Below are 54871 nucleotides of genomic sequence, written 5' to 3'. Positions count from 1 at the left end.
TCGTCATCGATGGATTTGAGCTCCGCGCCCAGCGGGTTCTGCGCCAGCGCATTTTCCGGCAGCGGCTCACGCGTCTCGGACTCATTGTTTGAGGCAAGCTCCCCCACCTCAAACCGTACCGTGCGCCGCTTGCGATCGCGTATGAGGTCGACCGCAACACGCTTGCCGATCTCGGTCTCGGCGACGATCCGGGTGAGGCCCCGGACATTTTCGATCATCTTGCCGTCAAAGGTCAGCAAAAGGTCGCCAACTTCGAAGTCGGCCTCGGCGGCCGGGCCGCCCTCTTCGATATTGGTGACGATAACGCCCTTCTCATCCTGCAGCCCATAGGCGTCGGCAAGACCCGCATCGATCCCCTGAACATTGACCCCGAACCAGCCGCGGCGCGGCTTGCCATATTCAAGGATCTGGCTGGACACCTGTTTGACGAGATTGGCCGGAATGGAAAAGCCAAGCCCCACAGACCCGCCCGTGGGCGAAATGATGGCTGTGTTCACGCCGATCACCTCACCGTTCAGATTAAACAGCGGCCCGCCGGAATTGCCGCGGTTGATCGCCGCGTCCGTCTGGATGAAGTCGTCATAGCGTCCCGACTGGATATCGCGGTTACGCGCCGAGATGATCCCGGCCGACACAGACCCGCCAAACCCGAACGGGTTGCCAATCGCCATGACCCAGTCGCCAACCTCGGCTTCGTCACTGTCGGCAAATTCGACAAAGGGAAGCGGGCTGTCGCTGACGACTTTCAGCACGGCCACATCGGTTTCCACATCGGTGCCGACAAGCTCGGCCTGAAGCGTGCGCCCCGACGCGAAGACCACATTGATCTCGTCGGCATTCTCGATGACGTGATTATTGGTGATGATCACCCCGTCGGCGGAGATGACAAAACCAGAGCCAAGTGAGCCTTCACGGCGAAAGCCTTCCGGGTCGCGGCCGAAGAATTCGTTGAACCGTTCCAGGGGGGAGCCATTGGGAAACTCCGGCATCCCGTCCGGCGCGACTGTCTGGCTGGTCGTGATGTTCACCACCGATGGCATCAGGCGCCGCGCGAGCGAAGAGAATGAGTCAGGCGCGCGCTGCTGGTCGATCCTGCTGACCGTATCGGAAAGAGAGCCCGCCTCGGCAGGCTGCGAGCGTTGCGCGGCCGCGGGGCTGGCCAACAGAATGGCGCCAGCAACCCCTGTAAGGGCCGACATCGCAACGCGTTTCATACTCCACACTCCATCACTGGATTTTCGTCTCTAAAGCGCAAGTATGGCGGTTCGCAGGCATAACGCAACGCGTCAACCAAAGCGCACAGCGCAATAGAACAGGATCAGCCCCAGAATCGCCGACCAGATCCCCCCGCTTCGCACCGCCTCAAGCGGCATACGCGAGAGCCACTCCCCCATGCGCCGCATAGTCTCCGGCGCAATGGCATAGAGCAGCCCCTCAAGCGCAAACCACAGACCAACCGCCGCGAGAAGAACCTGCCAGCTCATGACGGGTAACCTCCAACCGGGCCGGGCCCGCTCCGGCCTCTACCTTCCCGAACCGCTCTCGCGGGCCTGGTCGATGAAGTCGTTGCAGATGCCAAGCTGGTTGGGGCCCAGCACGACGCGTGTGTCTTCCGTGATGGCTTCCTCGCACGCGATGAGCGCGCGGTAGAAACGGAAGAACTCCGGGTCACGCTCATAAGCGTCGGCATAGATCTCGTTCCGGCGCGCATCGCCTTCACCGCGGATTTCTTCCGACTCCTGGCGCGCTTCGGCGAGAAGAACGGTCCGCTCGCGTTCGGCTGTTGCGCGCACAAGACGTGCCCGCTCGTCGCCCTCGGCGCGGATTTCCTCTGCTTCCTGCTCACGCGTGGCTTCCATACGCTGGAAGACACGTTCGGACACATCGTCCGGCAGGTCGGCGCGGCGGATACGGACATCGATAATCTCGATGCCGCGGCCGGCAATATTCGTCGCGAGGTTCTGGCGGATTTCATCCATCAGTTCCGAACGCTGACCGGAGATGATGTCTTCGGGCAGACGGGTCGCCAGCGCGTTCCGGATCGCCGCATCGGTGAAGTCGCGCAATTGCTGGCGGGCATTGGCCTCGGTGCTGAGGCGCTGATAGAAGGCCAGCGGATCGGAAATCTGCCAGCGCACAAACGCATCTACGATGAGCTGCTCCTGGTTAGAGGCATAGGCCTCGATCCCCGGTACGTTCAGCCCAAGATTACGCCGGTCATACATGACGACGTTCTGGACCAGCGGCAGTTTGAACTTGAGGCCAGCTTCATCCGAGCCCGGTTCATTATAGGCTTCAACGGCCGCACCGACCTGAAGCACCAGGGCCTGACGGCGCTGGTCGACGATGAAGAAGGAATTGAAAAGAACGATCGCAGCGAGAACGGCTGCAACGATTCCGAGAATACCGATCGGTTTCATGGCCTAGTTCTCCTGGTTTCTGCTGCGATTGACGCTGTCGAGCGGCAGGTAAGGCACCGCACCGGCTTCATTGTCGAGAATGAGCTTGTCGCTGCGATTGAGCACCCGCTCCATGGACTCAAGGTACATGCGCTCGCGCGTGACCTGCGGGGCCTGCTGGTACTCGGTCAGGATCTGCGTGAAGCGGTTGGCCTGACCGGTCGCATCGGCAATCACCTGCTCGCGATAGGCTTCGGCATCCTGCAGGATCTGCTGGGCCTCACCACGGGCGCGCGGAATGATGTCGTTTGCATAGCGGTTGGCGACCTGGACAGCCCGTTCGGCGTCCTGGCCGGCATTGACCACATCGATAAACGCGTCGCGCACTTCAGCCGGGGCCTGGGCTTCCTGGATCTCCACGTTGAGAACCTGGACACCCGCGCGATAATCATTGAGCAGCGCCTGCAGCTGTTCGCGCACCTGCGCCTGCAGCTCGTTACGGCCCGTCGTGATGACATCGTCAAGGTTTGATTTGCCGACCACTTCGCGCATCACCGATTCGGCTGCAGCTTTCACAAGGTCATAGCCATCATCGACGTTGAGGATGAAATTCTCCGGGTCGTCCTGATCATAGTACCAGAAGACGCGGTACTGCACCTCGACGATATTCTCGTCGCCGGTCAGCATCAGGCTTTCATCCTCGTTCGAGCCGACTTCAGTCACCTGCTGCTGCTGCGACGGCATGATTTCATGGCTCTCGATCGGGGTCGGCAGGTGGACATGCAGACCCGGGCCGAAATTCTTCTGCCACTGGCCAAACCGGAAGACCGCAGCCGTCTCGCCTTCGTCAACGACCACGACGCCGGTAAAGAGCCAGGCAAGCAGGGCGACAAACCCGATAACGATGAAGCCGAACGGGCCGAAATTCTGCCCGCCGCCGCCACGGCGGCCACCGCCGCCATTTCCGCGTCCGCGCCGGAACCGTTCCTGCATGCGGCGCATTTGCTCTTCCAGGTCGGGACGGTTGCCACCGCCGCCGCTGCCGGATCCATTACCGCCACCGGAACCGCCGGGACGGGACCATGGCGAGTCAGCCTTCTTTCCCTGAGATCCCCAGGGGCTGCTGCCTTTGGACGATCCCTCGCCGTCCTTGTTTTCATTCCAGGGCATCGCCCCTCCTTCACGACTGTTCGTCTATGGCCATATAGGCGTTGCGGGAATATGTGCATCCCAGACACCGCGCATCAAGGAGGTGGCCGCATGTTTCGGCGTAAACAGCGACAATCTGGCAATCTGGAAACGCGTATTCGGGACGCGCTGGCTAATCCCGACTGGCTTCAGGGCGTCCGCATACGCGAGGGCGGCGCGGTCACTTTGATCCTCGACGGCGACCCGGAGGACCTTGAAGCCTCGGAGACGCGCCGCATTGAGGCGGAAGCCCGTGTGATGAATGTTGACGGCGTTACGGATGTGCGCGCCATGCTCACCGCCGAACGCCCCGCAGGCAGCAGCCCGCCGCAATCGCCTGCCCCGCCCCCGCCGCCGAAACCCGGCCACCGCCGGGTCTCCAAAGGCGCGCGTCTTTCTGACGAAGCGATCAGCCAGGGCCAGCCCGGCCAGGCGCCCACAGACAGGATACCGGGTATTTCGCGCATCCTTGTGGTCGCCAGCGCCAAGGGCGGGGTCGGCAAGTCCACCGTGGCAGTCAATCTCGCCGCCGCCTTCGCCAAACAGGGCCTCAAGACCGGACTTCTTGACGCCGACATTTACGGGCCGAGCGCGCCCACCATGCTGGGCACCGGCGACGCATCCCCCGAAACGGACGCCAATGGCAAGCTGATACCCGTTGAAGCGCATGGCATCCGGTCCCTCTCCATCGGCTATCTCTCGGATCCCGACGCCCCGATGATCTGGCGCGGACCGATCGTCATGTCGGCGATCACCCAGATGCTGAACGATGCCGTCTGGGGCACGCCGGACGATCCGCTGGACCTTCTCATCATCGATACGCCGCCCGGCACCGGCGACGCCCAGCTTGCAATCGCCCAGCGCGTACCCGTCACGGCAGCGCTTCTGGTGACGACACCGCAGGAAGTCGCCCTGTCAGACGTGCGGCGCGGCGCCGCCATGTTCGCCAAGACGGCTGTTCCGGTGCTTGGCATTGTTGAGACGATGAGCTGGTTCGAGGACCCGGCCGGCAACCGTCACCACCTCATGGGCGAAGGCGGGGGCCGGCGCACTGCCGATGCCCTCGGCCTGCCGCTGCTGGGCCAGCTTCCCATCCTTCAGGAAATCCGCGAGGGCGGGGATGCAGGGACACCCGCAGCCTCTGGCACCGGCAAACCGGCAGAGCTGTTCCATGATATTGCCCGCAGCGTTGCGCTGAACCTGGACAGCCTGCAGACCAAGGCCCCGCCGAAAATCATCTTTGAGGAGTAGGCCTCACGCCCGCTCACCCTGCACTTGGCTGGCAAGCTGATCGAGCTCGGTGGTCTCTTCATCAGAAAGCACCAGGGAAGCCGCAGCCACATTTTCGCGTAAGCGGCGGCGCTTACGTGTGCCTGGAATAGGCAGCACTGTGAGGTTAAAGACCTCGGCTCTGCCGTACAGCCAGGCGAGCGCAACCTGCGCCGGGCTAACGCCGCGCCGGTCGGCAATGGACCTGACGACGCCGACAAGGTGCAAATTCGTATCCACGTTCGCATCGGAAAAACGCGGAAAGTTCCGCCGTGCATCATCTTGCGCCAAGGTGAGCCTCCCGGTGAGAAGACCCCGGCCTAGCGGCGCGTAGGGCACGACGGTTACCCCAAGCCTTGCCGCCGCCGGAGCCACATCGGCCTCAATATCGCGTGAAAAGACGGACCATTCGGACTGTAGCGCTGCTATAGGGTGAATAGCATGCGCCTCCGTCAGTTCTTCAGCGCTTACCTCACAAAGGCCGAGCGACCTTACCTTTCCTTCATGTACAAGATCGGACATGGCGCCGACTGATTCGGCCAACGGGATAGATGGGTCGCGGCGGTGCATATAATAGAGGTCGATCGTACCGACCCCCAATCGCGCAAGCGATCCCTCTATGGCCCGTCTGATGTGCGAAGGATCATTGGTCACGCTCCAGTCATCCGGGGTTTCGGGCGTACGTAAGAAGCCGAACTTCGTCGCGATAAATACCCGGTCGCGGTTCGCGGATAAAAACGGAGAGAGAAAGCTCTCATTCTCGCCAACGCCGTACATGTCTGCCGTGTCGAAAAGCGTGACGCCAAGCTCCAGAGCGAGGTCAAGCGTCGCCCGTGATTCCAACGGATCGGCGTCACCGTAAAATTCGCTCATGCCCATACAGCCGAGCCCTTGGGCGCCGACAATTGGACCGCCGGAGCCAAGCGGAATGCCGGGAAGCTGGGTGGTAGTGTTCGTCATTTCTGTCTCCATCTTTTTGACGAACACAGCCTATAAGTGTGGAGTGCAGTACACAGTCAAAGGGAAAGCGCATGCTGATTTCAGAGTTTTCAAAAAGGACCGGCCTGCCGCGCGAAACGGTTCGGTTCTATGTGAAGCGCGGCCTGCTCAATCCCGAGAGCGGTCGTAAAGGGGGTTCACGCCCCTACCAGATCTTTAGCGAATATGACGTTGACCTGACCCGCATCATTGGCATTCACCAGGCCCTCGGCAGCTCACTCGCGGAGATTGGCGACATGATCGACGCCTATGGCAAGGAGCCGGACAATCCCGCGCGCACCGAGGAGCTCCTGACCGGCCATATTGCAAAGCTGGAGCGTCGCAAGCAGGAGATTGATGGAATGCTTGCGTTTCTGCGGGCCAAGCTCGCCTGGCTCGATAACGGAGTGGGCGCGCCGCCGCGCTTTTCCGACTTTGTATGAAGCGGCATCAAAGTCGCCCGGGCATCAGGCGTTGAAGTTCAGCTTCAACCCGGCTTCAGGCCAGCGGCATTTGATAAGCTGGCCTGTGCCCGACAGCGTGATGTAAGCGTCCTTCATGTCCTCGCCGCCAAAGGCGATATTGGTCACGAACGGGTCCGGGAAGGCGGTGTGCGAATGCTGACCATCGGGCTGCACCGTGGTGATACCGCCCCGCAGTATGGTCGCCACACAGACATTGCCAGCCGCTGAGATGGCAAGGCTGTCAAAATAGCGAAGATCGGGCATGCCCGCGACGACGCGGCCGGTGGAAAAGGGCGTCGCCTGTTTCGCAACGCCCGGCTTTTCCAGATCGAATGCCCAGACGCGCGCCGACATCGTGTCAGCGAAATAGACCGTGGCCTCATCGGGAGAGAGCCCGATCCCGTTGGGCGAGATATGGTTATAGTCGAGCTCCTGCACCTTGTCGGAGCCGGCCGCCATGAAATAGACGCCGCCTGTATCGCGATGGGTCGGATAGGATTTGCCAAGGTCGGTAAAATAGAGATTGCCAGCCTTGTCGAAGACAAGGTCGTTTGGACCCTTGAGCGGCCTTCCCTCAAATTCTGTGGCGACGACCTCGACCTCTCCGGTCTCAAGATCGATACGCTCGATCCGCCCGCCCGAATAGTCCGGCGGACAATGGCCGGGGATCAGCAGGCCGTCACGCTCATGATAGATGAAGCCGCCATTATTGGTGCACCAGAGTTTCCCGTCCGGACCTATGGCGAGACCGTTCGGGCCGCCGCCGGGCTCTGCCACGGTTTCGCGCTTGCCGCCGGGCCAGCAGCGGGTGATCTTCTTGCTTTCGATCTCAACGACAATGACCGAGCCGTCGGACATGACGACCGGGCCTTCCGGAAACCGCAACCCGTCTGCGATGACTTCATATTCCATGACGCTTCTCCCGCATTTTCTTGTCTTGATGCGGGGCGAGAGTGTCGCGTCTGATCGGCCGGTTCAAGCCGCACCGTAGCGGAAAGGCCCTTGCCGATCGGGCCTGTCAGACCCGCTTCGGCACACCGTCCATGACCCGTTCGAGCACGCGATAGGTGAAGCCGTACTCATTGCGCTCATCTGCCGGATAGGACGTCGAGCGGACTTCTTCGAACTTGTGCAGCTCGTCCTCGGGGAAGAAGACATCGCCGTCGATCTTGGTATCGACCTCAGTGATGTAGAGCCGGTCGGCCAGAAGCATGGCGCGCTCAAAAAGGCTCTGGCCGCCAATGACAAAAAGTTCGTCGACGTTTTCCTTGCTCGCAATGGCCCGTCCGGCGGCAATGGCAGCATTGATGTTGGAATAGACCCGCGCCCCCGGCGCGGCATAGTCCCACCGGCGCGTCAGGACGATATTCTGGCGATCGGGCAGCGGCTTGCGCGGCAGGCTTTCCCAGGTCTTGCGGCCCATGATGACCGGCTTGCCCAGCGTGGTCTGTTTGAATAGCTTCAGATCGTCCGAGAGTTTCCAGGGAAGGCCGCCATCCTTGCCAATTGCGCCATTGCGTGACCGCGCAACAATCATGGCCAACGTGACCTCGTCCAACATCGCGATATTCCTCTTGCATTCTCGGCGCGCTTTGCGACGGTTCGAGCTGGCTAACCGCTCGTCTTTATCCCCAGACGTCTCTGGATCAATGCGGAGTCTGTGAAAGGAACTGTAGTTTCAACTGATGATGGCCCTCTGGAACGCTCTCGTATCTGCACTGACCAATGCGCAACCCGGCCTTCTCCTGCCCGTGCTCGCCGGACTGGCTGTCACCAGCACGATCATCTGGGTCGCCAGCGGACGGTTCTGGGCTTTCGTCTATTTCGCAACGATCCCCTTCCTCAACTGGTCCTTTGGCATTGTCCCGAACATCGAACTTGCCACGCCCGGCCAGACCTTTGCCCACGGACTGGAGCTGAATCCCCTCACCGTGGTGACAGGGCTCGTCTTTGTCTTCCGCGATTTCGTCCAGCGCCGCATGGGCCACAAGGTGCTCATCGTCATGGCGCTCGCGATTGCCTGGTCCTTCTTTTACGCTTGGCCGGTCATCGCGCTGGCCTCCGGCATCGCCTTCGCCATTTCGGAACTCACCGACTGGCTGATCTTCACCTTTACGAAGTACCGCCTGTCGACCCGGATCCTCCTGTCCAGCGCCATCGCTGCCCCGGTGGACACCACGATCTTCCTCTATGGCGCCGACCTTGCGCGCCAGATGCGGCTGGGCGAGGAGCCCGGCAACATGCTGCATCTCGCCAACTGGCTCGTCTTCATCATCGGCAAGATGACAGGCGCGGTGATCATTTCCTGGTGGATCCGCCAGCGCGAAAAGCAAGGGAAGGTGGATCCCTATGACGATGACCGCATGAACGCCGCCCTCGCCCAGAGCTGACCCGGCGGCACGCTTTCCTGTCTTCGAGGCGGCGCCTAGAAACAGAAACTCGGACAAAAAAGAGAGGGAGGAGTTCACATGAAACTCGGAGCAGACACACCCGCCGTCGTGACAGGCGGCGCATCCGGCCTTGGCCGCGCCACCGCTGAGGCACTGGCCGCGCAAGGCGTCAAGGTCGCCATCTTCGACATTCAGGAAGAAAAAGGCGAAGAGGTCGCCAAACAGATCGGCGGTATCTTCTGCAATGTGAACATCCTCGATGAGGCGTCCTGCGAAGCCGGCTTCGCCAAGGCCCGCGAGGCGCATGGCCAGGAGCGCATTACCGTCCACTGCGCCATGACATCTGGCCGCGGCAAGACCCTTTCCTTCGACAAGGAGACGATGAAATACAAGCGCACGCCGACCGAACAATATGATCGCGGCGCGCAGGGCATTCTGGTCTCTTCCTACCGGATCGCCTCCATGTCGGCGCTCGGCATGGCCAATTCCGAACCGCTCCATGAGGATGGCGAGCGCGGCTCCATCACGCTGACGGCATCGGTGGCCGCACAGGACGCCCAGATCGGACAGGTCATCTATGGGTCCTGCAAGGCCGGCGTGAATGGCCTCGTCCTGCCCATGGCGCGCGACATGATGGATATCGGCATCCGTGTGAACTCGATAATGCCGGGCATTTTCGCGACGCCGCTCATGCTGGGCGCGCCAGACAAGGTGCTCGACAGCCTTGCCGCCTCCGTCCCCTTCCCCAAACGCCTCGGCAAGCCAGAAGAGTTCGGGTCGCTGGCCTGCGAGATTGCCCGCAACACCTATCTCAACGGGCATAATTTCCGCCTCGACGGCGCAATCCGGATGGCCCCGCGCTAGGGCGGACACCGCCCGCATCCGTAGTCATCCTTATGGCCGCCCGCCCTCTCTTGCCCGATCTCTGCAGGACCTGCAGCAGAAAGGAGACCACGACATGGCGGGCGGACCAAAGGATTACAGCGCAATCACAGCAGCCGTGAATGACGGCATTGGCGGGCTTCGCCAACATTCCGGCGAAGTACTGAAAGCCTTTGGCGGCATCTCGAAAGCGGCCATGACCGAGGGCGCCCTCGACAAGAAAACCAAGGAACTGATAGCGCTCGCCATCGGCGTGGCGAAACAGTGCGATGCCTGTATCGGCTTTCACACGCAAGCCCTGCGCAAGCTGGGCGCCACGGATGAGGAAGTTTCCGAAATGCTGGGGGTCAGCGTCTATATGGGCGGCGGGCCGTCCCTCATGTACGCCGCAGACGCCTGGACTGCCTGGCAGCAGACCGCCGGCTAGCCGCGATCAGACGGCGACAGGCGCCTTGATATGCTTGTGCGCCTGATAGCCGACCAGTTCGAAATCCTCATACTCCCAGCCGAAAAGATCCGTCTTTTCCGGATTGAGGACCATTTTTGGCGGGGCAAACGGCTCACGCGTGAGCTGCAGTTTCGCCTGCTCGATATGGTTCGAATAAAGGTGCGCATCGCCAAAGGTGTGCACGAAGTCGCCGGGCTTTAGCCCCGTGGCGCGCGCCATCATGAGGGTCAGCAGCGCATATGAGGCGATGTTGAACGGCACCCCCAGGAAGATGTCGGCCGAGCGCTGATAGAGCTGACAGTTCAGCTTGCCGTCCATGACATTGAACTGGAACAGGCAGTGACAGGGCGGCAGCGCCATTTCATTCACGTCCGCCGGATTCCAGGCCGAGACGACCAGACGGCGTGAGTTCGGATTGGTCCTGATCTCGTTCAGCACCCATTCGATCTGGTCGATCACCCGGCCGTCCGGCGCCGCCCAGGAGCGCCACTGCTTGCCATAGACGGGTCCGAGATCGCCATTCTCATCGGCCCACTCATCCCAGATCGACACCCCGTTTTCCTTCAGATAGGCGATGTTCGTATCGCCTTTCAGGAACCAGAGAAGCTCGATGATGATCGAGCGCAGATGCAGCTTTTTCGTGGTGAGCAGCGGGAAACTGTTTTCAAGGTCGAAGCGAAGCTGGCGGCCGAACACGCCCAGCGTGCCGGTGCCCGTCCGGTCACCGCGCTCGACACCATTCTCGAGCACATCGGAAAGCAGGTTAAGATACTGGCGCATGCAAAACAGCAATGACGACTCGCCGCCGCGAGTCCAGAGCCACCTTCATTTGCCCCACACAATTGCGCGTGATGAGGGACCATGGCGTGGGAACGGTCCTGCAAAACTTAACGAGATATCAACGCCCGCTTTGAAATCTCTCCAGCCATTAAAGCATCACCTCAACGCTGGCCCGGTAAGCAGGCAGCTTGATCAGACCTATCGCACCTCAGGGGACCTCAATGCGATCCAGCCGAGCCAGCCAGTTTCTCCGCCATCGCAAGGGCAATGTCGCTGTCATCTGGGCCTTTGCCCTGTTGCCGATCTTTGCCGTTATCGGTCTCACCATCGATACGCAGCTGGCCTTCGGCAAGAAAGAACGCGTCCAGTACGCCGCCGACTCCGCGGTGCTTGCCGGCGCACGAATGCTGCAGTCCTCAAACTCCAAAACCCAGGCGATCGCGCATGCGCGGGACTATTTCAACGCGCTGATCGCGGACAGGTCAGGCCTTCACTGCGAGACGCTGGAGGTCACCTATCCCGGCGATGATGAAATCGCCGCGAGCAGCTCATGCTATCAGGATACAACGCTCAGCCAGATTTTCGGCCGCGCGCGGCTCGACTTCAACATCGTCTCCACGGCGACCTATGGCGTCGGCAAACTGGACGTGTCCTTCGTGTTCGACATCTCCGGCTCCATGGGGGATTACGGCCGGCTTCATGACCTCAAGGCCGCCGCCAAGGATGCCGTGACCACCCTGCTTCCCGCACCCGGCTCTTCAAGCGATGGCGATGTGCGCATCGCGATGGTGGCCTATAACGACGTGATCGATGCCGGAAAATACTTCGAGAGCGTCACAGGCTTGAAGAAGAGACGGTACTATTCGACAGACCGCACGGTGACAACAACAAAAAAGGTAGAGGAAGAAGTGTGCGCCCCGGAACCGACCTGTGATTTTTGGTTCTTCGGCAGATGCTGGAAATGGGTTAGAGATTGCAAGTGGGTGGAGAAGGACGTCACCACAACCACAACCGTTACCTACACCTCTCTGCCTATCGACTCGACCTGCGTCTATGAGCGTGAGGGCACTTACAAGTTTGAGGACGAACAGCCGACGCAACTCATTACGCCGGACTTGGTCAACACGCTTCAGGAGGGCCAGCGCCGCGCCAGCACCGATGCCAACAATTCGGACGGCTACATGACGGCGAAGGCCCATGCGACCTTCGACGAAGGCAGCAAGCTGTGGACCCCCAAAGATACGAACTGCAATGCTAAAGAGCCATTTGAGCTCAGTCACAACCACACCCAGATAGACCATTACATTGACAGCCTCCGGGATGGTGGCGGCACGGCCGGCCATCAGGGTATTGCCTGGGGCTGGTATCTCATCTCACCGAAATGGGGCGATATTTTCGACCATAACGCAAAACCTTTGCCCTATGATGAGCCGGACACGACCAAGGCCATGATCATCATGACCGATGGCGAGTTTAACCGCCAGTACCACTCCGGTCAGGGTAGCTCGGCCGCGCAGGCCAAAGCGCTATGCGACAAGATAAAGGAAGAAGACGTCGTCATCTTCACGGTCGCCTTCCAGGCCCCGGAAGACGGTGCCGAGGTGCTGGCCTATTGCGCGACGAGTGAGGAACACGCCTTCAAGGCCTCGAACGGCGCCGAGCTTCAGGCGAGCTATCAGTCCATCGCCACCTCGATTTCCGACCTGCGCATAAAGAGCTAGGCCGCACCCTTCTGGTTAATGACAGGCTTCCGGCAAATCTCCAATTTTGCCGGAAGCCTCAAGCCTGCCGAAACGCGTTTTGCCCATGATTGAGCCGGGTAATTCTCGATTTTTCCGGCGACGCGTATGAAGTTCACACAGACAGGCCGCCTTCAGGCCAGCGAAGAGGGCCAGGTCGCGATCCTGTTTGCACTCGCGATCTTCCCGATTCTCCTCATCGCCGGTTTCGCAATCGACTTTCAGGTGCTGACCACCAACAAGTCGCGGGCCCAGAGCAGCATCGATTCGGCCGTGATCGCCGGCACTCGCGCCTATCAGGAGGGCGCGACCCAGGCCGAGGTCGAACAGATCGTGCGCACCTATTTCGACGCGCTTATCTCCAACGGCCCGTTTCCCCTCACCTGCACAGCCCCGATCATCGCCATCAATGAGACCGACATCAAGGCGCGGACAGATTGCGAGATGCAGACCTATCTCGCCCGGATCGCGGACATCAACAAATTCGCCTTCGGCATGGAATCGGCCACCACCTATGGCATCGGCAAGGTCGATGTCGCTTTCGTCTTCGATGTATCCGGCTCAATGGACGGCTCACGTATTTCCGACCTCAAGACCGCGGCGCGCGATGCCGTCGATGCCCTGCTCGTGGAAGATCCAAAACCGGGACGGGAAAATGACGTCCGCCTGTCCATGGTGGCCTATAATAGCGCTTTCAATGCGGGCAACTATTTCGAGGCCGCGACGGGCCATTCCAGCGAACAGAGCGTCGATTATTACCGCGATGGCAGCTGGCACACCTTCTATTATGACAGCACCTGCGTGTTTGAGCGCGAAGGGGCCGAAGCGTTCACAGATGCTGCCCCCGGCCCTGGCCAGTATGTCGAAGCGGCCGATGCACGCCGAAGAAATGACTGCAGCGGCCATGAGCCGCTTGCACTGACCAGTTCGCGCCAGCCGCTTTATGACTACATCACAGCGCTGAGGGCGGGTGGCAACACGGCAGGCCATCTTGGCGTGGCCTGGGGCTGGTACACGGTCTCCCCTAACTGGGCCTCTGTCTTTCCGGCCGCCTCCGCACCCCTTGCCTATGATGAGCCCGACAGCGCAAAGGCGCTCATCCTGATGACCGACGGCGAATTCAACGCGGTTGGCGACAGCTCGAATGGCAGCTCCCCCTGGCAGGCCCAACAGCTTTGCGACGGCGCCAAGGCGGCCGGTATCCGCATTTATTCGGTTGCCTTTCAGGCCCCCGAATCAGGCCGTGATGTGCTTCAGTACTGCTCAAGCGGCAGCGACTATTTCTTCCGCGCCGAAAGCGGCCAGGAGCTGCAGGATGCCTACCAGTCCATCGCAAGCTCCATCTCCGATCTGCGACTGACCCTTTAACCCCCCTTTTAACAGGGCGCGCGGTGGCCTATATCTAACTCGTCCCTTCGGGGACTATGGCGATAAACGCGCGTGCAATAAGCGGTTCGGACCCGGGGGCGGTACCCGGCGCCTCCACCAATTTCCCTTCCTTCAGCGGGATGGCTTTGGGGGCGAAACAGGATCGACGGACGTGTAAAGACGATGCCTTCGCCCGGATGAGCTCCGTTAGAAGCTCACTCAACAATAGTTGCAAACGACAACTTTGCTGAAGGCGAACTGCTCGCAGCCTAGTCTGCGCTCGGTTTTCCGAACTTAACTCCTAGGGCTTCAGCGCCTTAGGCGGGGCCCGGAGGCGCCTGGCAACAGAAGCCTCCACCTTATCTCTCTGAAAAGCCACGCGATTCTTGAATGACTGCGCCCTGTACTGGGAACGCTCTGCTTTGTTCTGGCGTTACAGGCTAAAACGGAGAGACACATGTCATCATTCGCAATCTATACGATCGGTTTCATGATCCTGCTGGGCGGGGTCATCTGGGCCGCAGTCGCGCTCGGTGTGCCCGGCCAGTGGGTCGCCATCGGCGCCGTCATCCTTGCCGGTATCGGCCTCATCACCGCCGTGACCAATACCCGCCGCAAGGACGAGACGGTCGCCTCCGACGGGGAACAGACCGGCTAGCCAGACCGGCCCCTTCAGCTTTTTTTGGCGTTTTCAGCGGACTTCGCGGCCAGAGACTGCGCGCGAAGTCCGCTTATGTGCTTCCCCTGATGGACGAAGCTTGTTGAACGCTTATTTTTTATCGGTAAACCAGACCCCGGCAAAGGATTTTGGGATGACCGACTATATCGGCTATGAAGCTCTGACACAGGCAGCCATGCGCGGCGTGGTCCGCGAGGCGCTGCGCCAGACCGCTTCCAATGGCGCTGCTCCTGGTGAGCATCACTTCTATATCAGCTTCCGCACAAAGGCGCCCGGCGTGAAAATGGCCGAGCATCTTGTCGAGCGGTTTCCAGACGAAATGACCATCGTGATCCAGCACCAGTTCTGGGACCTGGAAGTTCACGAAGGCCATTTTGAGCTGATCCTGAAATTCAGCGGCGTGCCCCAGCACCTTTCAATCCCCTATGCGGCGATGACGCGCTTTGTGGACCCGGCGGTGAATTTCGGCCTCTCCTTCGAGAAGGACATTACCGCCAGCGGGCAGGACGTGGTCGGTCCAGCCGGGTCTGAAGATGCGACCGAGGCAGAGCCAGAGGCCGAAACGCCCAAGGCCGCCGGCGACGAGCAGGGCTCGACCGTCGTCAGTATCGATGCGTTCCGCCGGAAATAGATTTGGCTGATCCCGGCGAAAAACCCCGCATGAGCGATGCCGACATGCTGGCGCGCTTCAAGACCTCGAAGAAGCGCCCGGCCTGTTCCGATACGCTCGGCATGGATCTGGCTGAAGTCCATCAGGACGAGATGCGGATCGTGGTGAACTTCACCGCAGACAAGAGCTTTGCCAACCCGACCGGCGCGGTACAGGGCGGCTTTATCGCGGCCATGCTGGATGAGGCGATCTCGACCAATATCATCATTGCATCCAATGTGACGATGACCGCCCCGACGCTGGAGATGAAGACCTCCTATCTCGCCCCGCTTTTCGTCGGGCCTGCGAAGGTGGAAGCGAAGATCCTCAAATTCGGCAAATCGGTCTGCTTCTCAGAGGCCAGATGCTTCGACCCGGACGGCAAACTCGTCGCAACCGCCACAGCCACTGCCGCGCCCCGCCCCTTCAAACGCTTCTAAAGCGGGAGGCGAAAACCTGCGCGTGGCTCTCGCCATAATTTAACTTGAATATTCCCGCATCGGTGGCATCAAGCTTGATTGCGCGACGCCAGCGCGGGCAAAACCCTGATCCTTTCCGGGCGGCGACCCGGCCTTTCAGGAGCTTGCCAGTCATGATGCTGGTCCCCTGTTATCTCGCGGCCTCCGACATTGAAGGTCTCGGCGTCTTTTCACGCGAGCCCGTCCGCCGCGGCCAGCTCATCTGGCGCTTCGATCCGCGGGTCGACCGGATGATCTCCCTCGACAGCTTTTCCGATGCCGATGAGCGCCTCTCGGATTTCCTCAAACGCTATACCTACATTCCGCCCTATGACCGGTCGGTCTGCATCCTGGACGGCGATGAAGGGCGTTACATGAACCATAGCGAGACCCCGAACACCGACTTTTCCTCCATCGATGCAGGCTACGCCCTCACCGATATTCCAGCCGGGGTGGAGCTGACCTGCGACTATCGCGAATTCGACACCACAGCCGACATCATGATGGCCTCGATCAGCCCGCTCGGGCGCCAGCTTCCGGCTGACTTCCTGATGGCGATGGAGATGGCCAAGCCGGCGAACTAGTCCATCGCCTCGACGCGCATATAGATGCCTTCGCGATCGCCCACCCGGCGTTCGACCAAGAGGCGTGCCACCTGATGATCGTCTGCAAAGGCGTTGCCCGAGACACTGTCGAGCAGCGCCTTTGCCAGATTGTCGAGGTCCATCCAGGGCGGATCGCCAGTATACTCCATCACGATATGGACGGCGTAGTCGCCATAGCCCGGCCGCAGCCGGGTAAAATCCTTGCGGAAAAACTCCTTCAGAAGCGGCTTGTAATATTTCGCCTGCGTCGTCAGGCCAAAGCAGCGCACTTCAAGCGCGCCTTCCTGCGTGATGCGCGCACGCACCTTTCCCGCTTTCACCCAGTCATCCATGCTCGAAAGCTAGCCCGGCGCGCGGCGGCAGACCAGTCGCAAGCGGCGGAGAAAAATAGCTTATTCTCCGAGATATATAAAATTTACCATGTCGCGCAGAGAGAGTGTCAGCCAAAGTCTGAGATGAGCGCGGCATGAACAGACTGATCCTTCCAATAGCTGATTATGTCAGACGCAAGCCACGGCGCATTCCGGTCATCGTCAGCTCGGCGGCGATCGTCTCATCCGCGCTTCTCACCTCCCTGCTGGTCGCGATGGACCTTCACCAGAACGGGGCCATTCTCATCTCTGTGGTGACGGCCCTCTCGGCCTGTCTCGCGGTTCCGGCCGGTATCGTGCATTATATGCGCGAGGACCACATAGCCCGTCAGCAGGCAGAACTTCTCGCCCTCGCCTCCACAGACGCGCTGACCGGCATCATGAACCGTCGAACCTTCGAACTGTCCGTAGAGCGTGAGCGCGCCCGCATGCGCCGCACTGGCGGTCAGGCCGCGCTCATCCTTCTGGACATAGACTGGTTCAAATCGATCAATGATTCCTTCGGGCACGCAGCCGGCGACACGGTTCTGAAAACGGTCGCAGAGCTTGCTGCCGCAGCGCTGCGCCAGCCGCTCGACGTGATCGCGCGCTGGGGTGGAGAGGAATTTGCGATTCTTCTCACCGGCGTCACGCAGGAACAGGCGCTTGAGGTCAGCGAACGTCTGCGCCGCTCCATTGAAAAGGCCGCCTTCGACACGGTCGCGCCCGGCCTTTCCGTCTCTGCCAGTTTCGGGCTCTGCCCCATGACGGCGGGCTGCTCGCTGCGGACCGCCCTGAACGAAGCCGACGCAGCCCTCTACCGGGCAAAAAAGAACGGCCGGAACCAGACCGTGTGCGCGGCCGGTGCGGCGAAACCCATCTGCGTGATAGCAAAGGCTGGCTGACCGGATTTCCGTGGCGGCAAGGTCACACTTACCCCTGTTTCAGGGCCGCAACCGGCTCACCGTCGCACCAGTGTTGCAATGCACAAATAGAGGCTCTCCGCAAACAACATCCATAGCGGAGACCTCCCATGAAATCCTTCCTGCTCACCACCACAACGCTGGCCCTCGCTGCCGCCCTCGCGCCCGCAGCGCTCGCCCAGGACAATGGCGAAGAAGAGCTGCGCCAGACGACGGTCACTGTCACCGTCCAGAAGCGCGCCGAGAATCTTCGCGACGTTCCGGTCGCCGTGTCAGCTGTGGATGACGAGCTGCTCGACGATCTCGGCCTTGATGAGTTCAGCGATGTGGCCCGCTATGTGCCGGGCTTCGAGGTGCAGGAGCAGAGCCCGAACAATCCGGGCTTTGTGATTCGCGGCATCACCTCAGACAGCGGCGAAGCCAATATCGAGCCGCGCATCGCCATCTTCCAGGACGGCGTCTCCATTTCCCGTTCGCGCGGCTCCGTGGTTGAACTTTTCGACCTGGAGCGCGTCGAGGTCGCCAAAGGTCCGCAGCCGACGCTGTTCGGGCGCGGCGCCCTCATCGGCGGTGTGAACGTCATCCAGGCCAAGCCGGAATTTGAATTCTCGGGCGAGGCCACCGCCGGTGTCGGCAATTATGACGAGGTCTATCTCGACGGACATGTCACCGGCACGATCATTGAAGACAAGCTCGCCTTCCGTCTCGCCGGCCGCATGCGCGAGCGCGATGGCTATGTTGAAAGCGTCAATCCGGCCGAAGAGGACTTCAACAGCCAGGACATGTCGGCCGTGCGCGCCTCACTCGCCTTCACGCCCAGCGCGGACCTTCGCTTTGACCTCATCGCCAACTATCAGGAAGACACCCCATCAGGCACGAGCTTCAAGTCCAAGGCCTTCCTGCCGACACCCACCGGCTCCGCCGCGCCCTGGGATCCGGCTAACCTCAATACATTTGGTGACTTCCTCGGCGGCAAACATCTCGGCCTCGACCGTGAAGTGACCAGTGTCACCTTGCTCGGTGACTGGCAGATCAATGACAATGTCTCCCTCTCCTCCATCACCGGCTACCGTGAATTCGACAGCCTCGAAGTCTTCGACCCGGACGGCTTCGGCCTTGAGCTTCTGATCTTCGGTGAAGACGCTTCGGGCGAACAGTTCAGCCAGGAGTTCCGCGCCAATTATGACGCCGGCGGACGCGTGCGCGGCTTTGTCGGCGCCAGCTATTTCGATGAGAGCGGCGAGCAGGACGTGCCGCTGACCTTTGACGAACGCGCCGCACAGGCCCTTCTCGGCGGTTTCCTCACCCCGCCGAACGCACCGCCCGTCAGCGCCCTGCCGGCCTTTAACCTCACCGTCTTCCAGCAGTCCGGCGGCACTGTCATTGTCCCGCTGAAGCCGATCCACAATGAGCGCTACGTCAATGATGGCGAGACGCAGGCCTTCGAAGTCTTTGCCGATGCCAACTTTGACGTGACCGACCGCCTGCAGCTGACCGGGGGTCTGCGCTACACCACAGAGGACAAGGAAAGCGGCCTTCTGGTCGAACTTCTGAACGGGCCAAGCGCTCTGACAGGCGCCGGTCTCTTCGTACAGCCATCGGGCGGTCGCATCTCACGCAGCGAGACCTTTGACGATGTGACCTGGCGCGCGGCAGCCAAATATGAGGTCAATGACGCGGTCAACCTCTTCGCCAACTATGCCCGCGGCCGCCGCCCGGAAGTTATCACAGCCTCGGCCTCTGCCCCGGCCGCCGGCTTCGCCATTCTCGATGCAGAGATTGTCGACGCCTATGAAGCTGGCGTGAAAAGCGCGCTTCTCAATGGCGATCTCAGCCTGGAAGCGTCCGCCTTCTATTATGAATACAGCAACTTCCAGTCGACCGAGATCACCGATGAAGGCCTGATCGAGCCGATCAATGCGGGCGACGCCACCGCTGAAGGCTTCGAGGCCCAGGCCAACTGGTACCTTTCCGACGCCCTCAACCTCATCGCCAGCTATGGCTACAACCATGCCCGTTTCGACGACGAGGACGGCGCACCTTTCGCGGGCAACAAGCTGCGTCTTTCGCCCGACCACAAGGCCAGCCTCGCAGCCCGCATCCTGCTGGCCGATACCGGCTTCGGTACGCTCAGCCTCGTGCCGAGCTATACGTGGCAGTCGAAAGTCTATTTCGACAATACAGAGCGGGACCTGATCAGCCAGGCGAGCTATGGCCTCGTCAATCTCAACGTCCAGCTCGACCTTGAGAACGGCTTCGGCGTTGAGGCCTATGCCACCAACCTCACCGGCAAGGACTATATCATCGACGCGGGCAATACCGGCGATGGCTTCGGCATCCCGACCTTCATCGCAGGCACGCCCACCTTCTACGGGGCGCGCATCCGCAAGTCTTTCTAGGCCAGGACAAACATTTTTACGGGGCGGGGCGCATCGAAAGGTGCGCCCTTTCCTTTTCTGGGCCGGTCCACCTAGACCCAGCCTGCCAGTTCCCGCGCGGCCAGCGTCTCCAGCAGGTCAATCGCCCGGTCTGAATCATTGAGGCACGGCGCCACCGAGAAATGCGTGCCGCCCGCTTCCATGAAGCTGTCACGGCCCTCCATGGCGATCTCTTCCAGCGTTTCCAGGCAGTCGGAGATAAAGGCCGGTGACACCGCGACGACCTTCTTCACGCCCTGCTCAGGCAGCGCTTCCAGCGTCTTGTCCGTATAGGGCTGGAGCCATTCGGTCGGGCCGAACCGGCTCTGGAACGTCGTCATCGCGAACCCGTCCGCCCAGCCGAGCTTTTCGGCCACCAGGCGCGTCGTCTTGTGGCAATGGCAATGATAGGGATCACCCTTCTCGAAATAGGCTTTCGGAATGCCGTGATAGCTCATCAGCACCCGTTCTGGCTGATAGTCGAGCCCGGCAATATGCTCGCTGATAGAAGCGGCCAGCGCGTCGATATAGGCGGGGTGATCATGGAAGGGTGCCGCCGTGCGCACCGCCGGTTGCCAGCGCATCTCCTTCAGAGCGTTGAAACTGCGGTCATAGACGCTCGCAGAAGTCGTCGCCGAATATTGCGGATAAAGCGCCATGATCGCGATCCGGTCACACCCCTGGGCCTTCAGGTCTTCGATCTTCATCGCAATCGACGGGTTGCCATAATTCATGGCGAAATCGACAAGCAGCCGGTCGCTTCCGATACGGGCGTTCAGCTTCTCGGCCTGCCGCTTTGTGTAGACAAGCAGCGGCGAGCCCTCATCGGTCCAGATTTTCTTGTAGGCCGCGCCGGATTTCTTCGGCCGGAATGTCAGGATCGGCCCCTGCAGGATCAGCTGCCAGACCAGCGGATTGACCTCGATGACACGCCTGTCCGACAGGAATTCCGACAGATAGCGGCGCATCGACTTGTAATCGGTGCCATCCGGCGTGCCGAGATTGACCAGAAGCAGGCCGGTCTTGCCCTGCGTGACACTCGGATGATCCTCTGGCGCGTGTGGGGGCCGGCCGGCAAGCGGTGTACGCGTTTCAACCATTTGAGAAAGTTCCCCTTTGCCGCCTCTCTTCCCCCATAGATAGGGCAGGCTGCGGCCCGGCAAGACCGGCAACTGCGACATGGCGCGCCGAAAGCGGCTTTTGCGCTTGCCCGGCAGCATGCTAAAGCGCCACCCAACGACTTAATCACCGCTGAATTACGAACAGGAGCCGACCCGATGGGCATTTTTGGCGACAAGGGCGCAAAGCCACGCACTGAATCCGACACAATGGGGGAAATCGAGGTCCCGGGCGACAAGTACTGGGGCGCACAGGCCCAGCGCAGCCTCGGCAATTTCAAGATCGGCTGGGAAAAACAGCCCGCCCCCGTCGTGCGCGCGCTCGGCATCGTCAAGAAAGCGGCCGCCGAAACCAATATGGCCCTCGGCAAGCTCGACGAGAAACTCGGCAAGGCCATCATCCAGGCCGCCGACGAAGTGATCGACGGCAAGCTCGATGAGCACTTCCCCCTTGTCGTCTGGCAGACCGGGTCCGGCACCCAGTCCAACATGAATGCGAATGAGGTCATCGCCAACCGCGCCATCGAGATACTCGGCGGCGAGATGGGCACCAAGAAGCCTGTGCACCCGAATGATCACTGCAACATGTCGCAGTCGTCCAATGACACCTTCCCGACCGCCATGCACATCGCCTGCGCCGAGGAAGTCACCCACCGCCTCATCCCGGCGCTCGAGAAACTCCACAACGCGCTCGACACCAAGGCCAAGGCCTGGGCCGACATCATCAAGATCGGCCGCACGCACACTCAGGACGCCACACCGGTCACGCTCGGCCAGGAATTCTCCGGCTACGCCCAGCAGCTCGCCAACGGCATTGAGCGCCTTGAGAGCACGCTGCCCAGGCTTATGGAGCTGGCACAGGGCGGCACGGCGGTCGGCACCGGCCTCGCCTCGCCCAAGGGCTTCGACACGATGGTCGCCGACAAGATCGCCCAGATCACCGGCCTCAATTTCCGCACCGCACCGAACAAGTTCGAGGCGCTGGCCGCGCATGACGCAATGGTCTTCACCCATGGTGCGATCAACACGGTCGCCATGTCCTGCTTCAAGATCGCGAACGACATCCGCTTCCTTGGTTCGGGCCCGCGCTCCGGCCTCGGCGAACTTGCCCTGCCAGAGAATGAGCCGGGCAGCTCCATCATGCCTGGCAAGGTGAACCCCACCCAGTGCGAGGCGATCACGCAGGTCTGCGCGCACATTCACGGCAACAATGCCGCCATCGGCTTTGCCGGCAGCCAGGGCCATTTTGAGCTTAACGTCTTCAACCCAATGATGGCCTACAACTTCCTCCAGTCGGTCCGCCTTCTGGCCGATGCAGCCATCTCCTTCACCGATAATTGCGTCGTCGGCATCGAGCCGCGCCTCGACAATATCGAACGCGGCCTCAAGAACTCGCTGATGCTGGTGACGCCGCTGAAGGAAAAATACGGCTATGACCGCGCCGCGACCATCGCCAAGACCGCCCACAAGAACGGCACCACCCTCAAGGAAGAAGCCATCAAGGACGGCATCCCCGAAGAGGATTTCGACGCCATCGTCGACCCGTCCAAGATGATCTCGCCGGGCTAATTGAGTTCGCAATAGTGAGATGATACATTCGCTGCATGCGAACACTGAGAACTTGGCGCAATGAGACAAAGACAACTCTAGCAGAACTTGCTGCGCGAGTGGGGGTCGGTAAGGGCTTCGTCTCAGAGGTCGAGCGCGGACTAAAAAGACCGTCGGCAGAAGTTGCTCGCAAAATTGAATCAGCGACCAACGGTGCTGTGACTGCGGCGGAGCTTCTCGGCGTATCAGTTCGAGCAGGGTTTTCAGAAGCAACAAAACGTTTCGCGCGATCGGATGACCCTGCACTCTTACAGGAAGCCGCCTCCTACGGTCTCGACGCCGAAGAGATCGCCCGCTCGGCTGTCGAGCGAGCTGTGAAGACCGAACGCATGAAGCGCTTCTCGGAGGAGAACCGGGAGGCTATCGAGAGCTGGAACGCGCTGGTCGAACGTGAGGGGCTTTGGTCTGATGGTTACCGGGCGTTCTGATAGATGAGGCATCTTGCCGTTTTCCGCGCAGGAGAGAACAAACCACCCATCGTTGTCTTGCAATATCCCGGCATCGATACCGGCAATTACGTCCTTGCCGCCCCGCTCTATCCGGCAGGCGCCGCCAAACCGATAGATATCGTCACCCCCATGGTCACACTGGACGGCGAGGCCTATCTGCTAGGCACCCACCTGCTCGCCAGCGTTCGGGCATCAGCCTTGGGCGATGAGATCGGCTCGCTTCTGGCCCACGAATACGAAATACAGCGCGCCCTCGCCCGGCTTTTCTTCGGCAACTAGCGATAGCTCGCTGCATCCACTTGCCAGAATACGTCGCCTCCCTCAGAAAGCTTCACCAGTGAACAAAATCGGAGGAACGCCCCATGAGCAATGATTTCAGCAATCTCTTCTCGGTGAAGGGCAAGACGGTCGTCATCACGGGCGGTTCGCGCGGGATTGGGGAGATGCTGGCCGCAGGCTACCTCGCCAGTGGCGCCAGGGTCATCATTTCATCGCGCAAGGCCGATGCCTGTGAGGAAACGGTCGAGCGCCTCAAGAGCGAGTATGGCGGCGAGATCTATGCCATCCCGTCTGATGTCGGCCAGATGGTCGGCATCCAGCACCTCGCCGATGAAATCGCCAAGCGCGAGGAGAAGGTCGACGTCCTGATCAACAATGCAGGCGTCGCCTGGGGCGCAACGCTGGAGGAGTTCCCCGAAAGCGGCTGGGACAAGGTGATGGACGTCAATGTGAAGGGCATCTTCTTCCTGTTCCAGAAGCTCATCCCGCTGCTGCGCAAGTCAGCCAGCCCCGAAGACCCGGCCCGCGTCATCAACATCGCCTCCATCGACGGCATGCACACCTCGCCCTTCAGCGGCTATGCCTATGGCACGTCCAAGGCCGCCGTCATTCACCTGACGCGCTTCATGGCGTCCCAGCATGTTGGCGAGCACATCCTCGTCAACGGCATTGCGCCGGGCCCTTTCCCGACCTGGATGCTGTCGACCGGCGTCGGCTTTGGCGGCAAGACCGAAGGCGTCGACTGGGACTCCGTCGCTGCTGGCAACCCGTCGGGCCGCGTTGGCACGCCGCAGGACATCGCCGGCCTCGCCATGTTCCTGTCGTCGCGCGCGGGGGCCTATATTTCCGGCCACACCATCCCCTGCGATGGCGGCATCGTCGCCTCCAGCTAGGCGGCAGGACAGGGAAACTTCAGTATTTTCGGCGGTCTTTGTGTTGCACCGCAGCATAAAGACCGCCATACGGACGCCTGACGTATAACGCCAGACAGACTGAGCCAGCCCCGTGACAAGCAAATCCACCTTCGCTGCATTCGCAGATCGCCTCGGCGCGCAGAATTTTTCGCAGGCGAACCTCGCCAAATTCACGCCGAACCGGATCAAGATTGAGCTTCTGGCCGGCCTGACCGTCGCGCTGGCGCTGGTACCCGAAGCTGTGGCCTTTGCCTTCGTCGCCCAGGTCGATCCGCTGGTCGGGCTCTATGCCGCCTTTATCGTCGGTCTCATCACCGCACTGATCGGCGGGCGGCCCGGCATGATCTCGGGCGCGACGGGCGCTCTCGCCGTGGTCATGGTCTCTCTCGTCGCCCAGCACGGGGTTGAATACCTCTTCGCGGCCGTTGTCCTGATGGGCATCCTCCAGCTTGCCGCAGGTATCTTCAAACTCGGCAAGTTCATCCGGCTCGTGCCGCACCCCGTCATGCTGGGCTTCGTCAACGGCCTCGCCATTGTGATCTTCCTTGCCCAGCTCACCCAGTTTCAGGTGCCCGGAACGGCCGAAGCCTCCGGCCATGGCATGTCCGGCGGTGAATGGCTGAGCGGCTGGCCGCTCGCCTGGATGCTGATCCTCGTCGCGCTCACCATGGCGATCATCTGGTTCATGCCAAAACTCACCAAAGTTATCCCCGCCCCGCTCGCCGGGATTGCCATTGTCGCGGCCATCGTGATCGTCTTCGGCCTCGATGTCCCGCGCGTGGGCGACCTCGCCTCGGTCGAGGGCGGCCTGCCGGCCTTCCATATCCCGATGGTCCCGCTCAATCTGGAAACCTTCGAGATCATCCTGCCCTATGCGGTCATCCTCGCCGCCATCGGCCTGATCGAAAGCCTGCTGACACTCAACCTCGTTGGCGAAATGACCAATCAGCGCGGCGGCGCCAGCCAGGAATGCGTGGCCCAGGGCGCAGCAAACCTCGTCACCGGTTTCTTCGGCGGCATGGGCGGGTGCGCCATGATCGGCCAGTCCATGATCAACGTAAAATCCGGCGGGCGCACGCGTCTCTCGGGCCTCTCGGCCGCCCTCTTCCTGCTCGCCTTCATCCTCATCGGCTCAGCCCTGATCGAGCAGATCCCGCTGGCGGCTCTTGTCGGCGTCATGTTCATGGTCGTCATCGGCACCTTCGCCTGGAACAGCCTGCGCATCATGACGCGTATCCCGCTCACCGATGCCCTGGTCATCGTTCTCGTGACAGGCGTCACCGTGGCCTATGACCTTGCCACCGCCGTTGTCGTCGGCGTGATCGTCTCCGCCCTCGCCTATGCCTGGAACAATGCACGCCGCATCCATATCGTCGAACGCGACAGCGTCTCGGTGCCCGGCGCCCATGTCTATGAGATCGAAGGCCCGCTCTTCTTCGGCTCCACCGATGGCTTTGCCGAGCTCTTCCACCCGGAGAGCGACCCGGACGTGGTCATTGTCGACTTCATGCGCTCGCGCGTGGTGGACCAGTCCGCCCTGCAGGCCATTGAGGACCTTGCGGCAAAGTATGAAGCCCTCGGCAAGACGCTGCGCCTGCGCCATCTTTCGCGGGACTGCCACAAGCTTCTCAAACGCGCTGGCCAGCTCATGGTCGATAGCGACGACGATCCGGACTACGCCCTCGCCGTCGACTATAGCGTGCGCACCGGCGTGTTCGGCGGCGGGCACTAGTCTCAGGGCAACCGGGCGAGGTCTTCTAGACGGGTCTCCTCGCAAGCATCCGTGACAGGCGAATGCCGTCGCGCATGTTCAGCCCCATCAGAGTAATGTTGGTTGCGCCAGCAGCGAGCTCTATGGCCTGAACCACAACAAAGGAAAGATCAAACTCGCCCTGTCCCGCCTTCCACCAGAGGAAGACAGCACTCGGGACGAGGATCAGCAGACCGTTCAACGCAATGAACGGCATGCGCTTTTTCTTGGCGTTCACAAGCCGCCCGGCCCGCTTGCCAGCCAGGGCAATGCCGCTGCCGGCGGTGATCATGAGGGACGGGATAAGCAAAGCCATCGCGTAAAGAATGCTCCGCTTTGCCAGAAAGATCGCCTCTTCGCGGCCGCTGAGTTCGGTCAGAATTGTCGCCAGCCAGAAACTGCTGATCAGCAAGAGTGCCAGCGTGCCCGCCAGTCGATGAACGATCTTTTTCATTGGGCGCCGCCTTTCGCTTTTTGAGGCAAGGCAGGGCGTCTCGTCGCGCCGCAGAGCGCCGAAAGCGCCTTCAACGTATCGAGCGCGGCTCGCGCCTGCTCCCCATCGATCTTGCCAGCAAGCTCGCTTGCCCAGTCGTCCTGCCGCTTGATGGCGTCACCATAGGCGGCCTCTCCTTCAGGCGTCAGCGTGATCAGGGGCGCGCGCTTGTGGTCCGGGTTCCCACTCGGCTCGACGAGGCCCTGCGCTGTCAGATCATGGACGACACGCTGAACCGCCTGCCTCGACAGGCCCATGCGGCGGGCAATCTGCGCCACAGTCTGAGGCGAGCCCTCCAGCATGATAGCCCCGAGGACCTGCCAGCGGGCGCTCGTCAGACCGAGATCTTTGACAAGCTGGTCACCCGCCTCGAGCAAGGCGCCGTTCAGCCGGAAAGTCTCCAGCATGAGATCGGTGATCACGGCGCCGTTCGTTTGTTCAATCTTGGTCATGACAGTCTCCGTTTGACTGCTTATTGTCATTTTGACAACATGCTGTCAACTTAGCTTTTGATCCGGGCTGCCATACGCCTCAATCAGCAGGGGGGCAGCTCTGGCGTGAACACGTATGAGGGTTACACTGGCCGGATCAGAATCACCGAAGAGAAGTCTATCGCCATGTCCAAGCCCCCCGTCGGCTCCAAAGCCAATCCGTCAGAATTCGACGTCATCTCCAAGCTGGCCGAGGATGAGCCCTATTTCGTGATCCGCGCGCACGACCCGCTTTCTTCAGCGCTGGTCGAACTCCATGCCTATATCGGCGCAGGCCAGGCAGGCGCGGCCCACAACAAGCTGGCCGAGATCATGGCGCTGACGTCGGCCCGCGCCCCGCGTCCGGCCTCCAGCCCGAAATACCGTGAGACCTTCGCCATCTCGCTCGCCATGGAGCAGTGGCGCGACACCCATAAGGACTAGGCGTTGGAGCTGCGCCCGGCCCCGCTTGAGGACCGCTTTGTCCGCCTTGTCCCGTTCGACATGGACGCCCACGCGCCCATGCTGCGCGACATGGCGGAAAAGTCGGGCGAGCGGCTGGCGACCTGGCCATTCTACAATCCCCCCGGCGACTGGATCACGCCCTGGACGAAGACGATCCGCCAGCGCACCGAGGCCGGCACGCTGATCCCCTTCGCCGTCCTCGCCCCGGACGGCCGGTTTGCCGGCATGACAGCCTATCTCAATCCCAACCGGGACTGGCGCAATGTCGAGATCGGCATGACCATCTATGCGCCGGAATTTCAGGGCGGCACGACCAATCCGGCCTGCAAGCGCCTGCTGCTCGCCAGCGCGTTCGACGCCGGGGCGATCCGCGTCTATTTCCATGTCGATGAGCGCAATGCCCGCTCGCGCCGCGCCGTGCTGAAACTTGGTGCCACACAGGAAGGCATCCTGCGCCACAACCGCATCCTGCCGGACGGATTTTTGCGCTCGACCGTGGTCTTCTCCATCCTTGCCGAAGAATGGCCGGCCGTGAGAGACAGGCTGGACCAGAGGCTTTCCTGAGACAGGCACACGCCCATGACCACACCGATCAATCTCAACAAGGCACGCAAGCAGAAAAAGCGCGCCGACGCCGAGAAGAAAGCCACTGAAAACCGGGTGAAATTCGGGCGCACAAAGAGCCAGAAAGACCTAGAAAAGAGCGAGGCGGCGCGCGCCAGGCGAAACCTCGAAGCGTCGAAACGGGAACACTAGGACACTTCAGGCCGTTCACTTTTTAGAAAAGCATTCTGCTTTTTCCAGAAAGGAAACGCATCATGTCCCGCGCCCTGCTTACCACGTCGGTCTTCTCGGTCAGTTTTCTGCTCGCGACCATCATCGGTTTCGCCATGGCGGTCTCGTAGGCCGGCCGGACATTTCAGCCCGCGTCTAACCTCTAATAGCCCGGCTCGCTCGCACCCAGACGGCCCAGAACCTCCAGACCGTTGCGATAGTCCGACACGCGCGCCAGCGAGTCCGTATATTGCCGGTCCACCGGCATCCCGCTCCCGTACACCTGCTCCGCCGCTTCGGCGTAGAGCGCATGCGCCTCCAGCAGATTACCGCCCGACTCGTAACACGCCGCCAGATTATGCGTGACCGCGGGGGCGGCCGGATATTGCGCATGTAGATCCTGCCACACAGCGCATGAGGTCCCCGGTGAGCTCGACGCTGCCTCTACCGCCTCCTTGAAGCGCGGATCGGCCGCGACCACAGCATCCATCGGATCCTCGACGAACACCGCGCGCATCACCGCATTTCGCGGCGCGATATCGGCGCGGATATCACCCAGCGTGTTGGCCAGCGCATTATGGATGAGGTCGACCGGGGGCTGAACGCCAGCCGCCAGACCATAGTCCCAGCCGCCATGCCCGCGCCGTCCGCGACGGCCCCTGATATAGATCTCCTCACAGCTTTCCGCTTCCGCATCCCCGAAATAGGTATCCTGGAAGATCATGCGTCCGCTGCCATACTCGATCAGACGCGGCGTCACCGAGACCTGCACGCGTTCACGCAGGCAGATATGTTCCACCTCGTCGCGATGCTCACAGTCGAACGGCCCGTCCCATTCGACGCATTCGGTCTGCGTCGTGGAATATTCCTCGGCCTCATAGCTGACGATATCCGTATTGCCTTCATAGATGCCGGCACGCTGGCCCTCCGGCACATAGCCATCGCTATAGCGCGCGATGCGGAACCAGGGCTGTCCGTCCAGGGTCGCGCTCGCCAGCATCGCCTCGAACTCGCTGGCATACCAGTTGCCGCCCGGCCCGTTGAACCGCCCGACATCGACAAGGCGCGTTTCCACGGCGGCGGTGTTGGCGGGCACAAGCCGCGCCTCATAGTCGATCCCCGGCGTCGCACAGGCTGACAGGCCGGCAATCGCCGCCAGAATGGCCAGTCTTCTCATGAAAAATCCCCCCTTTTTGTGCAGAGTGTCACCCCTTTTCTGCGCCAGCAAGTGAACCCTGCCTGAATACTTTGCAGCGCAGAAAAACGTTGAACCGGATACCGCCTTGCCCCAGATGCAGGGGCAATCGAAATCCGAGGGAGTTTCACATCATGTCATCAGCCGCCGCCCTGTTCGAGCCGTTCAAGCTCAAATCGCTGAACCTTGAAAACCGTATCGTCATGGCGCCCATGACGCGCGGCTTCAGCCCCGATGGCGTGCCGACCGATGATGTCGCCGCCTATTATGCGCGCCGCGCCGCCGCCGATGTCGGCCTGATCCTGTCTGAAGGCACGCTGGTGCGCCGCAAGGGCGCCTCCGACAATCCGAACTATCCGCTCTTCCATACCGATGCCGCGCTCGCCGGCTGGCAGAAGGTCATCGATGCAGTCCATGCCGAAGGCGGCAAGATGGGCCCGCAGATCTGGCATCAGGGCCTCCTGCGCAAGACCGGCACCGGCCACTTCCCGGACGCCCCCTCCGACAGCCCGTCGGGTATCACCCATAAGGGCAAGCAGCTCTTCGACGAACCCTCTGACGAGGAAGTCGCCGACATGGTCGCCGCCTATGCCGATGCCGCCAAGGCTGCGAAGGACCTCGGCTTCGACACGCTCGAAATCCACGGCGCCCACGGCTATCTCATCGACCAGTTCTTCTGGGACGTGATGAACAAGCGCGAGGACAAATATGGCGGCGGCCTGCCCGAGCGCGCCCGCTTTGCCGGCGAGATCATCTCCGAGATCCGCAAGGCGGTCGGCGAGGACATGCCGATCATCCTGCGCTTCTCCCAGTGGAAACAGCAGGACTATACCGCAAAGCTGGCAGAGACCCCGCAGGAATTCGAAGCCTTCCTCAAGGTCTTCGTCGACGCCGGCGTCGACATCCTGCACGCCAGCCAGCGCCGCTTCTGGGAAGCTGAATTCCCGGATGTCGATGGCGAGAACGGCCTCAACACGGCAGGCTGGGCCAAGAAGCTGACCGGCCTTCCGACGATCACGGTCGGCTCTGTCGGGCTTTCGTCGGAGTTTACCGGCGCCATGCGCGGCGAAGGCTCCAAGACCCGCCCCATCACCGATGTCGTCGAGCGCCTTGAAAAGGGTGAGTTCGACCTCGTCGCCGTCGGCCGCGCCCTCCTGCAGGACCCGGAATGGGCCACCAAGGTCAAGGAAGGCCGCACCGAAGAGCTCGCCGACTATGACGCCAAGGCCATGGCAAAGCTCTACTAGCCACTGGTGAGAGGACACTTCTACCGGAGGGGTCCTCTCACCGGACCGCGGTCGGCGTATATCCAAAAACTGCGCGGAAGCGGCGGATCATATGCGCCTGGGATGAGAAGCCGCACAGGACCGCCACATCGCTGGCCTTCTGGCCCTCGGCCAGAAGATCGCGAACACGCTCCACACGTTGGCGCAAGACCCACTCATAGGGCGGCACCCCATAGCTAACGGTGAATGCACGTGAAAACTGCCGGGGGCTCAGGCCGCTGACCTCAGCGAGATTGCGCACAGTGATGCGCTCGGCAAGAGATGTTTCGACGGTGTCTTCGACGGCGCGCCTTTGCGCGCCCGTCAGACCGCCATTGGGCGCCCTGAAATCACTGGTAACGTTCGCGATAGAGAGAGAGCGTGCCAACAATGTCATCAGAGTGTGATCCAGAACATTAGCATGGCCCGGATCATCCCAATCCAGAATCAGAAGAAACTGCTGGCAGAGTTCACGCAGCGCTGGATCGCACCCGAACACCACCCGTTCCACCCCGTGTGTCTTGCTACCAGCTGCGCGGCTTAGATGACGGTCTTCGAAATAGACATGCAGCCATCTGAGGTAGCCACCATTTTTCCACGCGGAGGGCTCCCCGGCAGGCAGACTGCAGATCGCACCGCAAGAGCCTGTGGAGTTTGGGCGGATAGCGTCGCTGGACACCTCGCGGACTTGGCTTCCGCCCCGTAGATACAGGCTGAACGTGTGATGGCGGGCCCGGTGATAATGGACATCGCCCTTGCTTTGCTCCCAGACGGCCAGGCCGATTCCCGTTGCCGTGACGCAGGACCGCAAGAGGCTCGCCTGAGGCCGCAGCGCTCTTGCGACATCGAAACCGACTATTCCCGGCGCCATGTCATTCCCTTCGAACATTGTGGCATGATTGTATCAGATAGGGCTGGATCGTGCGAGATATGGCCTCCCGCGTTTGGCAGAAGCCCCTCGGAAACATCTACTCCCAGGGTCCGCAAACATGCCGCTCGATTCCGCCTCTTCCTTCGAAAAGAGAAGGCCTTCAATGTGCACTCGCACCGCTCCAGGAGTGCAGCGGCGATGGGTTTGAAAGCCCGTTGCGCCTGTTCCGCACGGCAGATCGGCATTCTCTGCCTGCTCTGGGCAACCGGGCTCTTCTTGCGGATTCCGGTCCTCGCGGTTTCCCCGCTCGCTGGACAGATCGCGGACGACCTGAACCTCTCGACCACCAGCACCGGCGCCTTGACCATCCTTCCGGTCGTGGTGCTCGCATTGGCGGCGCCGCTCGCCATTTGGGTGATCGCGCGGATCGGACCGGCCCGCACCATTGCCGCCGGTCTCGCGCTCAGCGCCATTCTTTCAGCCTCCCGCGGCTGGAGCTCCTCGGCGGCGGTGCTGTTCGCCGCCTCCATCGGCATGGGGACCGGGATCGCCCTGTTTCAGACAGCCCTTCCGAGCGCCGTCCGGGGATGGCTCCCCAGACACGCGGGCCTAGGTAGCGCGGTCTATCTGAACGGAATGATGGTTGGCGAACTTGTCGGAGCCGGGGCAACCTTGCCCATCGTCATGCCTCTTGCAGGGCATGATTGGCGCATGGCGCTGACTATATGGGCGGTGCCTGCCCTGGGGATCGCAGCCCTCATCCTCCTTCTCGGCGAAAGGGCGAAGCCCGGCGGGGCGGCCCCCATCTCACCGAACTGGTCAGACAGCCGAACGTGGGAGCTAGGGCTCTGGCTCGCCGGATCGATTGCCGTGTTCTTCAGCATCAACGCCTATATGGACACAACGCTTGCCGCACGCGGGAATGGCACGTGGCTTGGCCCCCTGATTGTAGCCTACAACGCGACTTCGCTGCTGGCGTCTCTGGCCATGCTGTGGTGGAAGACGGCGTGGCTCGGCCGTCGGGCCCCAATCGTGATCGCTGGCATTGCTTCCGCCGTCGGCATGCTCGGTTTCGGCTTTGTGCCGGGACCGGTCGGCTATGCTGGCGCACTTGTCGCCGGTTTTGCCGCGTCGCTGCAACTCATCCTTATTATGTCCTTGCCGCCGGTTGTGACTGAAGAGACGAATGTCGCGCGATTGACCGCCGGTATCACCCTTGTGGGGTACCTCCTCGCATTCGTATTACCCCTCCTGGGTGGACTGTTGTCCGATACCATTGGCGGTATCGCGATGGTGTTCATACCCACAGCGGTTTTCATCTTGGTGCTCGCCGGTCTTGGCCGGAAAGACGGCAGATACGAGGAACAGTCTTCCAACAGAGGGACCGATCTTCAGGGCGGGTGATCTCAGCTGCCTTTGCCCGTTGCTCCAAGGCCGGAACGCAAAAAGGGCGGGCCATCAAAGCCCGCCCTTTTTCTATTGCACTGAGGGGTCTGCCTCAGATCGGTTCAGGTCCGCCCTTGGAGCTGACCCAGAACGCATGGATCACGGCGGGCAGCCAGAAGACAAAGCAGAGGACGATATTGATGATCAGCTGGAGGCCGACCCCTGCGCGCAGAGCCACGGCGACCGGCGGCAGGAAAAGACACAGAAGTATCTGGATTAGGGACATGATGAATTCCTTCTTGGTGACAGGAAGGTAACGCGACCTGATGCCGCCCCGTTCCGCTGAGGCAGGGCCAATCCAGGGCTCCACCCTCAGATTCCGCGTGACTGCCCCAGCGGCAGACCCCTCACCCTGACCAAAACAGATCAGGGAGAACGCCATGTCCTATGAGCAGATCAAGGTCGAAAACCGGGGCAATATCTGCCTCCTCACCCTCAACCGCCCGGACAAGCTGAATGCATGGACGCCGGATATGAGCCGCGAGCTCGGCAAGGCGATCACCGCCGCCAATGAGGATGAGGATATCGGCGCCATCGTCATGACCGGTGAAGGACGCGGCTTCTGCGCCGGCGCGGACATGTCCTACTTCCAGAACAATATCGATGCTTCGGAAACCAAGGCGCATAAGCGAGATGGCGGCATCGACTGGGTGTCGCTGATCCGCTCTTCCAAGCCCTGCATCGCCGCGGTGAACGGCCCGGCCTTCGGCATCGGCGTCACGCAGATCCTGCCCTTCGACATGATCGTTGCCTCAACCCTATCGAAGTTCGGCCTCGTCTTCGTGCGCGTCGGCATCGTGCCAGAGCTTGCAAGCTCCCACTTCCTCATTCAGCGCGTGGGCTGGGGCAAGGCGCATGACCTCCTGCTCACCGCCCGGCCTGTCTCCGGCGAAGAAGCCGTCAGCCTCGGTCTCGCCGACCGGCTGTCAGAGCCTGAAACCCTGCTCGACGACGCGCTCGAACTGGCCGGACAGATGGCGGCCAACCCCTCCCCCATGCTGCGCATGACCAAACAGCTCCTCAGCGCCAATGGCTGCGATACCGACACCTCCCGCATCCAGGCGCGCGAGCATGAGCAGCTGGAAATCTGCTACACCCTCCCCGAACACAAGGAAGCTGTCGCCGCCTTCGCCGAAAAACGCGCCCCCGACTTCAAGGCCGCCCGCCACAAGGCGCAGGCCAGGATCGACTAGAAAAGCTCTGGATCGGTTATCACTTCAACAAGGCTTGGCCCTTCATGGGCGAGCGCCTCGCTGAGGTGACGGTCCAGCTCATCGCGGCCGCGCACAAGACGGCCCATCCCGCCACAGGCACGCGCGAAACCGGCAAAAGGCGGATTGACTAGCCCCGTCTGCCAGACCGGGAACTCACCTGCCCGCTGTTCCTTGGAAATCTTGCCGAGCTCTGAATTGTTCATCAGCACATGGGTGATGTTCATGCCGTATTTGACGGCGGTCGTGAACTCCATCGCGTACTGGCCAAAGCCGCCATCGCCGCTGACCGAGATGACCTTGCGGCCCCGGAAAGCTTCGCGGTCCTGCGTCGCGGCCCAGGCGCCCATCGCCGCTGGAAAGCCAAAGCCGATAGAACCAAGATAGCCAGACATGAGGATGCGCTGGTCACCTGTCGGTTCGAAATAACGCCCGAAGCTGTACGTGTTGTTGCCGACATCGACGGCGAAAATGGCATCCTGCGGCGCAAGCCGTGTCAGCGCACCGAACAGCGCGGCTGCCGCCAGCCCTTTGCCATTATCCTCATCGACCCGCACCGTCTTTTCCGCGCGCCAGAGGCGCCAGCGTTCAGCCACTTCGCCGCGCTGGTCGCCGCCCGCGATCTGCTGCCCGGAAAGCGCCTTTGTCAGCCGCGTTGCCGTCACCCCGACATCCCCCATGACCGGCAGGGTCACAGGATGGCGCTTGGCCAGCATCATCGGGTCGCGGTCGATCTGGATGATCGGTTTGGACGGCTCGATCCCGGTATGGTCCGAAAAGGACGCGCCAAACACGATCAACAGATCCGCTTCATTCATGAACCAGCTGGCAATCGGTGTCCCCGACCGGCCCATGACACCTGCCGCCAGCGGATGCGCGTCGCCGATCAGTCCCTTGGCCTTGAACGTGGTGGCAACCGGCGCATTCAATCTTTCGGCCAAAGCAGTAATTGCGGGCGCGCTGTCCTTGGCGCCATACCCCAGAATGACCATTGGCCGCTTGGCCCCGGCGATCATGTCAGCGGCTGCGCCAAGATCATCCTCAGGCGGCCCGACAGCCCGGTTTGCCATCCGCCCGGCCGGTCCCTGCGCCTTCTGGCCATCTGCGGCAGGCAGGGTCTGCGTATTGTCCGGAAAAACGAGATGCCCAACCCCCTGCTCCAGCATCGCCGTCTTGATTGCACCCGTCATCAGCTGTGCATGGTTCGAACCTGGATGCACCGTCTGCGAATAGGCCGCGACCGCTTCAAATGCCGCCTCCAGATCAATGTCCTGAAAGGCGTGCACACCGGTGACCTGTTCCTGCACCTGACCGGTCAGGGCAAGGACGGGCGCGCTGTCGACCTTGGCATCCCACATGCCGGTGAGGAGGTTCGTCGCGCCCGGCCCGGCAATTGTGAAAGCCGCCGCCGGTATGCCCGTCAGCTTGCCATAGGCAGAAGCCGCAAAGGCGGCTGCGCCCTCATGCCGGATACCGTAATAGTTGAGCTTGCCCGCCTCCGCCTGCACGCGCATCGCATCGGCAAAGCCCAGATTGGAATGGCCGACCATGCCGAACACGCTGGTCACGCCCCAATTGACCATGGTCTCGACCATCACGTCAGAAACGGTCCGCGCCCTGTCCGGCGCCGCCTCAAGGCCGACATAGATCCCGTCTTCGCGCAGCTCGACCGGAAAGGTCTCCTGCCCGCTATCGTCGTGTCCGCCGGGCGGCTTGCCTGTCAGCGGATCGAAATCCCAGCCATGCCAGGGACAGCGTAGCCAGCACTTGTCATCGATGCCTTTCTCGATGGAGCCCTCGCCCAGCGGGCCGCCCTGATGCGGACAGTGATTGTCCATCGCCGCATATCGTCCATCGAAATGAACGATGGCGAGTGACCTCCCCGCGGCCGAGGCGGACTTGACCCGCCCGTCCGCCAGCTCGTCCAGTTCTGCAACCTTGTGCCATTCAAGCGCCGGTCCGCTCATATCCCGCCCTCCCCATCTAGCCTGCCGGTTATATCTGAGCGGCGCGGCATTGGCAGATCACAAATTCGCCAGCAAAGACGGGCGGTACCGGGAGGCTTCCATATCCCGGCATGGCCAGCTCAGATGATCCGGGGCCCGGCCTGCCACGTAGTCAGGGCGAAAGGAATTTGCCCATGCGCCTTACCGCCCGTCTCGTCCTTCTCGCCTCCAGCCTTGCCGTTTCCGGCTGTATCTCCAGCTCGCTTGAGGACTTCAGCGATGCAGAGCGGACCGGCGAAGTCACCATCGCGTTCAGGAAATAGACCGCGCGCGGGACGGCGGCTCCTTCCGCCTATGGCAAGGCAGGCGGGCGCATGACCAGAAAGCCGAACAGGGCCGGCTTTCCCTCGGCTTCCTCGAACCGGCTCATCTTGAGCCCGGAGGTCCGGCTGATCGCCTCGGCGGCGCGCGAGACAGGCGTGGTGCGCTTCGTCTCCTCGTCCCCGGAATGGCGGTGCTCGCCCAGCAGCAGCCTGTCGCCAGATTTGAGCGCCAGCCAGTACGTCATCTTGCGCCGCTGCAGACCCAGCCGTGAATAGACCTCGCCCCGGCGCACGATCTCATCAATATCGCGATAGCTGACCTCGCCCTCAAAGGCGCGCGCCTTGTGATGGACGGACCGGTTCGCCGGAAGGACCAGCGTGACATGGCCGGGACGCAGCGACACCTGCCAGTTATGGACGGTGCGCATACGGTGCTGCAGACCAAGACAGGAAGGGGTGAGGAGAAGCCCGAACAGGCAGACCAGCCCCGCCGCAACAGACTGCCTCAAAACGAGAAGCCAGATACCGGCCGCCAGCGCGCCAAGGGCGAGCGCCCAGATCAGCGTCGCTGCAATGAAAGCTGCGATCCGCGCGCCATAGCTGTAATCGAAAGTCGTCCTGCTGGCCTTGCCCATGAGCTGCGCTCTCCCCTCTGGTCTTCGTCTCAGACGGGAATTTCCGCAAGTTTCATGCCGTGAGAGGCGTATCGGCCCGCAAGCCAGCTATTGCCCCTCTCCAGCAGCCGATTCAGCCCGCGCCAGCAGCGCGCCGCAGGGGGCATCCTTGGCCATGCCGGGCTCAATGAACGGCAAGGCCGCGAGCCCCCCGCTCACCGACGCCAGAACGCCCGCAATGCCGATCTGCGCGACCGTCTTGGCACTGAAGGGCTGTATGGATGGATTGCGCAGCGTGCCGCCAATCGACACGTCGCCGATCAGCGTGCCGAGCGAGGCGTCCTTGGCATCGGACCGCACGCTGAGGCGCAGCGCCTCTGTCTCGAGGTCGGCGTCCCCGCGCACCACGACAAGGCTGTCATCGGTATCGACAACCGCCGGAGACAGCGTGCCGACACCTTGGTCGAAATTGATCACGACCGCCGCGCATCTCGCCTTGGCATAGGTCCGGTCGTCGCCGGACTCACCCAGCAGCGTGATCGCCTCGCCAATGTCGAGCCCCGCGCCCTCGGCGGCGAGCGCCAGGATCTCGGCGTCCCGCGACCATAGCGCTGCCTTGCCATCCATGGAGGCTGCCGCCGCCCGGAACCCGTCACCCACGGTGGTCACATTGAACTCACCCTCGGCGCCGCCGCGAAGATAGGGCGAGAGGGACAGGTTGTCGAAAGCGACATTGGAGAGCTCCCCGCGCGCATCGGTATGGGCCGGGGACTGGCTGCCATCGAGCGTGACATAGGCGCGAAGGTCGCCCTGCGTGAAATCGAGCAGGATAAGCGGCGCGCGCACCACCCGGCCCTCAATCTCGAAATCGAGCTCCAGACCTTCAATGTCGAAAACAGAATCATAGACCGACTCGGCGACGAAGCTGACGCTCCCGTCGACCGCATCGAGACGGGAAAAGTCGATCTCCACATCCGGAATGAGCCGGTCGCTGCTTTCATAGGCGGAGCGGGCCTTCTGCTGGCGCTCCCCCACCGTCTCATCCTCGCCCACGCCGATCGGGATACCGAAGACAATGCCAAGATCGTCCGCATCGAGCGAGCTTGAGCGCAGGTCGGCATGGACCACCGGCGTCTCCTCACCCAGCTGGACCTCGATCTCACCGGCGAGATCACTGTCGCCGATCCGCGTCTCCGGCTCAACGTCCAGCGACCAGGTGTCCGGCCCGATATCGATATTGAGACGCATCTCATAGGGCGGCGTATCGGGCGCGGCGAGGCCGACAAGCTCTGCGATGTCGGAGAAATTTTCACCCGTGATGACCAGCGCGCCCGCAAGCTCGCTCAAGGCGCCGGAGGCTTCTCCATCAAAGCTCAGCGTGGAGTCCGCGCCGCTCGCTTCCAGCATGAAGTCACCGGACCGCAGCGATCCGCGCGCCATCTCGATCTGGATCTCCCGCGTCTCCTCCGGGCGTACCACGTCCAGCCGGACAGAAGACAGGCGCACTTCGTCGACGATGCCGCGGACATCATCAAGCCCCGGCCCGCCGCCGCCACCCTTGCCATTGTCCTCGATCCGCACCGACCCGTTCTCGGCCTCCAGATAGGACAGCCAGCTCATGAATGGCAAAAATCCCAAGGGGTTGAGTTGCGCTTCAATGCGGCTTGCCTCGACGCGACCCGGCACAGAAAGGCCCTCGCCCTCCACCACCAGGATCGCCGGGAAGCGCGTATGAGCGCTCTCGACGCGCGACTCATCCGGCCCGAACAGCCCCAGCAGCCAGTTCGCCGTCGGCGTGCCAAATCGCGGCTGCGTCATGGCCAGCATGAAAAGCAGAAAGGCCAGAAGGATGATGCCGATCACCCATCCGGCGATCTTGAAGAATGTCACAAGTCCGGAGCGCATGAGCCCCTAACGCGCCGCGCGCAGAGCGGTTCGCGCCGGCCTGTCTATTTTTCACCTTTACCGCACACCGGCGTCTGCCTTCGCCGGCTCAGCTCAGGCGACAGTCAGCCCCTGCCAATGGCGCCAATCCCTGCTATATGTTCTCCATGAGTTCCAGCCCGAATCGCCGCCCATCCATCTCGGAAATGGCCGCTGCCCGCGCGCCAGTGCCGGACACGAATGCCGACTATCTGGACGGGCTGAACCCCGAACAGCGCGACGCGGTCGAGACGACCGAGGGCCCGCTGCTGGTTCTGGCGGGCGCAGGCACAGGCAAGACGCGCGTGCTGACCACGCGCCTCGCCCACATCATCGCCTCCAAACTCGCCTGGCCCAGCCAGACGCTGACCGTGACCTTCACCAACAAGGCCGCCCGCGAAATGCGCGAACGCGCGCTCACCCTCATTGGCGACGCGGGCGAGGGCCTTCGCTGGCTCGGCACCTTCCACTCGATCAGCGCGCAGATCCTTCGGCGCCACGCCGAACTCGCCGGCCTCAAATCCAGCTTCACCATCCTCGACACAGATGACGTCATCCGTCTCTGCAAACAGGTGATCGAAGCGGAAAATATCGACACCAAGCGCTGGACGCCGCGCCACCTCTCAAGCCTCATCGATGGCTGGAAGAACCGCGCGCTGACGCCCTCCAAAGTGCCCAAGGACGAAGCCTGGCAATTCGCGGATGGCAAGGCGATCCAGCTTTATGAGACCTATCAGAACCGCCTCAAGGTCCTGAACGCCTGCGATTTCGGTGACTTGCTGATCCACAATATCACCATCTTCCAGGACAATCCGGACCTGCTGGCGGACTATCACAAGCGCTTCAAATACATCCTGGTGGACGAGTATCAGGATACGAACGTCGCCCAGTATCTGTGGCTTCGCCTGCTGGCGCGCGGCTCGAACAATATCTGCTGCGTCGGCGATGACGACCAGTCGATCTATGGCTGGCGCGGCGCTGAAGTGGACAATATCCTGCGCTTTGAGAAAGACTTTCCCGGCGCCAAGGTCATCCGGCTGGAGCGCAATTACCGCTCAACCAAACACATCCTCGCGGCCGCCTCCTCCGTCATCGACTTCAACAAGGGCCGCCTCGGCAAGACGCTCTTTGTGGGCGACGGCGAACAGGCCAGTCCGGACGCAGAGAAAGTCCAGGTGCGCGGCCTCTGGGACGGTGAGGCCGAAGCCCGCCTCATCTGCGACGACATCGAATCCTATGTGAACAAGGGCGGCAATTACGAAGATTGCGCCATCCTCGTTCGCGCCTCCTGGCAGATGCGCCTCTTCGAGGAACGCCTCATCATGCTGGGCATCCCCTATCGTGTGATCGGCGGCCCGCGCTTCTTTGAACGCGCCGAAATCCGCGACGCCCTCGCCTATCTCCGCCTGATCCGCAGCCCCGATGACGACCTTGCCTTTGAGCGGGTCGTGAACCAGCCCAAGCGCGGCGTCGGCGCCACCACGATCCAGAAGCTGCAGACGCTGGCCCGCGAAGATGGCCGCTCGCTCTTCACCCTGGTGCCGATGATCCTGCAGACCGATGAGGTGAAAGGCCCGGCCAAACGCGGCCTCACCACCTTTATCGACCAGGTCAATCTGTGGCGCGACCGCCTCAATAACGGCATGGCGCATCACGAACTCGCGCAGGTCATTCTGGATGAGAGCGGCTATACCGACATGCTCCAGAAGGATCGCAGCCCGCAGTCCCATACGCGTCTCGACAACCTCAAGGAGCTGATCCAGGCGATGAGCCAGTTCGACAGCCTCGCCGGCTTCCTCGAACATGTGCAGCTGGTCATGGATGTCGGCGGGCAATCATCCGGCAATGAAGTCCAGATCCTCACCCTCCACGCGGCCAAGGGCCTCGAATGGCCGATGGTCTTCCTGCCCGGCTGGGAAGAGGAAGTCTTCCCCTCCCGCCGCTCACTGGATGAGTCCGGCATGAAAGGCCTCGAGGAAGAACGCCGCCTCGCCTATGTTGGCATCACCCGCGCGCGCGAAAAATGCGCGATCAGCTTTGTCGCCAACCGCATGATCTTCGGGCGCTGGCAGTCTGTCCTGCCGTCCCGCTTTGTCGACGAGCTCCCGCACGAGAATGTCGAGGCCAATAGCGAGACCGGCTATTCCACCATGCCCGGCGCCGATCAGGGCTTTCAGGGCACGATTGAGGACCTTGGCGAACGCAGCAACTACACCTCCCCCGGCTGGCGGCGCCTGAAGGAAAACGCCGGCAAGGGCTCAAAGACCGGCCCCGTCATAGACGGCAAGGCCGAACTCATCGCCACATCTTCAGGCAAATCCGGCTTCCGCATCGGCCAGCGCGTGTATCATGAGAAATTCGGCTACGGACAGGTCCTCGCGGCCGATGGCACGAAACTACAGGTCAATTTCGAGAAAGCGGGCCTGAAGAAGGTGATCTCGACCTTTGTGACGGGGGTTTAGGTGCACATAGCCAATGGAAAACTGCTTGGCCTGAGTAGATGTCCGCATTGCTCCGTTGCTAACCCGGATTTGAGCCTTCGCGGAGAGCTGGACTTTGTTGTGGAACCGATTCAAACAAATCAAGCTGATCCGGTTGCTCCACATTGGGGCACGTTTGTTTGCTCATCATGCTATCGACTAACGCTCGCCGAAACGTTTCGCGGTTCGAAGCGCGGCAAACACGAATTTCAGCACGTTGAGAACCTATACCCGCAAGCGCCAACCGTTGCGGAGGAACTTCCTGATCGCGCTAAAAGATATCTCTCACAAGCTATCGAAAGCCTGCACGCCCCAGATGGAGCCGCAATGTTAGCTGGGTCTGCTGTGGATGCTATGCTGAAAGCAAAAGGATATACCGAAAATTCGCTGTACGAACGCATCAACAAAGCCGCTGAGGACAGTATCATCACTTCGGATATGGCTGAGTGGGCCCACTCGGTAAGACTCGGCTCAAATCGCCCCCGCCACGCAGACAACTATGATCCGCACGTCACAGCGGAACAAGCGGCCCAAGCCTGCGAATTTGTAAAGGTTCTGGGTCAAGTCTTATTTGAATTGCCGTCAAAGATCGCCGCAGGAAAGTGCGCCGCAGAAGCACTTGATAGCGACGATGATTAGAACTCGTTTCAAGGCCGCCGAAGGCACCGCGCGAGCGGCCTGGCCTTGAGCGCCTGAAACGGATCGCACATCGCGCGACGCTCCTATCCGCCCTCCCCCTCTCCCGGACGCGGGAGAGGGGCTAGGGGTGAGGGCAACAACCGTAATTATTTGTTCCGACGCAGGCAGTCACCTCAAACGTTTCAGCCCTCATCCCCGGCCCTTCTCCCGCAATCGGGAGAAGGGAGAGCGCTCCTCTCTCAACGCGTGTCACCCTCGACGGCGGAGCCGTCTGAGGGTCCATCTCCTGCCATCACCGCTGTGCGTCCGCCTCCCCGTCCGGAGATGGACGCCCACCCGAAGGTCACGACCCCCTCCCGCTCCGCAGACCCCTGAGAAAGCAGGGGTCCATGGTGGTCCTGTTCAACCGTGGCACCATGGATACCTGCTTTCGCAGGTATCTTCGGAGAGCGGGCCTGTGCCGGAAAATAGCCCTCTACCTCGCTCCCCTCACCCCACAGCCCGCCAGACCTCGGTGCGCACCTCATCGGCCCGCCGTGCCACCGGGTCATCCACATAGACTTCCCAGACCGGCATGTCCGGTGTCATCCCCTCATCCTGCATCGCCGCCCAGAGCGCCGAATGGGTCTCGTTGAGCCTGGTATAGGACCCGTAATGCACCGTCTTCACGGCCGGGCCTTCCGGAATGGTCCCCGCGATCACGGGCCCCGCCGCCCGCGCGGCATCTTCCGGCGCAACGAAGAAGCCCGCGCGGAAGGCCATCTTGCGTCCCGGTCCCGGCATTTCTGTATAGACGGCAACCGGCATGCTCACCGGGGTGATCTTCCTCTCCCCGAAAAAGCCGATCACCTCACCGAAGCCGGACTCCATGGCCGAGGCGATGGCCTCTCCCGTCAGCTCGGCCGACCGGTCGACATAGAGATAGGTCTGCTCGGCAAGCTCGACGCGTTCGATATCCAATCCAGCCTCCTCAGGCCTCATCCTCACCGGCAACTTTCACATCGACGCGCCTGCCCCAGACACGCCAGGCAATGATCGACAGGGTGAGCCAACATAGTCATAGATGGCGGTGGTCGGCGAAGGAGTCATCCTGACCAAATTATCCATAAATTCAGTCAGATTTTAGCTCAGTATGGAGCTTCAAATTATCCGGCTCCCAAGCCCAATTATTTTCTACGTGATGAAGAAAATTTCGAAATTCATCGAACATGGAATTTAAGTCTCTATTTTGAACATGTCTCATAAGTTTATTATTCATTTCGGCCTTAACCGGCAGAAACCCCTCAGGGCCAACCGCCTCGAAATACACCTTTGATTCCGTAATGATTAGCTTTGCGACCAAAGAAGCAAATTCTTCCGTTAGAAATTTTTTGTTCGGATCAAGCACTACGAAAGTGAAACCAGGAGCTTCAGGTCGTATAACAATGCCGCAGCGATCAGGCCGCCAGCTATTGTCGAAGGCGGATGAGCGCCTCCAGCCGCAATACCACCCCTTACAAGGAGACGGACGAAACTCATACACCGCGCAACCTTGCCCCACCACACAATGAGGGCAAAGAACATTCGTAGGCTTTTCAAGCTTCTGATCGCTGATTCCGATAAACTGACAGCAAGCGGTACACGAAGCGCATTCACGATTTGGAACCAGGTTTGCATTATTCACAAGAAGTTCACTCCAACACCTAAGATTATGAGTTATGGTTGAGGCTTAAGTTCTCTGAAGCCCAAATCTATCACTTCAACAATGATGGGGTCCAATCAAAGGGTGCTGCCGCACATCTAGATAGCGCTACTCGCGAACCAACGACGCTATTCCAAAGTCTAATCCACACGCCTGCCCCAGACACGCCAGGCGATGATCGACAGGGTCAGCAGCCCGGCAGACATGCTCATCGCCAGCACCGCATTGCCCGGCCAGCCCGCAAAGTCATAAACCGCCGTGCCCGCAGAGCTGGAAATGCCGCCGCCGATGAACATCATGACAATATAGATCGTCATGAGCCGGGTGCGGATATTCTTTTCGAGCGAGAGGAAGGTCATCCGGTTACAGATATCGACCAGCGGGCCCAGAAGCGTCATCAGCACAACAGGGATGATAAGCAGCCAGAGATTGTAGCCGAGCGGCCAGAGCAGGCAGACGGCGAGGAAATTCACGCAGGCCGCCAGCGTGCGCGCCCTGTAGGGCCCCACCCTGTCGGCCCAGCGCCCGAGCGCCGGCGTGGTGAACAGGTTGAAGCCGGCAAAAGCGGCAAGATAGCCGACCACGTCGACGCCATAGCCCATATCGGGCAGGTGCAGGCCGAGCCCCATCCAGACAGACAGGAATATCCCGAAGCCGAGCCCCTGCATCGCGCCGGATATGATGATCTCAGGGTATCGCTTCACCAGCGGGAACATGGAGAAGAGAAGGCTGAAATAGCTCTGTTTCGGCTCGTTCTCGCTGCCGGCTTCGCGCTCATCCATGATGAAGGGCAGCAGGATCGAGACGATCAGCATGAAGCTGGACGCGATATAGTAGACGGTCCGCCAGCCCAGCGTCTCCGCCACGATCCCGGCCCCTGCCCGCGCGACCAGAATGCCGCCGATCACGCCGGTCGTCAGCATCGCCGTCACCGCCCCGAGGCGCGCCGGGTCGACCCGTTTGGAGGCATAGGCCGGCAGCAGGTAAGGCGCGATGGTGAAGAAGCCGAGAATGGTCGAGGCGAGCGTGAACAGCCTGAAGTCCTGCGCGAAGGCCATGCCCGTGATCGACAGGAACTGGCCCGCCACAGTGATGGTGACGAGCTTTCTGTTCGATATCCGGTCGCCAAGCGGCAGGAGCAGGAAGACACCGAGTGCCAGGGCGAGCTGATTGGCGCCCGGCACAATACCGATCACCGCATCGCGTACCTCAAAGCCGCGCGCGACCTCTGAGATGATGGGATGAATGTAATAGGCATTGGCCGTCACCACCGCCGAGGCGAGCGTGAGCAAGAGCAGCTCGGTCGACGAGAGGCGGCGTTCTGGCACAGCGGTCTCGCCGGTCGTCTCTTGCGTCTCGCTGGCGGAATTGTCGGGTGAGGCATCCATGCGCGGCGAGACTTAGAGGAGTTGCGCGCCGAAGCAAGATGACGCTCGCGTCAGCCGTTATCCACAGATCTATTACGGTGCACGCCCGGAACACCGCCCATGCACCGTGGGTGCACCGTCCATGCACCGCCGGTTTTCATGGAAACAGGGCCCACTTTCCGACGGGATAAACCCGCCATTTCCTCTCACGCCTTGGCCGTGCCGATACTCTCCTTGGCCGGGCGCGGCTTCTGGGAGCCGTTGATCCGGAACATGGCCGGACGCTCATAGAGGAAGCTCAGCGGGGTCTTGCGGATCACGGCGTGGAAGGCGAGCGGCGTGGTCACAGCGAAGACCAGGACCGCCAGCGACGCCCAGCCCACATCCGGGATCAGCCCCGTCATGGCCAGCCCCTTCTGGGCGGCCTTCATCGGAAGGAAGAAGGTGAGATAGATGACGATCGAGTGCTTGCCCGCATAGCGCATGAACTGGCCGATATCGAAACGCGCCAGCATCACGGCCACGGCGATAATGGCAAAAGCCCCCGCAAAACCAAGGACAAGGCTGATACCCGGCATGTCCGCCGCCCCGGCCTGGACAAGCGCGTAATTCATCACGGCCCAGACAGCGAGACTGGCCAGAAGCGCAAGGCCATTTTCACGCATTGCATCGGCCATCCGGAAGATCAGCGGCGCGAAGGCATAGCCTGCGAAGAAGAAGACATACCAGTTGGCAAAGCGTTCGGTCACCGACCAGCCGGGCGCGATCCAGCCCGCATAGAACGCCATATGTGCGATTGCGGCGGCTGCAAACACGAGCAGCACAGGCACGCGGCGCACGATGCGGGTCACCACATAGAAGAAGAGAAGCTGGTGAATGAACCACAGGCTCGAGGCCGGGAAGACAAGCTGTTTCAAAAAGATAAGCCCGACACCGGCCGGGTCCGACAGCAACATGTCCGCCTCGAAGGCAAGCGTCTGGATCGCCAGCCAGAGGATGTAGAAATAGGCAAAGTGGATCACCTTGCGGTCGATATAGTCGACCAGCGGCCCATTGATCGAGCGCGACAGGAAGAGACCCGCAATCAGGAAAAAGTCGGGCATTCTGAAGGGCCTGGCGAAGTCGACAACTTCATGCATCCAGCCTTCCGCGCCAACCATGTGGCCGTAGTTCAGCGTCGAATGCATCATCACCACCAGCGTGATGCAGATCCCCTTGCCATAATCGACCCAGTCCACGCGCGCTTTGGCCATCGTCTCGTCCTTCACCACTAGCCTGACAGGCGAGTTGCAAGTTTCATGCTCACTTTTCAGGATGCTCTCGTCCCGAATTGTGGCAGCCCCTGCCGCCACCTGCCCCCAAATTGCCCCATAGCCTTCCAAGCCTCGCCATAGGGACAGGCTCTGTTGGCATCGGGCCGGGGGCTTCCTCGATGGCGCGAACCGTGGTTCAACGCCCCGAAGAGACCGACCGGCCTTGATGACTGTTATAGCCGGAAATGGGTTGAGAGGAGGCTAAGATGACAACGCTGGCACTTGTGGACGACGACGAGAACATTGTCGCCTCACTCAAGATCTTTTTCGAAGCCGAGGGCTATAATGTCAAAACCTATCATGACGGCCTGTCTGCCCTCTCCGGCCTGACAGAGACCCCGCCCGATCTTGCCATCCTCGATGTGAAAATGCCCAAGATGGATGGCATGGAGCTGCTGCGGCGCCTGCGCCAGACGTCCGAGCTGCCGGTTATCTTCCTCACCTCCAAGGATGAGGAAATCGACGAGGTGATTGGTTTCAATATCGGCGCCGACGATTTTGTCCGCAAACCCTGCTCCAACCGCCTGCTGTCAGAGCGGGTGAAGGCCGTCCTGCGCCGCTCGCGCACCACCGAGGGCCAGGTGGAGGAAGGCGACCAGAAGCCGATCATCCGGGGCCGCCTGACGCTCGACCCGAACCGTCATGCCTGTTCCTGGGACGGCGAACCGGTGCGCCTCACGGTGACCGAATTCCTGATCCTGCAATCGCTTGCCCAGCGCCCCGGCTATGTCAAAAGCCGCGACCAGCTGATGGATGCCGCCTATGACGACCAGATCTATGTCGACGACCGCACCATCGACAGCCACATCAAGCGGCTGCGCAAGAAGTTCCGCGAGGTCGATGGCGAATTCGACGCCATCGAAACCCTCTACGGCGTCGGCTACCGCTATAATGAGAGCTGATCGCCAGTCACCTCGCCATGCGGCCTGAAAAGAAGTCGTTCGTTTTCCTCGCCGATCTGCTATGATGGACGCTGAGGAAGCGACAGATGGCCCACACAAGCCACACCAATCCAGCGTCGCATGCTGATCGCGTGCGTGAGGCCGCCGAGTCCAGAAATGGCGCGGCCAGCTCTGCGCTTGTGGCCTCATGGCGCCGGTCTCTGAAGCGTTATGGACTTGAGCCGGATGAACGCCGGACACCTGATTTTCTGACCCAGCAGGCGCTCAGACTCGCCCGCCAGCCGCTGGAGCAACTCCTCAGGGTCGCCTCCCCCTCGCTTGACCGGCTGTTCGGCTCTGTTGGCGAGGCAGGCTGTTCGGTGCTCATGACCAATGCTGAGGGCATCATCGTGGAGCGCCGCGGCATGGCGGGCGATGAGGCGGCCTTCCGCTCCTGGGGGTTGTGGGAAGGGGCAGACTGGTCTGAAGCGCGCGAAGGCACCAATGGCATCGGCACCTGCCTTGCCGAAAAGCGCCCGGTTACCATTCATCAGGAACAGCATTTTCATAGCCGCAATACGGCGATGAGCTGTATCGATGCCCCGATCTACGACCATCAGGGCGCGCTTGTCGCCGCCCTCGATGTCTCATCCTGCCGGGCGGACCTGACCGGCGCGTTTTCCCAGCTGATTGCCGCGAGCGTCTGCGACACAGCCCGGCGCATCGAATCCGACAATTTCCGCGCCCATTTCGAAGGCGCCCGCATCGTCATGGGCGAGCGGCACGGGCGCGCTGGCGCGGTCCTTCTGGCCATCGACAGCGATGATGTCGTCATCGGGGCGACCCGCGCGGCGCGTCAGGAATTCGCGCTTGGCGACGCACCGGATCTCGACCCGCGGCCGGCCGCAGATGTCCTGTCCGGCAGCCCGGCGAAGAGCGACCTTGCAGCGGCCGAACGCGCCGAGTTGAAGCGGGCCATCCTGCGCGCCAATGGCAATATGTCGGAAGCTGCCCGTTCCCTTGGCGTCGGGCGGGCAACGCTCTACCGGCGCATGAACCGGCTCGGTATAGAGCCCAGCTGATCAGATGATCGCCTGGCCTGTCTCAGCCCTGAGACAGGTTGCCTTCCCTACCTCACCACTGCGCGATGACCTGCGCCCAGGTGGGTCCGATACTCCCCTTCAAGCTGCCCGGCAGACAGGGCGGCGGACATGTAAGGGAGACAGACATGGACACGCAGACGCTCGGGCAAGGCCAGATGAAGGCGCCCTTCAAATCGCGGTACGACAATTTCATCGGCGGTAAATGGACAGAGCCGAAAGCCGGCCGCTACTTCGATAATATCTCACCGGTCAACGGCCGGGTCATCTGCCAGATCGCGCGGTCCGACGCGTCCGATGTCGAGGCAGCCCTCGACGCCGCGCACGCCGCAGCTGACAGCTGGGGCCAGACCCCCGTCGCCGAACGCGCGCTGATCCTGCACCGGATCGCTGACCGGATGGAAGAGAACCTCGAAGCACTCGCCATCGCGGAGACATGGGACAATGGCAAGCCTGTGCGCGAAACCATGGCCGCTGACCTGCCGCTGGCAGTCGACCATTTCCGCTATTTCGCTGGCGCGATCCGCGGCCAGGAAGGCGGGATCAGCGAGATCGACCATGACACGGTCGCCTATCATTTCCATGAGCCTCTGGGCGTGGTCGGCCAGATCATTCCCTGGAACTTCCCGCTCCTGATGGCGACATGGAAGCTCGCGCCGGCCCTTGCGGCGGGCAATTGCGTAGTGATGAAGCCGGCAGAGCAGACACCGGCCTCGATCTGCGTCCTGCTTGAACTTATCGGTGACCTTCTGCCACCGGGCGTCCTCAACGTCGTGCAGGGCTTTGGCCTTGAGGCCGGCAAGCCGCTCGCCTCCTCCAACCGGATCGCCAAGATCGCCTTTACCGGTGAGACGACAACCGGCCGCCTCATCATGCAATATGCGTCCGAGAACCTCATCCCGGTCACGCTGGAGCTTGGCGGCAAGTCCCCGAACATCTTCTTTCCGGATGTCTGCCGTGAGGATGATGACTATTTCGACAAGGCCATTGAGGGCTTTGTCATGTTCGCGCTCAATCAGGGTGAGGTCTGCACCTGCCCGTCCCGCGCACTCATTCATGAGTCCATCTATGACGAATTCATGGAACGCGCCCTCAAACGCGTCGCCGCGATCAAGCAGGGCAATCCGCTCGACAGCGACACAATGGTCGGGGCGCAGGCCTCGTCCGAGCAGAAAGAGAAGATCCTCTCCTATTTCGATATCGGTCGTCAGGAAGGCGCAGAAGTCCTGATCGGCGGCGAAGGCCTCACCCTGCCGGGCGATCTTGAAGGCGGCTTCTATGTGAAGCCCACCGTCTTCAGGGGCCACAACAAGATGCGCGTCTTCCAGGAAGAGATTTTCGGGCCCGTCGTGTCCGTCACCACTTTCAAGGACAATGACGAAGCGCTCTCCATCGCCAATGACACGCTTTACGGCCTCGGCGCCGGTGTCTGGTCGCGCGAAGCCAATACCTGCTACCGCTTTGGCCGCGCCATCAAGGCAGGCCGTGTGTGGACCAATTGCTACCACGCCTATCCGGCCCACGCAGCCTTTGGCGGCTACAAGCAGTCGGGCATCGGACGCGAGAACCACGCCATGATGCTGGATCACTATCAGCAGACAAAGAACATGCTGGTCAGCTACGCCCCGCAGAAGCTCGGCTTCTTCTAGGCGGCAATGTGCGGCGGCCCCAGGCCCGGGGCCGCCGTGCATGGCGCCAACGGCGCGATTTCCCCATCCCCCTTACGTTTCAAGGAAAGGTATTCCCATGACTGAGTCCACGATGAAGGCCGCCGTTGTCCGCGAATTCGGCAAGCCGCTTGTTCTCGAAGAAGTGAAGACACCGGAGCCCGGCCCCGGTGAAATCCAGGTGAAGATCGAAGCGTGCGGTGTCTGCCATACCGATCTGCACGCCGCCCATGGCGACTGGCCGGTAAAGCCCGAACCGCCCTTTATCCCCGGTCATGAAGGGGTCGGCTATGTTTCCGGTGTGGGCGCGGGGGTCACCCATGTGAAGGAAGGCGACCGGGTGGGCGTGCCCTGGCTCTATTCAGCTTGCGGCCATTGCGAGCATTGCCTCGGCGGTTGGGAGACGCTGTGCGAGAGCCAGCAGAACACAGGCTATTCGATCAATGGTGGATTTGCCGAATATGTCATCGCAGACCCGAACTATGTCGGCCATTTGCCCAAGGATGTGTCCTTTGTGGAAATCGCACCGGTCCTGTGCGCCGGTGTGACCGTTTATAAGGGCCTGAAAATGACGGACACCAAACCCGGCGACTGGGTGGTGATCTCGGGTGTGGGCGGCCTCGGCCATATGGCCGTGCAATATGCCAAGGCCATGGGCCGGCGCGTGGCGGCCGTGGATATCGACCCCTCAAAGCTGGCGCTCGCCAAGCAGCTTGGCGCGGAAGTGACCGTGAATGCCAGGGACACTGATCCGGCAAAATTCCTGCGTAAGGAAATTGGCGGGGCTCATGGCGCGCTGGTGACCGCCGTCTCGCCAATGGCCTTCGAGCAGGCCCTTGGCATGGTGCGCCGGGGCGGGACGGTGTCTCTGAACGGCCTGCCGCCCGGCGATTTCCCCCTGCCTATCTTCGACATGGTGCTGAATGGGATCACCGTGCGCGGCTCGATTGTCGGCACGCGTCTGGACCTGCAGGAATCGCTCGACTTTGCGGCCGCCGGCGCCGTTCGCGCTCATACTGCAACTGCGCGACTGGAAGAGATCAATGAGGTCTTCGACAAGATGGTGGAAGGAAAGATCGATGGACGGATCGTCCTCGACTTCGCCTGACACACCCCAGCGCGTGACCGCGACGCAGGCGGCATGTGACCTGATCGACGAGATACGCCGCGACCACCCCCAGATCCTGTTTCATCAGTCTGGCGGGTGCTGCGACGGGTCGAGCCCGATGTGCTATCCGGCCGACGACTTCAAACTTGGTGAGCGCGATGTGAAGCTCGGCGAGGTGAACGGTGTGCCGGTCTATATATCCGGCAGCCAGTTCGAGGCGTGGAAGCACACGCAGCTGATCCTGGACGTGGTGCCGGGCCGTGGCGGCATGTTCTCGCTGGACAATGGACGCGAGCGGAGATTTCTCACCCGCTCGCGTGTCTTCACCGATGAGGAAATGGCCGCACTCGGCTGAAGCGGCGCTAGCCCTTCAGCTGAAGCTGGCCGAGATAGTCGCGCTTGCCGATCGGGACAGCCTTCATGCGAAGGATGTTATAGGCCGTCGTGGCGTGAAAATAGAGGTTCGGCTTGGAGAAGGAGAGAAGGAAGCCTTCTGCGGTGAAGGGCATGGACATCTCGCCAAGCTTGAAGACCACGTCCTTGCCCGCCCACTCATTGACCTGTTCGGCCTTCATCGCCGCCAGTGTCTGAGAGGTTTCTGCAAGCTTGGCCTGGAAGCCGGCATAGTCAAGAGTCTCGAGCTTGTTCGGCGGCCCGAATTCGCCCCGGCGCACGCCTTCCAGCGCCCCGAGAGAATGGTGCATGACAGAGTGAAGCTGGAAGGTCAGCGGCAGCATATCCGAATGGATACACTCGCCCAGAAGGTCGTCGGGCTTGAGGCCGCGCGACTCATAATGCTGCGCGCCCTTTTCGAGCACACCCTGAACAGAACCGACGATCTGCTGCATGGGCGGGACAACCGCTTCATATATTGAAAGGCTCATACGCTCTTCTCCTCCTGGCTTGTGGTGTGGCTTGATCGCTAATGTGCTCTTCAGCCCACGGCAAGGGAGTGTGAAGGAGGGTTTGCCGCAACGGCCCCTGAGGCTTATGCCGGAAGGCGAAACCGACGAAATACGGAGATACGTCATGGCAGACGCCGAAAACACAATTCTGATGGAAACCACCAAGGGCCCGGTGAAGATCGAGCTTCGCCCGGACCTTGCCCCCAACCATGTTGCCCGCATCAAGGAACTGGCGCGCGAGGGCTTCTATGACGGGATCGTCTTCCACCGCGTGATCGACGGCTTCATGGCGCAGGCCGGCTGCCCGAACGGCACCGGCACGGGCGGCTCGGACAAGCCGGACCTCAAGGCAGAGTTCAATGACGAGCCGCATGTGCGCGGTGTCTGCTCGATGGCCCGCACCAATCAGCCGCACTCGGCCAATTCGCAATTCTTCATCGTGTTCGACGATGCCCGCTTCCTCGACAAGCAGTACACCGTCTGGGGCCAGGTCGTCGAAGGCATGGAGAATATCGACCAGCTCAAACGCGGCGAGCCTGTGCGCGAGCCCGATTCCATCAAGTCGATGAAGGTCGCCGCTGACGCCTAAGACAGCAGACCGACGAGAGCCGGCAGGGAAGATGGCAGACAGAGAGCCCACAAGGCGATCCAAGCAGCGGCGAGGCGCGAACCTTCTCTCCTCGCGCATTGCGCGGCTGATCTTCGCCTCGAACCTTGCCGGCCTCGCCATTCTCATCCTGGGCGCCATGGTGCTCAATGAGATGCGGGCGAGCTTTGTCGTTGCCAAGAAGCAGGATCTGGTCGGACAGGCACAGGTCTTCTCGAATTTGCTGGCCGAAGGAGCGACCTTCGGCCAGCCACAGCCTGTCCTGGACGAAAATCTGGCCCGCGCGACGCTGGCCGATCTTTCTCTGCCGATTTCCATTCGCGGCAAGGTCTATCAGCCGGATGGCGAACTGGTCGGCGACAGCTATTTCCTCTCCGACCGGGTCGTCGTCTCCTCCCTGCCCACGCTGCAGGAGCCGAGCCAGCTGTCACGTTGGGGCCGGGCGCTGTCGGAATGGGCGGTCTCGACCTTTGGCGCCATTGTGCCCGACCGCGGCGGCGACGCGGTACGCACGCAGACCTTCGAGGACGAGTTCGCGGTCGCAGCCGCCGGCGCCGAGGCGGCGAGCCAGCGTTTCAACGATCGCGGCCAGCGCATCATCTCGGTCTCCGTGCCCGTCCAGCACGTTTCTGCCGTGGTCGGCGTCCTGACGCTGGAATCCAATGATATCGACGAGATCATCCGCGCCGAACGCGCGGCCCTCATTCCTTTTATCGGCGTGGCCGTCCTTGTCGCCCTGATCACGTCAGGCCTTCTGACAATCGGGATCGCCCGCCCGCTGCGCCGGCTCTCGGCTGCCGCCGACGATGTGCGCTCCGGCTCAACGCAGAAGCTCGACCTGCCGCGGATTACCCGCCGCCGCGACGAGATCGGCGCGCTTGCGACCTCCATGGAAGCGATGACCGAGGCGCTGTTTGAACGCATCACTTCGAATGAACGCTTTGCCGCCGATGTCGCCCATGAGATCAAGAACCCGCTGACCTCCATCCGCTCTGCCGTGGAGACGGCCGAACGGGTGAAGGACAATCCCGAAGCGATGGCGAAGCTTCACAAGGTGATCGCCCACGATGTCGGCCGGCTCGACCGGCTGATCACTGACATCTCCAACGCGTCTCGCCTGGAGGCCGAAATCACCCGCGTGCCGACCGAGACGATGAATATCGCCCGCTTCGTGCAGGAAATCGTCTCCACCTATGAGCATCTCAAGCTGGACGGGAACGGGCCGACCGTGACGTTTGAGGATGCCACAATGGGGGCAGACCTGCGTGTGCGCGGACGGGAAGGCCCACTAGGCCAGGTGATCCGCAATCTGGTCGACAACGCCCTCTCCTTCTCGCCGCCTGAGGGCACAGTCGCGGTTCGGATCGAACAGGGCCGTATCGGGCCCCAGACCACTGCACGCATCCTGATCGAGGATGACGGCCCCGGCATCCCGGAGGACAAGCTGGAGAAGATTTTCGACCGTTTCTATACCGACCGCCCTAAGGGCTCTGCCTTCGGGCGAAATTCGGGTCTTGGCCTTTCCATCGTCGCGCAGATTGCCGCAACCCATATGGGACGGGTCTGGGCGGAGAACCGGGACGCTGGCGGGGCACGTTTCGTCGTTGAATTGCCAGCCAGCTAGCGCGGTCTAGATCTTATCTGACTTGACCTGACCGGCGAAGCTGTCAGCATCCTGTTTACGAGGGAATACGGACTAGAAATTCTGATGATTGGGATTGTGGTTGTGAGCCACGGGAAGCTGGCCCGGGAGCTTGTCAGGGCGACAGAACATGTCGTCGGCGAGCAGGACTATTTCCGTTCCATCTCCATCGAAGCCGAAGACGATATCGATGCGCGCCGGGAGCAGATCCGCGAGACCGTCGCGGCATGCAATACCGGCAAGGGTGTCATCATCGTCACCGACATGTTTGGCGGCACGCCCTCCAATCTTGCCATTTCCGTCATGCCCGATGCCAAGATCGATGTGATCGCCGGGGTCAATCTGCCGATGCTGATCAAGCTCATAGAGGTGCGGGAAACC

General features: G+C 61.4%; 57 protein-coding genes and 1 other RNA gene (2 of these 58 cut by a window edge). 36 read left to right on the top strand and 22 right to left on the bottom strand.

Annotated features, from left to right (window positions below; all coding sequences use genetic code 11):
* The 4 genes from ABNU55_RS01350 to hflK form a co-directional block, all read right to left on the bottom strand.
* Positions 1 to 1214: the 5' portion of a Do family serine endopeptidase gene (locus ABNU55_RS01350; protein WP_290759702.1), read on the bottom strand. The gene continues 253 nt to the left of window position 1, outside the view; 1214 of the gene's 1467 nt are visible here — the first part of the coding sequence; the start codon lies at positions 1212 to 1214; its stop codon lies beyond the left edge, outside the window.
* A gap of 72 nt (positions 1215 to 1286) precedes the next feature.
* Entirely contained in the window at positions 1287 to 1484 is a 198-nt protein-coding gene (locus ABNU55_RS01345; protein WP_290753399.1) for a DUF2065 domain-containing protein, read from the bottom strand.
* 39 nt (positions 1485 to 1523) lie between these two features.
* Positions 1524 to 2420 carry a protease modulator HflC gene (locus tag ABNU55_RS01340; protein ID WP_290753396.1) on the bottom strand — a complete coding sequence of 299 codons (897 nt, stop codon included), beginning with the start codon at positions 2418 to 2420 and terminating at the stop codon, positions 1524 to 1526.
* Positions 2421 to 2423: 3 nt separating this feature from the next.
* Positions 2424 to 3401, bottom strand: a complete 978-nt coding sequence (gene hflK, locus ABNU55_RS01335; protein ID WP_290753394.1) for an FtsH protease activity modulator HflK — start codon at positions 3399 to 3401, stop codon at positions 2424 to 2426.
* A 258-nt stretch (positions 3402 to 3659) separates the two neighbouring features.
* Between hflK and ABNU55_RS01330 the strand changes: the two genes are divergently transcribed.
* Positions 3660 to 4838 carry an Mrp/NBP35 family ATP-binding protein gene (locus ABNU55_RS01330; protein WP_290753392.1) on the top strand — a complete coding sequence of 393 codons (1179 nt, stop codon included), beginning with the start codon at positions 3660 to 3662 and terminating at the stop codon, positions 4836 to 4838.
* A 3-nt stretch (positions 4839 to 4841) separates the two neighbouring features.
* Here ABNU55_RS01330 and ABNU55_RS01325 read toward each other — a convergent pair whose 3' ends face one another.
* Positions 4842 to 5816 carry an aldo/keto reductase gene (locus ABNU55_RS01325; protein ID WP_290753390.1) on the bottom strand — a complete coding sequence of 325 codons (975 nt, stop codon included), beginning with the start codon at positions 5814 to 5816 and terminating at the stop codon, positions 4842 to 4844.
* 71 nt (positions 5817 to 5887) lie between these two features.
* On the opposite strand from ABNU55_RS01325, the gene ABNU55_RS01320 reads away from it, so the two are divergent.
* On the top strand, positions 5888 to 6277 hold the full coding sequence (locus ABNU55_RS01320) for a MerR family transcriptional regulator (protein WP_290753388.1): 390 nt from the start codon (positions 5888 to 5890) through the stop codon (positions 6275 to 6277).
* A gap of 24 nt (positions 6278 to 6301) precedes the next feature.
* Here ABNU55_RS01320 and ABNU55_RS01315 read toward each other — a convergent pair whose 3' ends face one another.
* Together ABNU55_RS01315 and ABNU55_RS01310 are read right to left on the bottom strand one after the other, a co-directional pair.
* Entirely contained in the window at positions 6302 to 7210 is a 909-nt protein-coding gene (locus ABNU55_RS01315; protein ID WP_290759708.1) for an SMP-30/gluconolactonase/LRE family protein, read from the bottom strand.
* A gap of 106 nt (positions 7211 to 7316) precedes the next feature.
* On the bottom strand, positions 7317 to 7859 hold the full coding sequence (locus ABNU55_RS01310; protein WP_290753382.1) for a dihydrofolate reductase: 543 nt from the start codon (positions 7857 to 7859) through the stop codon (positions 7317 to 7319).
* Positions 7860 to 7983: 124 nt separating this feature from the next.
* On the opposite strand from ABNU55_RS01310, the gene ABNU55_RS01305 reads away from it, so the two are divergent.
* The 3 genes from ABNU55_RS01305 to ABNU55_RS01295 all read left to right on the top strand — a co-directional run bounded on the left by ABNU55_RS01305 (position 7984) and on the right by ABNU55_RS01295 (position 9997).
* Positions 7984 to 8688 carry a VUT family protein gene (locus ABNU55_RS01305; RefSeq protein ID WP_290753379.1) on the top strand — a complete coding sequence of 235 codons (705 nt, stop codon included), beginning with the start codon at positions 7984 to 7986 and terminating at the stop codon, positions 8686 to 8688.
* Between the two features lie 78 nt (positions 8689 to 8766).
* Entirely contained in the window at positions 8767 to 9552 is a 786-nt protein-coding gene (locus ABNU55_RS01300) for an SDR family oxidoreductase (protein ID WP_290753377.1), read from the top strand.
* Between the two features lie 94 nt (positions 9553 to 9646).
* Entirely contained in the window at positions 9647 to 9997 is a 351-nt protein-coding gene (locus tag ABNU55_RS01295; RefSeq protein ID WP_290753376.1) for a carboxymuconolactone decarboxylase family protein, read from the top strand.
* Positions 9998 to 10003: 6 nt separating this feature from the next.
* Here the strand turns inward: ABNU55_RS01295 and ABNU55_RS01290 are convergent, their stop codons facing one another.
* The gene (locus ABNU55_RS01290) at positions 10004 to 10798 is read right to left on the bottom strand and encodes a thymidylate synthase (protein WP_290753373.1); all 795 of its coding nucleotides are present in this window, start codon (positions 10796 to 10798) and stop codon (positions 10004 to 10006) included.
* A gap of 221 nt (positions 10799 to 11019) precedes the next feature.
* Here ABNU55_RS01290 and ABNU55_RS01285 point away from each other — a divergent pair, with 221 nt between their 5' ends.
* The 7 genes from ABNU55_RS01285 (at position 11020) to ABNU55_RS01255 (ending at position 16275) form a co-directional block, all read left to right on the top strand.
* A complete protein-coding gene (locus tag ABNU55_RS01285; protein ID WP_290753370.1) occupies positions 11020 to 12519 on the top strand; it encodes a pilus assembly protein TadG-related protein in 1500 nt (499 codons plus the stop codon).
* 126 nt (positions 12520 to 12645) lie between these two features.
* Positions 12646 to 13905: a pilus assembly protein TadG-related protein gene (locus ABNU55_RS01280; protein ID WP_290753366.1), complete on the top strand. Its 1260-nt coding sequence runs from the start codon at positions 12646 to 12648 to the stop codon at positions 13903 to 13905.
* Between the two features lie 2 nt (positions 13906 to 13907).
* Positions 13908 to 14264, top strand: a transfer-messenger RNA (tmRNA) gene (gene ssrA, locus ABNU55_RS01275).
* Positions 14265 to 14362: 98 nt separating this feature from the next.
* Positions 14363 to 14563 carry a hypothetical protein gene (locus ABNU55_RS01270; RefSeq protein WP_290753364.1) on the top strand — a complete coding sequence of 67 codons (201 nt, stop codon included), beginning with the start codon at positions 14363 to 14365 and terminating at the stop codon, positions 14561 to 14563.
* A 154-nt stretch (positions 14564 to 14717) separates the two neighbouring features.
* Positions 14718 to 15215 (top strand): ClpXP protease specificity-enhancing factor SspB, encoded by a 498-nt coding sequence (locus ABNU55_RS01265; protein ID WP_290753361.1) that lies wholly within the window; start codon positions 14718 to 14720, stop codon positions 15213 to 15215.
* 2 nt (positions 15216 to 15217) lie between these two features.
* Complete coding sequence (locus ABNU55_RS01260; protein WP_290753359.1) at positions 15218 to 15673, top strand: PaaI family thioesterase; 456 nt, start codon at positions 15218 to 15220, stop codon at positions 15671 to 15673.
* A gap of 152 nt (positions 15674 to 15825) precedes the next feature.
* The gene (locus ABNU55_RS01255) at positions 15826 to 16275 is read left to right on the top strand and encodes an SET domain-containing protein-lysine N-methyltransferase (RefSeq protein ID WP_290753357.1); all 450 of its coding nucleotides are present in this window, start codon (positions 15826 to 15828) and stop codon (positions 16273 to 16275) included.
* Here the strand turns inward: ABNU55_RS01255 and ABNU55_RS01250 are convergent.
* Complete coding sequence (locus ABNU55_RS01250; protein WP_348764194.1) at positions 16272 to 16628, bottom strand: RusA family crossover junction endodeoxyribonuclease; 357 nt, start codon at positions 16626 to 16628, stop codon at positions 16272 to 16274. The genes ABNU55_RS01255 and ABNU55_RS01250 overlap by 4 nt on opposite strands.
* Positions 16629 to 16762: 134 nt before the next feature.
* Between ABNU55_RS01250 and ABNU55_RS01245 the strand changes: the two genes are divergently transcribed.
* Positions 16763 to 17551 (top strand): GGDEF domain-containing protein, encoded by a 789-nt coding sequence (locus ABNU55_RS01245; protein ID WP_290753353.1) that lies wholly within the window; start codon positions 16763 to 16765, stop codon positions 17549 to 17551.
* Between the two features lie 128 nt (positions 17552 to 17679).
* Positions 17680 to 19968, top strand: coding sequence for a TonB-dependent receptor (locus ABNU55_RS01240; RefSeq protein ID WP_290753351.1), 2289 nt, complete (start codon positions 17680 to 17682; stop codon positions 19966 to 19968).
* 71 nt (positions 19969 to 20039) lie between these two features.
* Here the strand turns inward: ABNU55_RS01240 and hemH are convergent, their stop codons facing one another.
* Positions 20040 to 21086 carry a ferrochelatase gene (hemH, locus tag ABNU55_RS01235; RefSeq protein ID WP_290753349.1) on the bottom strand — a complete coding sequence of 349 codons (1047 nt, stop codon included), beginning with the start codon at positions 21084 to 21086 and terminating at the stop codon, positions 20040 to 20042.
* Positions 21087 to 21263: 177 nt separating this feature from the next.
* On the opposite strand from hemH, the gene fumC reads away from it, so the two are divergent.
* The 5 genes from fumC (at position 21264) to ABNU55_RS01210 (ending at position 26086) form a co-directional block, all read left to right on the top strand.
* Positions 21264 to 22673, top strand: coding sequence for a class II fumarate hydratase (gene fumC / locus ABNU55_RS01230; protein ID WP_290753348.1), 1410 nt, complete (start codon positions 21264 to 21266; stop codon positions 22671 to 22673).
* Between the two features lie 35 nt (positions 22674 to 22708).
* Positions 22709 to 23140 (top strand): type II toxin-antitoxin system CcdA family antitoxin, encoded by a 432-nt coding sequence (locus tag ABNU55_RS01225; RefSeq protein ID WP_290753346.1) that lies wholly within the window; start codon positions 22709 to 22711, stop codon positions 23138 to 23140.
* Positions 23141 to 23143: 3 nt separating this feature from the next.
* Positions 23144 to 23440, top strand: coding sequence for a CcdB family protein (locus ABNU55_RS01220; protein ID WP_290753344.1), 297 nt, complete (start codon positions 23144 to 23146; stop codon positions 23438 to 23440).
* A gap of 83 nt (positions 23441 to 23523) precedes the next feature.
* On the top strand, positions 23524 to 24333 hold the full coding sequence (locus ABNU55_RS01215) for an SDR family oxidoreductase (RefSeq protein ID WP_290753342.1): 810 nt from the start codon (positions 23524 to 23526) through the stop codon (positions 24331 to 24333).
* Positions 24334 to 24445: 112 nt separating this feature from the next.
* Positions 24446 to 26086: a SulP family inorganic anion transporter gene (locus tag ABNU55_RS01210; protein ID WP_290753340.1), complete on the top strand. Its 1641-nt coding sequence runs from the start codon at positions 24446 to 24448 to the stop codon at positions 26084 to 26086.
* 25 nt (positions 26087 to 26111) lie between these two features.
* Here the strand turns inward: ABNU55_RS01210 and ABNU55_RS01205 are convergent, their stop codons facing one another.
* Both ABNU55_RS01205 and ABNU55_RS01200 read right to left on the bottom strand, forming a co-directional pair.
* On the bottom strand, positions 26112 to 26558 hold the full coding sequence (locus tag ABNU55_RS01205) for a hypothetical protein (protein WP_290753338.1): 447 nt from the start codon (positions 26556 to 26558) through the stop codon (positions 26112 to 26114).
* Complete coding sequence (locus tag ABNU55_RS01200) at positions 26555 to 27049, bottom strand: MarR family winged helix-turn-helix transcriptional regulator (protein ID WP_290759795.1); 495 nt, start codon at positions 27047 to 27049, stop codon at positions 26555 to 26557. Before ABNU55_RS01200 ends, ABNU55_RS01205 begins: the two co-directional genes overlap by 4 nt.
* 165 nt (positions 27050 to 27214) lie before the next feature.
* On the opposite strand from ABNU55_RS01200, the gene ABNU55_RS01195 reads away from it, so the two are divergent.
* From ABNU55_RS01195 to ABNU55_RS01185, 3 genes are read left to right on the top strand one after another with little or no spacing between them, the layout of a single operon-like run.
* On the top strand, positions 27215 to 27511 hold the full coding sequence (locus ABNU55_RS01195; RefSeq protein ID WP_290754930.1) for an aspartate decarboxylase: 297 nt from the start codon (positions 27215 to 27217) through the stop codon (positions 27509 to 27511).
* Between the two features lie 3 nt (positions 27512 to 27514).
* Entirely contained in the window at positions 27515 to 28096 is a 582-nt protein-coding gene (locus tag ABNU55_RS01190; protein WP_290754931.1) for a GNAT family protein, read from the top strand.
* Between the two features lie 15 nt (positions 28097 to 28111).
* Entirely contained in the window at positions 28112 to 28288 is a 177-nt protein-coding gene (locus ABNU55_RS01185) for a DUF4169 family protein (RefSeq protein ID WP_290754933.1), read from the top strand.
* Positions 28289 to 28469: 181 nt separating this feature from the next.
* Here ABNU55_RS01185 and ABNU55_RS01180 read toward each other — a convergent pair whose 3' ends face one another.
* Positions 28470 to 29483: a hypothetical protein gene (locus ABNU55_RS01180; RefSeq protein ID WP_290754935.1), complete on the bottom strand. Its 1014-nt coding sequence runs from the start codon at positions 29481 to 29483 to the stop codon at positions 28470 to 28472.
* A 152-nt stretch (positions 29484 to 29635) separates the two neighbouring features.
* Between ABNU55_RS01180 and ABNU55_RS01175 the strand changes: the two genes are divergently transcribed.
* Positions 29636 to 30748 (top strand): NADH:flavin oxidoreductase, encoded by a 1113-nt coding sequence (locus ABNU55_RS01175; RefSeq protein ID WP_290754937.1) that lies wholly within the window; start codon positions 29636 to 29638, stop codon positions 30746 to 30748.
* A gap of 37 nt (positions 30749 to 30785) precedes the next feature.
* On the opposite strand, the gene ABNU55_RS01170 is transcribed toward ABNU55_RS01175, so the two are convergent.
* Positions 30786 to 31655, bottom strand: coding sequence for an AraC family transcriptional regulator (locus ABNU55_RS01170; protein ID WP_290759801.1), 870 nt, complete (start codon positions 31653 to 31655; stop codon positions 30786 to 30788).
* 180 nt (positions 31656 to 31835) lie between these two features.
* On the opposite strand from ABNU55_RS01170, the gene ABNU55_RS01165 reads away from it, so the two are divergent.
* Positions 31836 to 33041 carry an MFS transporter gene (locus ABNU55_RS01165; protein WP_290754941.1) on the top strand — a complete coding sequence of 402 codons (1206 nt, stop codon included), beginning with the start codon at positions 31836 to 31838 and terminating at the stop codon, positions 33039 to 33041.
* A gap of 94 nt (positions 33042 to 33135) precedes the next feature.
* On the opposite strand, the gene ABNU55_RS01160 is transcribed toward ABNU55_RS01165, so the two are convergent.
* On the bottom strand, positions 33136 to 33309 hold the full coding sequence (locus ABNU55_RS01160) for a YqaE/Pmp3 family membrane protein (RefSeq protein ID WP_290754943.1): 174 nt from the start codon (positions 33307 to 33309) through the stop codon (positions 33136 to 33138).
* A gap of 154 nt (positions 33310 to 33463) precedes the next feature.
* Here ABNU55_RS01160 and ABNU55_RS01155 point away from each other — a divergent pair, with 154 nt between their 5' ends.
* The gene (locus ABNU55_RS01155) at positions 33464 to 34276 is read left to right on the top strand and encodes an enoyl-CoA hydratase-related protein (protein ID WP_290754945.1); all 813 of its coding nucleotides are present in this window, start codon (positions 33464 to 33466) and stop codon (positions 34274 to 34276) included.
* On the opposite strand, the gene ABNU55_RS01150 is transcribed toward ABNU55_RS01155, so the two are convergent.
* Positions 34273 to 36261, bottom strand: coding sequence for a thiamine pyrophosphate-dependent enzyme (locus ABNU55_RS01150; protein ID WP_290759803.1), 1989 nt, complete (start codon positions 36259 to 36261; stop codon positions 34273 to 34275). The two genes, ABNU55_RS01155 and ABNU55_RS01150, sit on opposite strands and share 4 nt — an antisense overlap.
* A gap of 173 nt (positions 36262 to 36434) precedes the next feature.
* Between ABNU55_RS01150 and ABNU55_RS01145 the strand changes: the two genes are divergently transcribed.
* Positions 36435 to 36563, top strand: a complete 129-nt coding sequence (locus tag ABNU55_RS01145) for a hypothetical protein (protein WP_290749541.1) — start codon at positions 36435 to 36437, stop codon at positions 36561 to 36563.
* A 29-nt stretch (positions 36564 to 36592) separates the two neighbouring features.
* On the opposite strand, the gene ABNU55_RS01140 is transcribed toward ABNU55_RS01145, so the two are convergent.
* Positions 36593 to 37198 (bottom strand): hypothetical protein, encoded by a 606-nt coding sequence (locus tag ABNU55_RS01140; protein WP_290749544.1) that lies wholly within the window; start codon positions 37196 to 37198, stop codon positions 36593 to 36595.
* A gap of 87 nt (positions 37199 to 37285) precedes the next feature.
* Positions 37286 to 39082 (bottom strand): AsmA-like C-terminal region-containing protein, encoded by a 1797-nt coding sequence (locus ABNU55_RS01135; protein WP_290749547.1) that lies wholly within the window; start codon positions 39080 to 39082, stop codon positions 37286 to 37288.
* Between the two features lie 137 nt (positions 39083 to 39219).
* On the opposite strand from ABNU55_RS01135, the gene ABNU55_RS01130 reads away from it, so the two are divergent.
* Positions 39220 to 41562, top strand: coding sequence for a UvrD-helicase domain-containing protein (locus ABNU55_RS01130; protein ID WP_348764193.1), 2343 nt, complete (start codon positions 39220 to 39222; stop codon positions 41560 to 41562).
* 99 nt (positions 41563 to 41661) lie between these two features.
* Positions 41662 to 42219 carry a DUF4145 domain-containing protein gene (locus ABNU55_RS01125; RefSeq protein WP_290749553.1) on the top strand — a complete coding sequence of 186 codons (558 nt, stop codon included), beginning with the start codon at positions 41662 to 41664 and terminating at the stop codon, positions 42217 to 42219.
* Positions 42220 to 42708: 489 nt separating this feature from the next.
* Here ABNU55_RS01125 and ABNU55_RS01120 read toward each other — a convergent pair whose 3' ends face one another.
* From ABNU55_RS01120 to ABNU55_RS01110, 3 genes are all read right to left on the bottom strand, one after another.
* Positions 42709 to 43179, bottom strand: coding sequence for a GyrI-like domain-containing protein (locus ABNU55_RS01120; protein ID WP_290754522.1), 471 nt, complete (start codon positions 43177 to 43179; stop codon positions 42709 to 42711).
* A gap of 861 nt (positions 43180 to 44040) precedes the next feature.
* The gene (locus ABNU55_RS01115; protein WP_290754520.1) at positions 44041 to 45288 is read right to left on the bottom strand and encodes an MFS transporter; all 1248 of its coding nucleotides are present in this window, start codon (positions 45286 to 45288) and stop codon (positions 44041 to 44043) included.
* A gap of 185 nt (positions 45289 to 45473) precedes the next feature.
* Positions 45474 to 46520 carry an acyltransferase family protein gene (locus tag ABNU55_RS01110; RefSeq protein ID WP_290754519.1) on the bottom strand — a complete coding sequence of 349 codons (1047 nt, stop codon included), beginning with the start codon at positions 46518 to 46520 and terminating at the stop codon, positions 45474 to 45476.
* 266 nt (positions 46521 to 46786) lie between these two features.
* Here ABNU55_RS01110 and ABNU55_RS01105 point away from each other — a divergent pair, with 266 nt between their 5' ends.
* The 5 genes from ABNU55_RS01105 to ABNU55_RS01085 all read left to right on the top strand — a co-directional run bounded on the left by ABNU55_RS01105 (position 46787) and on the right by ABNU55_RS01085 (position 51691).
* Positions 46787 to 47482, top strand: a complete 696-nt coding sequence (locus ABNU55_RS01105) for a response regulator transcription factor (RefSeq protein WP_290754518.1) — start codon at positions 46787 to 46789, stop codon at positions 47480 to 47482.
* Between the two features lie 86 nt (positions 47483 to 47568).
* Positions 47569 to 48543: a GAF domain-containing protein gene (locus ABNU55_RS01100; RefSeq protein ID WP_290754517.1), complete on the top strand. Its 975-nt coding sequence runs from the start codon at positions 47569 to 47571 to the stop codon at positions 48541 to 48543.
* A 146-nt stretch (positions 48544 to 48689) separates the two neighbouring features.
* Positions 48690 to 50210, top strand: a complete 1521-nt coding sequence (adh, locus tag ABNU55_RS01095; RefSeq protein ID WP_290754516.1) for an aldehyde dehydrogenase — start codon at positions 48690 to 48692, stop codon at positions 50208 to 50210.
* Between the two features lie 97 nt (positions 50211 to 50307).
* Positions 50308 to 51336 (top strand): alcohol dehydrogenase AdhP, encoded by a 1029-nt coding sequence (gene adhP / locus ABNU55_RS01090; protein WP_290754515.1) that lies wholly within the window; start codon positions 50308 to 50310, stop codon positions 51334 to 51336.
* Positions 51308 to 51691, top strand: coding sequence for a DUF779 domain-containing protein (locus ABNU55_RS01085; RefSeq protein WP_290754514.1), 384 nt, complete (start codon positions 51308 to 51310; stop codon positions 51689 to 51691). The genes adhP and ABNU55_RS01085 overlap by 29 nt, the downstream gene beginning before the upstream one ends.
* A 7-nt stretch (positions 51692 to 51698) precedes the next feature.
* On the opposite strand, the gene ABNU55_RS01080 is transcribed toward ABNU55_RS01085, so the two are convergent.
* Complete coding sequence (locus ABNU55_RS01080) at positions 51699 to 52220, bottom strand: DUF1993 domain-containing protein (RefSeq protein WP_290754513.1); 522 nt, start codon at positions 52218 to 52220, stop codon at positions 51699 to 51701.
* A 145-nt stretch (positions 52221 to 52365) separates the two neighbouring features.
* Between ABNU55_RS01080 and ABNU55_RS01075 the strand changes: the two genes are divergently transcribed.
* The 3 genes from ABNU55_RS01075 to ABNU55_RS01065 form a co-directional block, all read left to right on the top strand.
* Positions 52366 to 52830 (top strand): peptidylprolyl isomerase, encoded by a 465-nt coding sequence (locus tag ABNU55_RS01075; protein WP_290754512.1) that lies wholly within the window; start codon positions 52366 to 52368, stop codon positions 52828 to 52830.
* A 31-nt stretch (positions 52831 to 52861) separates the two neighbouring features.
* On the top strand, positions 52862 to 54472 hold the full coding sequence (locus ABNU55_RS01070; protein WP_290754511.1) for a stimulus-sensing domain-containing protein: 1611 nt from the start codon (positions 52862 to 52864) through the stop codon (positions 54470 to 54472).
* A gap of 84 nt (positions 54473 to 54556) precedes the next feature.
* Positions 54557 to 54871: the 5' portion of a PTS sugar transporter subunit IIA gene (locus tag ABNU55_RS01065; protein ID WP_290754510.1), read on the top strand. Its footprint extends 90 nt past the window's final position; only the first 315 of its 405 coding nucleotides appear in the window; the start codon lies at positions 54557 to 54559; its stop codon lies off the right edge, out of view.

This window comes from uncultured Henriciella sp., from assembly GCF_964005855.1.
GTDB lineage: Bacteria > Pseudomonadota > Alphaproteobacteria > Caulobacterales > Hyphomonadaceae > Henriciella.
This window is presented reverse-complemented; position numbering and strand designations above follow the sequence as displayed.

What these genes read in the sequence shown, in the direction of transcription:
- ABNU55_RS01345 (WP_290753399.1), bottom strand. Translation starts at nt 1,484, where the DNA reads ATGAGCTGGCAGGTTCTTCTCGCGGCGGTTGGTCTGTGGTTTGCGCTT.
- ABNU55_RS01340 (WP_290753396.1), bottom strand. Translation starts at nt 2,420, where the DNA reads ATGAAACCGATCGGTATTCTCGGAATCGTTGCAGCCGTTCTCGCTGCG.
- hflK (WP_290753394.1), bottom strand. Translation starts at nt 3,401, where the DNA reads ATGCGCCGCATGCAGGAACGGTTCCGGCGCGGACGCGGAAATGGCGGC.
- ABNU55_RS01330 (WP_290753392.1), top strand. Translation starts at nt 3,660, where the DNA reads ATGTTTCGGCGTAAACAGCGACAATCTGGCAATCTGGAAACGCGTATT.
- ABNU55_RS01325 (WP_290753390.1), bottom strand. Translation starts at nt 5,816, where the DNA reads ATGACGAACACTACCACCCAGCTTCCCGGCATTCCGCTTGGCTCCGGC.
- ABNU55_RS01320 (WP_290753388.1), top strand. Translation starts at nt 5,888, where the DNA reads ATGCTGATTTCAGAGTTTTCAAAAAGGACCGGCCTGCCGCGCGAAACG.
- ABNU55_RS01315 (WP_290759708.1), bottom strand. Translation starts at nt 7,210, where the DNA reads ATGGAATATGAAGTCATCGCAGACGGGTTGCGGTTTCCGGAAGGCCCG.
- ABNU55_RS01310 (WP_290753382.1), bottom strand. Translation starts at nt 7,859, where the DNA reads ATGTTGGACGAGGTCACGTTGGCCATGATTGTTGCGCGGTCACGCAAT.
- ABNU55_RS01305 (WP_290753379.1), top strand. Translation starts at nt 7,984, where the DNA reads ATGATGGCCCTCTGGAACGCTCTCGTATCTGCACTGACCAATGCGCAA.
- ABNU55_RS01300 (WP_290753377.1), top strand. Translation starts at nt 8,767, where the DNA reads ATGAAACTCGGAGCAGACACACCCGCCGTCGTGACAGGCGGCGCATCC.
- ABNU55_RS01295 (WP_290753376.1), top strand. Translation starts at nt 9,647, where the DNA reads ATGGCGGGCGGACCAAAGGATTACAGCGCAATCACAGCAGCCGTGAAT.
- ABNU55_RS01290 (WP_290753373.1), bottom strand. Translation starts at nt 10,798, where the DNA reads ATGCGCCAGTATCTTAACCTGCTTTCCGATGTGCTCGAGAATGGTGTC.
- ABNU55_RS01285 (WP_290753370.1), top strand. Translation starts at nt 11,020, where the DNA reads ATGCGATCCAGCCGAGCCAGCCAGTTTCTCCGCCATCGCAAGGGCAAT.
- ABNU55_RS01280 (WP_290753366.1), top strand. Translation starts at nt 12,646, where the DNA reads ATGAAGTTCACACAGACAGGCCGCCTTCAGGCCAGCGAAGAGGGCCAG.
- ABNU55_RS01270 (WP_290753364.1), top strand. Translation starts at nt 14,363, where the DNA reads ATGTCATCATTCGCAATCTATACGATCGGTTTCATGATCCTGCTGGGC.
- ABNU55_RS01265 (WP_290753361.1), top strand. Translation starts at nt 14,718, where the DNA reads ATGACCGACTATATCGGCTATGAAGCTCTGACACAGGCAGCCATGCGC.
- ABNU55_RS01255 (WP_290753357.1), top strand. Translation starts at nt 15,826, where the DNA reads ATGATGCTGGTCCCCTGTTATCTCGCGGCCTCCGACATTGAAGGTCTC.
- ABNU55_RS01250 (WP_348764194.1), bottom strand. Translation starts at nt 16,628, where the DNA reads ATGGATGACTGGGTGAAAGCGGGAAAGGTGCGTGCGCGCATCACGCAG.
- ABNU55_RS01245 (WP_290753353.1), top strand. Translation starts at nt 16,763, where the DNA reads ATGAACAGACTGATCCTTCCAATAGCTGATTATGTCAGACGCAAGCCA.
- ABNU55_RS01240 (WP_290753351.1), top strand. Translation starts at nt 17,680, where the DNA reads ATGAAATCCTTCCTGCTCACCACCACAACGCTGGCCCTCGCTGCCGCC.
- hemH (WP_290753349.1), bottom strand. Translation starts at nt 21,086, where the DNA reads ATGGTTGAAACGCGTACACCGCTTGCCGGCCGGCCCCCACACGCGCCA.
- fumC (WP_290753348.1), top strand. Translation starts at nt 21,264, where the DNA reads ATGGGCATTTTTGGCGACAAGGGCGCAAAGCCACGCACTGAATCCGAC.
- ABNU55_RS01225 (WP_290753346.1), top strand. Translation starts at nt 22,709, where the DNA reads ATGCGAACACTGAGAACTTGGCGCAATGAGACAAAGACAACTCTAGCA.
- ABNU55_RS01220 (WP_290753344.1), top strand. Translation starts at nt 23,144, where the DNA reads ATGAGGCATCTTGCCGTTTTCCGCGCAGGAGAGAACAAACCACCCATC.
- ABNU55_RS01215 (WP_290753342.1), top strand. Translation starts at nt 23,524, where the DNA reads ATGAGCAATGATTTCAGCAATCTCTTCTCGGTGAAGGGCAAGACGGTC.
- ABNU55_RS01205 (WP_290753338.1), bottom strand. Translation starts at nt 26,558, where the DNA reads ATGAAAAAGATCGTTCATCGACTGGCGGGCACGCTGGCACTCTTGCTG.
- ABNU55_RS01200 (WP_290759795.1), bottom strand. Translation starts at nt 27,049, where the DNA reads ATGACCAAGATTGAACAAACGAACGGCGCCGTGATCACCGATCTCATG.
- ABNU55_RS01195 (WP_290754930.1), top strand. Translation starts at nt 27,215, where the DNA reads ATGTCCAAGCCCCCCGTCGGCTCCAAAGCCAATCCGTCAGAATTCGAC.
- ABNU55_RS01185 (WP_290754933.1), top strand. Translation starts at nt 28,112, where the DNA reads ATGACCACACCGATCAATCTCAACAAGGCACGCAAGCAGAAAAAGCGC.
- ABNU55_RS01180 (WP_290754935.1), bottom strand. Translation starts at nt 29,483, where the DNA reads ATGAGAAGACTGGCCATTCTGGCGGCGATTGCCGGCCTGTCAGCCTGT.
- ABNU55_RS01175 (WP_290754937.1), top strand. Translation starts at nt 29,636, where the DNA reads ATGTCATCAGCCGCCGCCCTGTTCGAGCCGTTCAAGCTCAAATCGCTG.
- ABNU55_RS01170 (WP_290759801.1), bottom strand. Translation starts at nt 31,655, where the DNA reads ATGTTCGAAGGGAATGACATGGCGCCGGGAATAGTCGGTTTCGATGTC.
- ABNU55_RS01165 (WP_290754941.1), top strand. Translation starts at nt 31,836, where the DNA reads ATGGGTTTGAAAGCCCGTTGCGCCTGTTCCGCACGGCAGATCGGCATT.
- ABNU55_RS01160 (WP_290754943.1), bottom strand. Translation starts at nt 33,309, where the DNA reads ATGTCCCTAATCCAGATACTTCTGTGTCTTTTCCTGCCGCCGGTCGCC.
- ABNU55_RS01155 (WP_290754945.1), top strand. Translation starts at nt 33,464, where the DNA reads ATGTCCTATGAGCAGATCAAGGTCGAAAACCGGGGCAATATCTGCCTC.
- ABNU55_RS01150 (WP_290759803.1), bottom strand. Translation starts at nt 36,261, where the DNA reads ATGAGCGGACCGGCGCTTGAATGGCACAAGGTTGCAGAACTGGACGAG.
- ABNU55_RS01145 (WP_290749541.1), top strand. Translation starts at nt 36,435, where the DNA reads ATGCGCCTTACCGCCCGTCTCGTCCTTCTCGCCTCCAGCCTTGCCGTT.
- ABNU55_RS01140 (WP_290749544.1), bottom strand. Translation starts at nt 37,198, where the DNA reads ATGGGCAAGGCCAGCAGGACGACTTTCGATTACAGCTATGGCGCGCGG.
- ABNU55_RS01135 (WP_290749547.1), bottom strand. Translation starts at nt 39,082, where the DNA reads ATGCGCTCCGGACTTGTGACATTCTTCAAGATCGCCGGATGGGTGATC.
- ABNU55_RS01130 (WP_348764193.1), top strand. Translation starts at nt 39,220, where the DNA reads ATGTTCTCCATGAGTTCCAGCCCGAATCGCCGCCCATCCATCTCGGAA.
- ABNU55_RS01115 (WP_290754520.1), bottom strand. Translation starts at nt 45,288, where the DNA reads ATGGATGCCTCACCCGACAATTCCGCCAGCGAGACGCAAGAGACGACC.
- ABNU55_RS01110 (WP_290754519.1), bottom strand. Translation starts at nt 46,520, where the DNA reads ATGGCCAAAGCGCGCGTGGACTGGGTCGATTATGGCAAGGGGATCTGC.
- ABNU55_RS01105 (WP_290754518.1), top strand. Translation starts at nt 46,787, where the DNA reads ATGACAACGCTGGCACTTGTGGACGACGACGAGAACATTGTCGCCTCA.
- ABNU55_RS01100 (WP_290754517.1), top strand. Translation starts at nt 47,569, where the DNA reads ATGGCCCACACAAGCCACACCAATCCAGCGTCGCATGCTGATCGCGTG.
- adh (WP_290754516.1), top strand. Translation starts at nt 48,690, where the DNA reads ATGGACACGCAGACGCTCGGGCAAGGCCAGATGAAGGCGCCCTTCAAA.
- adhP (WP_290754515.1), top strand. Translation starts at nt 50,308, where the DNA reads ATGACTGAGTCCACGATGAAGGCCGCCGTTGTCCGCGAATTCGGCAAG.
- ABNU55_RS01085 (WP_290754514.1), top strand. Translation starts at nt 51,308, where the DNA reads ATGGACGGATCGTCCTCGACTTCGCCTGACACACCCCAGCGCGTGACC.
- ABNU55_RS01080 (WP_290754513.1), bottom strand. Translation starts at nt 52,220, where the DNA reads ATGAGCCTTTCAATATATGAAGCGGTTGTCCCGCCCATGCAGCAGATC.
- ABNU55_RS01075 (WP_290754512.1), top strand. Translation starts at nt 52,366, where the DNA reads ATGGCAGACGCCGAAAACACAATTCTGATGGAAACCACCAAGGGCCCG.
- ABNU55_RS01070 (WP_290754511.1), top strand. Translation starts at nt 52,862, where the DNA reads ATGGCAGACAGAGAGCCCACAAGGCGATCCAAGCAGCGGCGAGGCGCG.